The following is a 57,671-nucleotide window of genomic DNA, read 5'->3' as shown; positions in this document are numbered from 1 at the left end:
CGTTTGATTTTATCCAGTTCCTTCTCAAGCCCGAACTGACGAAGGAATGCCGCTCTCTCGCCTGGATCCATGGACAGCAAAGAGTCGCCCTTCTCAGCTACAAGCTCTTTAGCAAACCCTTTGATATCTTCGCCGTGGTATCCATCTTCCGGCATTTCGGCATTCTGACCGAGCTCCTGCAGATAACGGGCTTCGAGGGATTTTATCAGGTTCACGACTTGGTTGCCTGCATCATTAATGTAGTATTCGCGCGTCACTTCGTATCCAGCAAAATCAAGCACATTGCAAAGGGCATCGCCTACCGCCGCTCCGCGGGCATGTCCCAGGTGCAAACTTCCGGTGGGATTGGCGCTGACAAACTCCATCTGAACCTTTTGCCCCTCTCCGGTAGCAATTCGCCCGTAGTTGTCGCCCTGTTCTTCTACCAACGCAACGATCGGATAGAGATACCCCTTGTCCAAGGTAAAGTTGATGAATCCTGGCCCGGCTATTTCTGCTTTTTGAATGGAAGCCTTCGCCATGTCCAGATGTTCCAGGATAGCCTCTGCAATTTGTCGCGGGTTCTTCTTGGCGATTCGTGTCAACTGCATCGCTACGTTCGTAGCCAAGTCGCCATGCGACTTATCCTTGGGAACTTCAAGCGTAATGCCTGGCAATTCCTCACGGGAAACCAGTCCTGCAGCTACGGCAGCGTCCGCCACCGCCTCAGCAACCAGCCCGTTAATGTGATCTAATGGATTCATTGTCATGATTCATGTGCCTCCTGAATAGTCAAACTGATAGAAAAGTGTCCCGAAAACTCATCAAACACATATAAATCATACGCCCAAGCCGCTCGTCCGGACACGCCTTCAAGCGCAAGCTCCAGACGCTGGGTATGCGTAGACAGATTAAATGAAGTGAACGGGGAGCGGTAATACCCAGGCAATCGCTGACCCAGCTTAAATGCCTGCTCGGACTCCACCTCGCCGTGACGGATCAGCTTCAGCTCGTCCTCCGTCAGCTTGAGCATGGCCCGGGTTTCCCCTTGATGCGGTCCAAGCGCTGGTTCGGTATAGCGAACATACAGGACATTCCCTTTGATAAACGCCTCTGCCGGAAGCTCCTGTATCGTATTCTCCCCTTCGTGAAGGCTTTGAAGACGGATGCTCACTTGTTTTCGGTCGTTCATGTTCGTTCCTCTTTTCCTTACCTATTGTATCACTATATCCAGTATAGCCCTGCAATTCAAATGAGGATTTTAGCAAATGTGAAGTAAACGTCTATCCGCGTGCTTACACGAAAGATCGGGTGCATCCTCAATCCCCGTATTTCTCGGCCCATTGCTTGTGCCACTCACGGTAACGTACACCTGTGTTTTCCTCCAGAGTCTTCTCGCCCAATGGAGTAGGGGGCACGGGCTAAATTTCCCCGATCAAGGAAACAAGGTTCCCCCGATAACCTTGCCCTCTGCCATCCTACGACTAGAATGCCAAATACCACATGCTGTAGGCATAACCGGAAAAGAATATGCCTGATCCGTAACGAATCAGGCATGAACTATCGTATAAGTTACAACGGAAGCAAGGCTACCTTCTCCCGCAATTCCAGCTTGGACACCATGTCGTTCCAGGCCTGTGGTTTCTCAGGCAGTACCGAATAGTAACGTCTCAGGAAGTTAACGATCAGCTCCGTAGACAGCTCATCAACGGCATCATCGCCAGGCATAAAGCACAAATCGAGCCCGCTCACCGCTTCGCCATCATTGTTCCAGGAAGGATGAACGTAGGCGATATCTGTGCGTTTGTAGCCAAGATGCGAGAGGACTTCGCGGCGAACAAAAGGATCCATCGGCTTCACGCCGCCAAATGCATGGTCCTGCACCCGGTACGGATCGTAAATCTCGGCAAACATGCCGAACAGCTCTTTGCCGTTCGCGGCAGCCAGCTGATTCAGATCCTTTAAGCGATGCTGTGCCAAGAATCGGCCGATGCCAAGCCCTTCACGCCCGATGATGGTAAAATCGGTCATCGCTACATTCCAGTCCTCGTAATAGCGGTATTCCGTTGTACCCATCACTTCGTCCTCATGCAGGGCAACAAACACCCGAATACCCGGATCCTCCAACGGTTCTTTCCATAGACTGAATTCCAGCACCTCTTCCGGAGGGAACACTTCCTTCATTAGATTGTGCATTTTTCGGAACAAGGGATCGTCGATGCTTGTAATACGGATATATTCCATTAGATAAAAGCCTCCTTATATATGTAATCAAAAAATCCATTTTATATATGAAGCCAATTCATTATCGTTCTAGCGAAACTACTTATCCAGTGAAAGGGTTCTTCCATTCCATCAGAGCCCCGTAGTTGCAGGACTCTTCATCCTCCAAATAATCTGCCGCTACCCCAACGGGCGTCCGGCCGCAACGAAGCAGGAAGGTAATCACCGGATCCTTGAGATCACCCCGGACAACAGCGTCCAGATACTCCGCAGCCGACATTTGATGGGCATGCCGATGATAGCCGGGCATCCGTCCACCGCCAAGCAGTCGGTCCAGTCCCCGATTCACCGTCACATGGTACAGCGACTGAATCAGCCATTTGCCGAGTCCAAGCTTACGAAAGCGCGGCCTGACGCAAATGTCGGCAATGTATAGCGTATTCCCGTCCGGCTTATGCGTCCGGATATACCCGTTATCCGTGGTATCCGCCCAGGAGTGGGCAGGCTCCATCGGATCATAATCCACGATGAGCGAAGTGATGGACCCGGCGAGCATGCCTTCCACTTCAACGCACAGAGCCCCCTCAGGGAACAGGGTGACATGCTGCTTCAGCTGCTCATTGTTCCACCACTGCTCCGGCGGATACGGGGGCGGGAACGTCTCGGATTGGATGACGATCAGCTCGTCAAAATCCGCTTCCGTGTAGCTTCGAATGATAACCGGCACCGGCCGGGCATCGTCAAATACATAAAACTGTTGATGAAACCGGACCATTTCCTCTGCACCGCCTTTGTCCTATTTTCCTCAAATCATGATAAACGGCTTACTCCCAATCCGGATACAAATCAGTACGCCGGTCACGCCATGTCGTGACGGAGCCCTTCTCGCGCACTTGATACAATAAATCCAGATCGAGATCGGCGGTAATGATCATGTCGTTGTTCAGCTCTCCCTCTGCCAGCAGGCCCTGTGGAGGAAACGGGATATCGTTCGGGGTAATGATGGCCGCCTGTCCGAAGTTGGCACGCATCAGATCCACGGTTGGCAGCGAACCAACGGTACCGGTCAGCACCACATAGATTTGATTCTCAATGGCGCGGGCATGGCTGGTGTAACGAACGCGGTGGAATCCGTGACGATCATCCGTACAGGACGGACAGAAAATGACGTCGGCCCCTTTAGCCTTGGCCATGCGCACAATCTCAGGAAATTCGATGTCATAACAGGTCAGCATCGCAACGGTGCCTTTTTCTGTCTCGAACACTTCGAGCCCTTCGCCCGCACCCATATTCCATCCGCTAATCTCCGAAGGTGTGATATGAATCTTGGCCTGCTCCGCAATGCGGCCGTCCGGATAGAACAGATGCGCTACATTGTACAGCTTCCCTTGCCGGCGAATGACGTGCGTCCCGCCAATGATATGCATATGATATTGCTTCGCAAAGCCTTGAAACAGCTCGCGGTAACGGTCTGTGAAATCCGGAAGATCATTGATCGTCAATGCCTTGCCTTGATCATCCCCGATGGACATCAGCTGGGTCGTAAAAAATTCCGGAAACAGCACAAAGTCGGCTTCAAATTCCTCCGCCGTCCGGATATAATGCTCCGACTGATGGGCAAAATCGTCAAAGGATTGAATGGTGTGCAGATGATATTGCACGGCAGAAACGCGAAATTTCATGCTTCTCCTCCTTAGGCATAGTTAGATGCTTTCATTATATCGGATTCCGAGCTTCGAGAACATGGGAACATGAAGTCATCCTCCCTTGGAAACCATAATCCTGTGAAGCAAGCTTCCAACACGCTCAAACGGATATCATCAACTCGCCGTGCGACAAAGAAAGCTCAATTTATGAAAAAATACACGTCATTCATACCCACGCTTTACAATTCTCCTGTATACTGTCGTATGTAAGCCTCTTGTCTACACTATGAATCTTTAGCCCTTACAAGCATATATTGCAGCCCGGTTGGACTTTGGGCTGACAGCTTACAAAATTATAATGTGAGGTGTACTGTTCACAATGATTACTCGTTCGATGGATTGGCTTCAGCAACATGACCACCTTATCTTCCGCTGGTTAAACCGCAAGATCAGCAACAAAACGGTGGATTCGATGCTCGCGCTGGTCACCCATATGGGGGGTGCTATCTTTACCATTGTGCTGACACTTTCGATAGCGTTTTTTGCACCTGAGCCGTGGAATACGATGGGGTGGCAGAGCTTTATTGCGCTTTCCCTCAGCTTCCTGATTACGGCCCTCATCAAAAGGAAGATGCGGCGCATCAGGCCTTATCTGGCACTTGAAAAGGTGCGGTTCGAAAAAAAACCAATGAAGGATCACTCGTTTCCTTCCGGGCACTCGACGGCCATCTTTTCCATTATCACGCCGTTTCTGTTCATAACGCCGTGGCTGTCATTGCTCTTGATCCTGCTGGCCCTTACGGTCAGCCTGTCACGCATTTATCTTGGCTTTCACTATCCTTCGGATTGTTTGGCCGGCTGTTTCGTCGGAACGACCTCGGCGCTGCTTATCGTACTCAGTTAAAATACAGGCATCTCCCTCATGGCTTTACGGCTATGGATGGAATGCCTTTTTTTGTGCTTCCCTCACTTGTGTTTGCTGACCCTCTATCCAGGCTGCTACATAGGAATTTTCACATCTTTCCCACACGTATAGATTATAATTTCGCAGAAATACGAAAAAAGATTGAACCATTCCGGCTGGTAAATCGTACTAATAGTACATTCTTAATAAGGAGGTATTTATTCATTGAAGAAAAGACTATCACGGATGCTGGTTACCCTACTCGCCGTTACGATGATCCTTCCGGCTGGGGTAATGGCAGCAGATAACAGCCAAGCTGCCGCTGGAGGAAGCCTTGAGAAAACCGCCGCAGAGAAAGCCAAGCTGCTCACCGGGACGTATGGAACGACAAGCGTTCAATATGCCCTTATCGACAACGGAGTGATTACCGTGTCCGGGCAAGAGGGCATCAATGATATGGAAGGAAAGAAACCGCTGACTAAAGATACGATGTATGCCATCGGTTCCACGAGTAAAGTGTTCACCGCCGCTGCGGTAATGAAATTGGTGGATGAGGGGAAAATCAACCTGGATACGCCTGTGGTTCAGTACATACCCGAATTCACGATGAAAGACGAACGTTACAAAAAAATCACGCCGCGCATGCTGCTTAACCATTCCTCCGGACTGCAAGGCTCAAGCCTGAATAATGCATTTTTGTTCGAGGATAATGACCCTCATGCACATGACACGCTGCTGAAGCAGCTGTCCACCCAAAACCTGAAAGCGGATCCGGGTGCGTTCTCCGTTTATTGTAATGATGGATTCACGTTAGCTGAGATACTGGTAGAGAAAGTGAGCGGCAAGGATTTTACTGCCTTCATTCATCAATATTTTACCGAGCCGTTAGATTTGGACCACACGAAGACATCCCAAGATACATTGGATTTAAGCCAAATGGCGGGTCTGTATTATCCTACTCACCAAGGACAGCTTCCTAACGAGACGGTCAATGTGATCGGAACCGGCGGCATCTATTCTACGGCTGAAGACTTGGTACAGTTCGCGCAGATCTTCACCGGAGAAGCCGAAGGCATTCTTTCCGACAAATCCGTTAAGGCCATGGAGCAGGAAGAGTATAAAAGGGGTCTGTGGCCCGAGGATGCCGATAACTCGTTCGATTACGGGCTTGGCTGGGACAGCGTGAGACTGTTCCCGTTCAATCAGTATGACATGAAAGCCGTGACCAAAGGTGGCGACACCATTCTGTATCACGCTTCGCTCGTTGTTCTTCCGGAGCAGAACATGGCTGCTGCCGTGTTATCGTCGGGCGGTTCCAGCTCAACGAACCAATTGCTGGCCAACGAAATTCTGCTGCATGCGTTGAAGGAAAAAGGCACCATCAAGGAATTTAAGCCGGAAAAATCATTCGGCAAACCGGTCAAAGCGGAGATACCTGGCAACATCGCGGAATTCGCCGGTTACTATGGCGTGACGAATCAGCAGATGAAAGTCGACATCAAGGACGGCGAACTATCCATTACCGTACCGATGGTGCCGGATTATCCTGCGGAGAAATATGTATACACTGCGGATGGAACCTTTGTCAGCGCGGATGGCAGCACGAAGGTCAGCTTCGTCAAAGAAAAGAATGACCGTATCTATTTATGGGTAAGACAATATGTAACGATTCCTGGACTTGGGCAAATGGCTTTATCGCATTATACCGCCGAGAAAATGGAAGCGAACCCGTTATCCAAGGAAACCGCTGCTGCTTGGGCCAAGCGGGAAGGCGAAACGTTCTATCCATTGAACGAGAAATTCACATCGCTGATGTACTTCATTACGAAACCGACGGTTGAGATTAACAGCGAGAGCGGTCTGGAAGGTTATATGATCGACAAAAAGATCATAGACCAGGATACCGCAGTAAGCCAGCATCAGGTTCCGGCTATTGGCAGCCGGGATACGTCCGAATTCCGCTTCTATAAGGAAAAAGGCGTAGAGTATCTCGAAGGCGCAGGCTCCCTGTTTGTGAGCGGTAAGAACGTAAAGTCGCTTTATAAAGGAAAAAAATCAACCGTCACCTTGCAAGCCGATGGTTATGCCAAATGGTACACCGTCCCTAAACAAGCTGAAGGCAAAACCATGACCGTCACCCTGCCAGCACAAGGCGCATTCGCCGTGTATGACGAAAAAGGTGCCGTTGTGAACTACAGCATCGTCAGCGGCAGTAACGAAGTGAAGCTTCCTGCTAATGGAGCTGTCGTATTTGCCGGTGCCCCAGGTTCGGCATTCGGTATCACCCTGCAGCCGTAATGAGGGTGGGCAGCCTAGGAACATGTTCTCAGTTAAGCCAAGTTAACTTATAAAGGAAAAGCACCTCAACCAAAAGCTAATGCCCATGGTTGAGGTGCCTTTTTTTTGCGTTAACCGGTCTTCGCCAGCTACAATTTCAAGGTCCGATTACGTCCCCGTCGACCTGCGGGCTGCAATGGATCGACAGCTGTGTCCCTGGCTCCAGACGAACCGTATGAACAAGGGGTCCCCGAGATGAAGGCTGGATGAAGGCTCCCTGACCGGATATGGAGCTTTTTCCTGCCCAAGGCGGCAGGGAAACGAGGATGTTCGTCTCCCGTTCAGCCTCAAGCTTGGCGTGGAACATACCGGCATCCCGGTCCCATTCCACGGTGATCCGACCGGTATGGAACCTCCAGTCTGAGAGCCGGCCACTACGCCAGCGCTCCGGCAGCGCCGGCAGGAGCTTCACCATATCCGGCGACACCTGCAGCAGCATCTCCTGTACGGCATTCACCCAACCCATGTTCGCATCGAGCTGTATCGGCGCTGCCGGCATATCCATGCATATCCCCATCCCCCTCCAATCGTTATGGAGGGTAAACAGATTCGGCAGCAGGCATGATTGCGCCAGTGTATCAAGACAGGCCAGCGCACGATCGCCTTCCCCCAGCCGCGCGTAGATGGATGCCATATGAGCCAGCGACCAGCCGCTTTGGGCGCCGAGCCGGCGCAGACGTACCGCCTTCTCGAAGGCGACATACAGCTCCGGCGCTGATTCCCGGGTCACTTCATCACCCGGGAACAAGGGGTAGATATGTGAGAGATGACGGTGATCGTATCGGTCCTTAAACGCGGGATCCAGCCATTCCGCAAGAGCACCGTCCTCGTTCGTCCGGTAAGGCGGCATGCGGTCCAGCATTCGCTTCCACCGCTCCTCCTCATCCTTCGAACCTGGGCCTCCGACGAGCCGATTCGCTTCGATCAGATGGGTAAGCAGCTCCTTCATAATCGCAATATCCATCGTTGCATTGGCGGTTGTCGGCATCGGGTGAGCCAGCTGCTTTCCGTCCTCCGGCATGAAATTAAGTGGGGTATTCTCCGGCGATACCGAAGGATACAGACGATAGGAGCCGTCTTCACCAACGACTGCGAAATCCTCGTAGAATTGAAGAGCTTCGCGCATGAACGGCAGCGCTTCCTCCCGCAAAAACCGGATATCGCCCGTATACAAAAAATGCTCGTAATAATGCCGGGCGAGCCACCCGGCTGCTCCCGTCCAGTTTAGAATGACGGGTACGATTTGATTCGGCGTTCCGATCCCCGGTGTGGTCCCAGCCGGGATGTAGATTCCGCGACATCCGTACAGCTTGCGGGCATTGCCGCGGAAATCGTCCATCAGGCTGCCATAGTAGCGGAACAGGGAAGGGACGAGCTCTCCTAAACCGCCGACATGCGCGTGCCAATACATCATTTGAATATTCTCATTCGCCATATGGTGGCACCATATAAGCCGGTAGTCTCCGCCCCACAAGCCGTACAGTCCGAACGGCCCCGATTCGGCTGCCGTCCCGCTAATAAACAAGTACCTTCCATAAGCCCACATTTTACGGACAAGCGATACGGGCGCCTCGCCCTCGTAAGCCTCCAGCAGCAGCTCCTCGCTCGAACGCACGTCCCTGTTGGCAGTGTTCAGCTCCAGGGATGCGGAATGGAACAAAGGACCATGGAGTTCGGTGTGGCGCTTGAGCAACAGGTCATATTCACACGTTTCAGGGAAGGTTTTGAGTTCACGCTCAAGCTGCTCCCATTCCTGTTCACGCTTGCCACGAATAAATACTTTCACCAGTACAAGCACCCGCCGGGCCTTAGTAAAATTCAACATCGTTCCTTCCTTAGTTGACTGCAAGCTTCCACCTTCACAAATAAGCCGCAGCACGGCACCGAAATCGGTACCGTCATCATTGCGGCCGGCGTACCGGATATACGCGCCCTTCGCCGAAGTGACCACGGATTCGGCCAATTCCTTGAATTCCGGTGTATCTCCCCACCGATCACTTGGGTAGAGCGTCAGCCCGATCTCTCCCGAAATACAGTGACTCACCCCGGCTTGATCCTTGATAAGCTTGCCGGTTCCTTTCCTGTCTCCAGGGTGTACTTCTTCATTGGCACATTCTTCGGAGCCAATCTCATAGATGACAGCCCCATCTGCACGGGATACGAACAGCCGCCTTACGTACCGGTTCGAACCGTCCGTCCAGCCTACCGAAACTTCGCCGGTCTCCATATTGAGGGATCTTCGGTAACGACGGAATGGCCGTGTAGTGGGCATGAACAACTTAATCGCCGCAAGCGGAAAGCGGGAGGCCAGCTTCGTCCCGTATCCCCGCTCACGTAAAGCGTTCGCCAAGTTCCAGCTGGCCCCCGTATAGTGTCCTTCATCCATCAGCCTTCGTGTTTCGGCGAGCGTCATGCTCACGTCCGGCAGCGGATCCTTTCGGCCCCAATGCCACAACCCCTCGTGATTCAGCAGTACCGTCTCTTCCTGCACGCCCCCGAATACCGAGGCCCCGACAATCCCATTGCCTGATGGCAGCGCCTCACGCCACATATTACGCCACCAAGAGGCGGGATACCTCATGGTTAACAGGTTCTCTTGACTCATCCCCGATGCCCGCCTTTGCCCCCCGCCTGCAGCCTCTCCATTTCGATGCTGGCCAGCAGAAGCGGAGCGACGCCCATGAGCGAATCACTGACAACCTTTTCACTTAAATAATAATCGTATGATCCGTCGCGGTATTTGCGCCCGCCCAATCCGGCGCCGTGGCAGATGCCGTGAAGGTGCAGCCCCTCGCCGTCGACGGTGATAAAATGTTTCTGGATGCCGTCATAGGCGCGTTTGACCACCCCGATGTCGATCTCGGCCAAATAATGAAGCCGAATGCCCTTGGCCAAGGCATAGGTCAACATGCAGGAGCCCGAAGCTTCCACATAATTGCCCTGCCGGCCATTGCAGTCCATCACCTGATACCACAGCCCGCTGTCTTGATCCTGAACGCGTACGAGCGCATTGGCCATCCGTTCGAAAATGCCCATCAGCTGCCCGCGCTGTGGATGGCTCACGGGGAAAAACTCCAGCGCGTCCACGAGCGCCATCGCATACCAGCCCATGGCACGGCCCCATACATGGCGCGAGCGGCCCGTTTCCTTGTCGCACCAGCGCTGCTCCCGGCTCTCATCATAGGCGTGATGCAGCAGCCCCGTCTGCGGATTCCGGGTACGCCGCTCGATGAGCAGCAGCTGCCGGGCAGCTTCGTCGAACCATGCCGGCTCATCAAACGTTTCTGCATATTCTGCCATAAACGGTGACGACATATAGAGGCCGTCCAGCCACATCTGAAACGGATAGATTTTCTTATGCCAAAATCCGCCTTCGTCGGTCCGCGGTTGTCCAACCAGCTGAGATGCCAGCAGCTCGGCAGCCCGGCGATATTTCTCCTCTCCTGTCGTGCGCCACAAGGGCAGCAGATTTTTGCCTTTATTGATGTGATCGAGATTATAGTCCTCCAGTGTGTAGCCGGCTATTGCCCCGTCTTCCTGTATGAAGACGTCCATATGACGCTTGACCACTTCATTGTAACGCTCCTCACCCGTCCAATCGGCCAGGCGGCCCAATGCAGTCAAAGCCATGCCGGCCACGTAGCCCCATTTGTTGGCTATATTCGGATGGTATCCGTCCACGCAAGCGGACAGGATCGTTTCTGCAACCTGGACCGGTATTCGTTCCAAGACTGTAACTTCAGCCACGGTTAACCACTCCCCTCTCCTTCGCTTTAGACCGACAGCAGCGGCAGTGAATCGAAATCTTCCGGCATGTCGACCAGATACAGATTGCCATAACCATTTTTATCACTTGTAAACAAGAGTCGTTTACCGCCCGGATCAAAACGCGGATGCGCGTGCACCTTCTGGGAATGAAAGCTGCATCGAAGCTCGCACAGCATCCTTGGCCCCTGATAGACTCCTTTGGCGTCTTTACGCCATACGGAGAGGGTTTTGATTGCCCCCTTGCCGTCCACAACGGCCTGACCGAAGCCGTCGGCATACGCATGCCACGTATCAAAGCCGAAATCCGTCTCTTCCATAGCCGTATTGTCATACCGGATGCTTCCGAAGAAATTAGTTCCATCCATACGGAAGCCATGGTAACCGATGGTCACACCGTCAGGATAAAAAAATTCATGGCCGACCTTTTCTCCGGGTTCAAGACGCTGGCGAATTCTCCAGGCCTCTCCGCTCCGGAGATCCAGCCCCCATATCCGGTGATCGACCAAATGCCAGGGTCCTTCGTGGCAAAAGGTGATCAACCATGGCTCGACGGGCGACGCATTAATATGGGTTATAAAGCGATGGGCTTCATAGAGGGTTTCCGGCTGCGTCTGCCCTTCCGAGTCGATCCGCACGATCTGGCTGTGGGGAGCGGCCTCCATCAGCTCCCTATGGCCGACATAGCCGTTGCCTAGATCGAGCGGCATGCGATGGGACAGATCCTCCTGTATGCAGGTGACGACTGAGCGTCCATCCGCAGGACAGCTCAGATTGCCGATGTTGTACCCCTCCGGGGCTTCGTAGATCAGTTCTTCCTCCAATGTTGCCAGATCGAGGCGGCGTACGCTCCGATCGGTTTTGACAAAGGCAGCCCGGCCATCCGGTAAAAGACAAGCATCCACAGCATCATTGTCCGGGTAATCCGTCAGCTGAAGCATCTCACCGCTGTTGACATCCATGCTGTACAAGTTTGAGCTGTTGTTCCTGTCCGATACGAACAACAGCCGCTTCCCGCCGTCATACCATCCGCTTTCCGTAAAGTACAGATGATGACTGTGAGCTTTGTAGTCGGTCAGCTGCACCACTTCGACTCCCGTCAACCGGTCGCGGTATAACTTACGTTCCGGCCTCCACACCGTTCCCTTGGCCATATTCAGCCCTCCTGTCCGCAAGTTGTATACGCCGAAGCTATAGCCACGGCTTCAGCCCCTCCCACTGCACCGTCCAGCCGCTTGCCGGAAATCCCGGGCAGTTCAGGTCCTCTTCGCCTTCCCAGCCGCAGGCCATCATAGCGACCGCCGTAAGCAGTCCGCCGTTACCCGGCAAGTAAGCGGATAAGCCTGGGCGCTGATAGTTATGCCCGTTTGGCAAATACGTGTTTTTTATTTCGTCCATTAACAGAAAATCGACAGCCAGATCGCGTTCGCCGAGCCGAGCAGCGGTCATGGCGCATACGGGAAAATCCCATCCCCAGGCCGTCTCCCATTTCCAAGCATCCTTAACCTTCCACAATGTACGCCGCATGGTTTCGCGGTCGATCAGCTTGCCGGGAAGCACGCCTAATGCGCATAGCATGGACGGGTGGTCATGGTTCTTCTCCGTAAACGTGTCCGGCGCAAGCTCATGCGCCAGGTAAACGCCGTCGAGTCGGGGCGGTGCCGCCAGATTGCTTGCTACCTCGGCCCAACGCGGATTCGGCTGAATTCCCAACCGATCAGCCCACTTTATAGCGATATCAAGGCCGTATTTCCAATACTCCAGCTCGTAAGGCGGGTTCGCGCTTGCATTCATCGGATGACATTCTTGAGCCGGAATGAGCGGCGGTCCAAGATCGAAAGCGCCTGTTGCCTCATTCCAGTGAACATAGGAAACCATAAAGTCAGCCGATTCAAAGACGATGTCACGGAACCGGCGCAGCGTTTCTTGTGCTGAGTCGGCCTTATAGCACAGCTCCGCCATGGCGATCGGATGCGGCTGCTGCCAGATCAAGCCCGGAGCGACCGGCGACGGGCACGGGATGCCGTCAAAACCGACCATTTTCGGCCAGCGTGCTCCCTCGTATCCCTGGGATAGCGCCAGCTCGCGGGCGACCGGCAGTATGCCGTTGTACCAGTCCAAACTTCTCCGCAGGATGGAAGCCCGGCCCCACAGCGCGAAATGGGCGGCATGCCACCAATGCATCTCCAAATGCGATTTGCCAAACCAGCTGTTATACATAAGACCGGTCTCCTGGGGCGGCATAGAGCCCCCACTGTGAATGGCGCATAACCATTGCGACAAGACAACGCGTCGCTCCAGCTCAAAGGCTCGCGGATCGGAACTGCCAGCGAAGCTGACTGCACCGCCGCTCTGCCAAAAGGATGCCCAGTGCCGGGCGCTGGCCGAAACGATGGCCTCAAAGTCAGCCGCACCGGGCGACCCGGCGGCAAAGCCGACGGAAAACGCCAGCTCCTCCGGAGATTGATCCGGGGATTCGCCGGGAAACAGCGTAAATTCATGGGTTTCCGTCTGCTCCAACCGGCCAGAGCTCCAATGCCAGCGGACCGCATAACGTTCTTCGTCCAGCGTCCGCTCAATCAAGGCCGTTCCTTCCTCCAGCCGGACGAGAACGGTATCATGTCGTTGATCGTTTTCCCAATCGGGAAACACCGATTTCGACCAAGACGAATGCGTCATATCCGGTGCGGGGAAGCGGATAAATACCTGAAGCCGCCCTTCCCGGATGAGGGGCGAGACAACCCGCACGCCTATAATATCAGCATCCGGGTGGCACGCCGTCGTAACTTCGACCGGCACGCCGCAAATTTCGAACTTGCTCGATAGAATGCCCGTCCACAGATCGAGATTTTGACGGAATTGGCCTGCAGCGCTGTAATCGAGCTCTTCTCCCGGTTCGTCCAGAAATCGGAACGACAGCCGGCCTAAGTGAAGACGGTGGGGATTTTGCCGCAGCCATTGGTAAGCTTCCGGCTTATCCCCCGGCTTCATCGGATAGCCGACCTGCCGGCCGTGGGTCTCGAACATCTGCAACGCTGCATCCTTCGCGGAGAACCTTTCGCGCCCCCCCGTAAAATGCCAGCCCCAGTTCGACTGGGTGCCAAGCGGCACCTCGTATTGTTCTGGAAATGTCTGCAGCCCGGTAATATCTGCGGTAAACGCAAATTCCCCGTTGCCTACCGACAGTGGCGAAAGCGGATCTAGCCTGTCGAATTCAGGATTATGCCGCCTAACAATCTGCTCTCTCTCCATCTCCATAGCTCCTCCCTTCCCGGCCCTTCATTCAAACAAGGCGTCTATCCGGGTTCTCATCATATCCCGGTATTTGCCCGGGGTGATATCCTTGAATTTGCGGAAGCTGCGAATGAAGCTGTTTTCATGCTGGTAACCGACCATTTGGGCGATATCGGATATTTTGCGGTCGGTTTTGACCAGCAGCTCGCTAGCCCGCTCCATCCGCAGCCGGGTTAAGTAGTTATAGATCGTTTCGTTTGTTTCCTGCTTAAACAGCTGGCTGGCCAAGCTGCTGCTGATGCCGGTCGATTCCGCAATTTCCGGAATGCCGATCGGATCGCCGAGGTGCTGCTCCATGAATTCGATCATCCGCTGGCACATCAAAAAATCCTTGCTGCCGATTAAACGGCGGTAGCGGTCGGCCAAGGCCGAAATCAGGCCGGAAAGCTCCGCCTCGATATCTTCGATGTACAGCGTGCCCAGTCGACCGGCCGGATCCCCCTCGGAACCATCGCCCTCTGGGCATATCCCTTTAAGACGTTCCAGCAGCGCCTGAAGCAAGGCAAGCGCCTCCGAAGGATACCAGTAATGGCTGCGGATATCCCCAATAATACGCCCAAGCAGCTCTATAGCCCGCTCCCCATCACCGGTCTCCACAGCCGTCATCAATTCCCGTACGCCATCTTCCTGCGGCTGCATATCCGTCACTTCGTGACTGGATACATCCTGAAACGGCACGAGCTGACCATACCCTTTATATAAACGGTAGGTTAACGCATTCTCCGCTTCCAGCATGGCCTGCTTTAACCGGCAAACCTCACTCTGTGGCATGCTCACGCCGGCGGATACACTGAATTTCAGCAAACGGGACACCGTTTCGATCGCCTCGACCAGCGGAGGCCGCGTTTCGCCGCTCCGCGGCTGCAGCAGAATAGCCATCCGGTCCGCCCCAAAATCGGCGCAGGCCACCCTCCATTCGGGCTCATGCAGCTCTGCCATAATATTGGCGAGCGCAAACTTCAGCAGCGAGTGGTCACTGGCCGGAAATCTGCGCGACCACGAATCGTAGCGGTCGATCGACAGCACCGCTACCGTGACGGGTGCATCCGTCCATTCCGCGAAATATCGTCTCCACTTCTCGCGAATTTCGCGTCTGCCGCTCATATGACCCGAGTGAATGTCATACAGAAACTTGGAAGCCGCATCGGATATCGTCTCGCGGATCAACTGAGACAGATGCGCATGATTGCTGAGCAGTTCGCCGGCCAGCTTTTCCAGATCGATGCGATCCGGGCTGGTCGCTTTCCCGTCGTAGGCACTGAACAGCTGCTTAAGCCTGCGCACCGGCCGGAAGGCCGCGGAGTTTACGTATAGAATGGTCAGCAAGCCAAGCGCAAGTGCCGCCACCGATACATACAGCACCGTGTCTCGCACCTTTTTGGACTGGGCAAGCAAGCTGTCCTGGGAGACGATGGATACGTATTTCCATCCGGTCAGCGGCGATTCGATCTGGTTGACCAGCAGCTTCCGACCCTCATGGAAAAAATCGCCGAAGCGGTCCTCCTTCAGCTCGTGCAGCGCCTGCCTCACGGCTTCCGGTTTGAATTCCGAGTTCGAGACCGAATAAAGAATGTTGTCATGCTGGTCCACGATGTACCGCATGCTGTCGAGCTGCGACAGCGCCGGCGGGTTTAGTTTTGCGAACAGTTCCGCATCCCGCAAATTGACCGCTACGACACCTCTTAATCGGCCCTGAATCATCATTTTGCGGAACAGCGTCAGCTCCGACCCTTTATTGCCCGCTCCCTCCGGGACATGCCTTTTTCGGATGATCATCATGTCGTCCCCGAATTCGTCAGCGATACTGGTCCATTCGGAATCCACGAAGGTGAGCCTGCTAGAGCTATACCCCTGCGGAAGCGAAATAAAGCTTCCCCGCTCGACATCGTATACGTATATGCTGTTAATGTATTTCGAATTGCTGATCCAGGTGGATAGCAGTCGGTACAATGTCGATATATTGGCCACCGAGTTCTGATTCTCGCTAGTCAGAAAATCATAGATATAGTCATTCACCGCGACCTGGACCGCAATCTTGTCGCTCTCCCGGATTAAATCGTCAATATATTTCATACTGATCTGCAGCATTTGGTGCTGCGGCTCGCTGAGCTCTTCCTGAAGCACCGATTTGGAGGTGTAATATGAGGTCAGGCTGACGGCCAAAATGATCATAAAAACGGAAACGGTCAAAATGAGCACCAGCCGCGCTTGCGTATGGGCCAGCGTGTATTTTAGCCACTTGCCGATCGATTGGAACATATCAACCCCCGCTTTACTACCAGAATGGTTCCATTATAGCTCACGATCCGCTCCTGCCGTCACGTAAACTTAAGCGTTTACAATATGGTTTGACCGCATGAATTCAAGAAGCTCGACCCCGGCCAACAGCACGATGCCGATTCCGTGCGTATCATTCAAGTTCCACGATAAGTCATGCTTGTAATAAGCATGGGAGGTTGACCAGCTGCTGCCCTTGCACACACCGTACACATTTCCCCTGCCGTCGATGGCCCTGCTGGTTAAACCGCCCCACCCCGCAATGGCAGATTGCAAGTACGGATCCGGATTCTCCAGCCAGCCATGGCGTACCCCCCGCGCCAAACCAAAAATAAACATCGCGGTACAGGAGGCTTCCTCATAGGATTCAGGGTCCGTCAGCACTTGGTGCCATAACCCATGTACTCCCTGCACGCGGAGGTATCCCTCCGCCAGACTGCGATAAAAAAGAAGCAGTTCCACATAGTCGGGATGGCCGACCGGAAGCACGGCAAGCAGCTCTGACAGGGAGAAAAACACCCATCCGTTGCCCCTTCCCCATACCGTCCGGGAAGGCTGCCCATGACGTACATCGTATACGTGCGACATTAACTGCAGGTCCGGCATGTACAGGTATGACTTATACAGCAGAAGCTGGCGTGCAGCTTCGTCCAGATAGCGGGAATCGCCGGACAGCTCGGCGTATCGGCACAGGAACGGTACGCTCATGTACATGTCGTCGCACCACATCGTCAGGTGCATGCTTGGGGAAACGCCGACCTCGCGATAAAGTGCCCCGTCCGCAAGACGTGATTGTGTATCCATGATGTACCGGGCGATATCGTCTGCTGCCTTGCGCACTCCTTTCAAGGATCGAATTCGGTCTGCAAGAATGGCTAGCGCGCCAAATGATCCGCAATCGTCCAGACTGTCAATGTCGGACAGCTGGTTGTTCAGCCCTGCCGCACCGAATTCCTCGCGGTCCCACAAGGAATACTCGTAATGGCCCGCGGTAAACTCGACGTGGCGGAGCACATATTCCTGGATGTCCAGGCGATTAAGCAGCCTTCCCGTCTCCAGCAAGCCGTACATCGTGACGCCGAGCGGATAATTCCAGCGGCCAAAAAGCTCATTCTCCAAAAACGGCCTCACGTACGCTCCCGGCTCGCTCCCTGTCCAGAACAGTTTCTCTTCGCCGTCAACAGCGACCGTGTCCAGACCAGAATAGTCGGACAGCTCAAGCTCGGCTTCTGCGCGGAACGGACCCAGATAAAGCCACTCACCGGTCAGGCCGTGCACCCTTCGCGGAGCGATCAGCATCCCTTCAGGCGAAGCTTCGCCGATCTCAAACCCCCAGCCCTCTGCGCCGCATTCGCTGCGTGCGGTAAGCTCCCCGCGGCCCGGAGGCACATCGATGACGATACTGAACGCGCCTGCCTCGCGGCTGGTGTAAACCTCCCTGCCGTTCCATTCAAACCGGACCGGGCCATAGGAGGTTCCCGACAAGGTCACCTTCTTGGCCGCCAAGGTCCGGTTGACAACGGCAGTCCAGGCGTAAGCGGCATACCCCGGCTTCCGCCCGTACATTCTCCACATCGGGCCGCGATCTGCTTCCCCATCGTGCTTTGCAAGCACGGGCAGCCACTGTGCCCCCGTCCATGATTCGCGCTCCATTGAATCGGGGATGCGGGCAAGCGCCTGGTCCAGCGGCACCGTCACAATCCATCCTTCCTCACCTTCCCGCTCCATGGAAGGAGCCAGAAAGTGAAACGGCTTGTTCTTGCGGTTGCTTGTGCCAAATACCGCTCTGCAGCCGCTTGGGCCCCGGCGGAATTCCAGAACGAAGTGATTCCACCCCTTGGTAAGCTGAATCCCCAGCTTCAGGGGCAATCCGTCCGCTGTCGCTTCTTCCCCGGGCGCCGATCCGAACCGCTTCCGGCCGTTATGGTACAGCCGAACGTGCCCCGTCCATTCCATCAGAAAGGGAAAGCTCTGCGGCTCAGCCGCCCACAGCTTCGTCCAGGCGTAGACTACCTGGCTCTCCGTCATTTCGGGGAACATATCCGCGATGGGGAGCTGATAGCGGTGGTCGGCCCGCTTGCGGATCGGACTCTTGCGCGTCACCCGGTAAACCGGTGCATGAGGCGGATGGTCACCGACATAACGCTGGGCAATGACCATAAGCGCATGCTCGATGTTACTGCCCTCTGTTTGGGAAGCCAGGCTTTCCGCCGGGTCAAAATATCCTTTATCGTTCAATAGGCTCACTCTCCTTCCACCCGCCCAGAACATCCGCTATCGCCACCGGACGGTGTTCCTTCACGGAACGCCACACGGCTTCCCCCGCCGCCACGGAATAGGCGCCATCCACAGCACCGGACAAAATCGGGAACGGCCCTTCCCGGTTCTCACCGAGAAACAGGTCATTCAGCAGCAGCGGGTCGCCTCCCCCGTGGCCGCCTTCCCGATGAACGACATGGATGGTTTCCTTGGAGCCGAACAACGGGAAGTAGTCGATCGTCTGGACCGGCGTCGGAAAAGGGGTTCTGGACGGAGCATGGTATTCCATCGTCTCCAGCCGGCCTTTCGTACCGTTGATCGCCAAGCGATACCCTTCATACGGCAGCGAAAAGTTGACGGAATAACTGAGCAGTGCTCCTCCGTCGTACTTGACGGTGGCCGCATACGTATCCTCGATGTCGATCTCATCATCAAAAATACATCGGTCCGGGCGGTAGCCTGTATAAGGGAATTGCGGCCCTCCGCTCTCCAGCAGACCGAGATGGTCATCCGGCACATGACTTGCGTTCCAGCGTGAGTAATAGGCGCAGCGGCTGGCTGAGAGGCAGGTTCCGCAATGACGGCCGGCTTCTTTGCCCGGATTCAGCTCCCCTTCGGCACCGTAATAATGGAGCGCCCCGTAGGCGAAGGCCTCGACCGGCTTCTGCCCGATCCACCAGTTCACGAGGTCGAAATGATGCGTGCTTTTGTGGATGGAGAGACCTCCTGACATTTCGCGCCGGCGGTTCCACCGTTTGAAATAGCTGGAGCCGTGGTACGTATCCAGATACCAGTTGAGATCGACGGAAGTAATCCGACCGAGCTTGCCCTCCCATACCATCTCTTTGATTTTGGTGTGAATCGGGGCGTAACGGTAATTAAACGTGACCGTCACCGAGCCTTTGCTCACCCGCTCCGCATCCAGCACTCGCCGGGCGTCCTCACCCGTCGTGACCATCGGTTTTTCCGTGATGACATCCAAATCCCTTTCCAGGGCGGCAACAATATAACGCGCATGCGTATCGTCGCGCCCCGCCACGATGACCACATCCGGCCGAGTCTCGTCAATCATCTTCCCGAATTCCTCTTCACCGTAAGTTGCAACGGCGGTATGCTCGGGGAAGCGGGAGCGGTAGAGCTCGAAGCGGGCCGGATCACAGTCCAGCATGCCGACCAGGTCGCAGCGCCGGGCATGGGTCGTCAGAATCGGCTTGGCGAACATGCCGAGCGCACGACCGCTTACACCGCATATGGCATATTTCTTTTTCACTGTATGATCACATCCTTGAGTACCATTCCTCTACCCTCTTCGTCACTTCGTCTCCCCCTGCCTTATACCAGCGGTCGACGAATTCATCGAACTTCTCCAGCGGCCATTCGCCGATAACGATCTTGGTTACATACTCCTGAAAGAGCTTATGCGATTGGATATCCGGGAAGCCTTCATACACCGTACTCGGAAGTCCGTCTCCGGCGATCCGCTTCGCGTCTGCGGTACTTACCTCGAATATATCCTTCACCATCTGCTGCATGTCTTCCGGAATCGTCTCCTGAATCCGAATGTCCATGTCCTCCTTCGTTGTCAGGTTGCGCATACCAAGCGCCAGCGGACGGCTGTCCTCTGCCGGAAGCAGCACTTTTTTGCCGTCGATAACTTCATGCTGCTGTCCTTCGATGCCAAAGCGGATAAATTCGTCATTCGACCGATCATAGAAGAAATCGAGCAGCTTCAAGGCTGCGGGGGCCTTATCCTGGGCCTTTGCCGGAATGATCCACTCCGGCTCGCCCATGCTCTTCTGCGTGACAAAGCCCTCAAACCCTTCGGCCTTGGGAAGCGGCATGCCAACGATATAAGCATCCGGTGCTTTTTGCTGCATGGCTGTAAACCGATCGCGCAGGTTGGCGGGAAGATGGTACCAGCTGCCAACCAAATTGTTATTGATTTTCGCCGTCCATACATCGCCTTTGTTCAGAAACGTCTCATTGTCCAGCAGCTTCTCGTCATATAGCTCACGGGCAAATGCAATGGCTGCCTTCATATTGTCCGTTACGCCGGCATATTGGATTTTACCGTCGTAGATGTCCCATTCCGGATTCCCCTCCCACATCGCGACACCGAACATGGCAAACAAATGATCCATCCATTTGCCGAATTCACGGCCTGTTGTGGGCAATTCGTCCTTCAGGCCGTTGCCGTTCGGGTCTTTGTCAAGAAAGGCTCGCAGCACCTCCTTGTATTCCTCCGTTGTCTTCGGCATGGACATGCCTACCTTGTCAAGCCAATCCTGACGGATGAGCGGTGCTCTTTCCGGAACCAGGAACACTTTAGGCACATAATAGATTTTGCCGTCCGGTGAAGCGGATCGAACGATATCCCATGCCTCCTGTGGGATATTCTTCCAGACGTTCGGGGCATACTGGGGCAGCAAATCGTCCAGTGCCAGCGCACCTCCTTGGCGGATCAGGGTCTGCTCGATCCCGCCGATCGGGCGAAGAATATCCGGCAAGTCGTCGGATGCAATCATCAGATTGAGATATTCAGTCGGCTCCGAGCCGGGCGGGGTCGTTACCAGCTGATATTCCACGCCGGTCCGTTCCGCCACATATTGGACATGCGGATTATCTGCACCCGGAATCGTGCCGACACCCATGTGGCTTTTGAACACCTTTACCTGTGTAAGTTCTTGATTTCCCTCCCCACTCTGGCCCGCTTGCGATTCGCCGTCGCCCTTGCCGCCGCAGCCAAACAGCATCGCTGCCGCAAGTGTCGCCGTGAGCGCCGGTTTCCATGCCCCTTTTTGGAAAAACCATTTCGACATGAGTAAATCCTCCCCTTTTTCGGATTGGTAGTTATATCAAACCAGCCGTAGGGCCGATTTCATATCGCATGCCCCGCTTTGCTTTATTCCTTTAACGAACCCAGCATGGACCCTTTGACAAAGTATTTTTGCAGATACGGGTATACCAGAATGATCGGAATGGTAGCAAACAGGATTGTTGCCGCTTTCAATGTTGTTGTGTTGAAATCGTAATCCCCAAGAAACAGATTGACCGCAGCCAGCTCCTCGGGAGACTGAAGGTATGCTCTCAGCTTCATTTGAAGCGGCCATTTCTCCGGATCCCTTATAAACAGCACGGCACGGGAGAAGGTATTCCAATATCCGACCGCGTAAAACAGGCTGACCGTCGCCATGACCGGCTTGGACAAAGGCAAATACATGCGGAACAATATGCCGAACTCGCTGCATCCGTCGATTCGAGCCGAATCATCCAGCTCACTGGGAATGCCTATGAAAAAGGTCCGGATAATGATCATGTTGAACGTGCCAACCAGGCCGGGAATAATGAGCGCCCACAGGGAGTTCATCATGCCAAGCTCGCGAACGGTCAAAAAAAACGGAATCATCGGCGCATTGAAAATCATCGTTAACACAATGCCGAACATGACCTGTTTGCGGATCAGAAATTCCCGTCGTGAGAGCGGGTATGCCGTCATGACCGAAAACAGCATGCTGAGCAGTGTCCCGGCGATCGTAATATATACGGTAATCCCAAAAGATGTCCACAAGCCTTTATTTTTTAATACATGCTCCCAAGATGCGGTTGTAAACTCCACGGGCAGCAGGAATACTTCCTTCGAATCGGCAGCTACCGGGGAGCTGAGCGATACGGCAAGCAGTTGAAGAAGCGGGAACAGCATCGTCACTGCAGCAGCGAACAGAAACACATAATTCAGCGTCTGAAACATTTTTTCTCCGAATGTCGCTTTCATCACCACAACCCCTGATCCGTTTTTCTGGCCAATCGGTTAAAAATCCACAGCAGTATAAACCCAATGACAGACTGGAACAGCCCGATGGCCGTCGTCATGCTGTATTGCCCCTGAAGCACACCCGCACGATAGACGTACGTCTCGATGATATCCCCTACCGAGTACGTCATCGGTGTCAATAAATTGTAAATCTGATCGAAGCCGAGCTCCAGGAAGTTACCGATTTGCAGCAGGAACAGCACCAGAATCGTTGGAAACATGGTGGGCAGCGTAATATAGATCGTTTGTTTCCACCGGCTTGCTCCATCCATGACGGCTGCTTCATATAAATTCGGATTGATGCCGGCGATGGCAGCCAAATAAATAATCGTGCCCCAGCCAACTTCCTTCCAGATCGAGGACAGGACGACAATCCCTCGGAAATACCGCTCCTCCTGCATGAACAGAATGGGTTCGTAGCCGAACCAGTCCCGCACCGCATTCACAACGCCTTGGTTGGACAACAGCTCGAAAACGATCCCGCCGACAACGACCCATGATAAAAAGTGCGGGAGATAGAACATGCTTTGCACAACCCGCTTCGCCAGCATGATGCGGATTTCATTGAACAGCAGAGCCAGCACGATCGGGGCCGGAAAACCAAAAGCAAGCTGATAGAAAGCGATCACCGCCGTATTGCGCAGCACGTTGTAAAAATCCTGATAGGAAAAAATAAACCCAAAGTTGTCCAGGCCCACCCACGGACTGCCAAGGATGCCTTTGAAAATCTGATAGTCCTGAAATGCGATGACACTGCCCGCCAGCGGTACATATTTAAACACAATATAATAGAGAATTCCGGGAATGATCATGAGATACAGCATCCAATGCTTGCGGATGTTGGCTATGTACCGGTTGCGGGATGTCCCTGGGTGCCGGGCGGTTATCAAATCCTCGCGCTTTATTTCGGGTGACTGGGCTGCCATCGTATTCGTACCTCCTTTTCGTCGATATGGTCGATGTAACGCCAATATTAACGGCTTCCGGTATATCGGCACAATCGTTCAATCCGACACGCAATGAGCAGATCGCCGATTCTTCCCACAACTACGCGTACCGTGTACCCATGAATGGACTTGAAGTCGAACTTGAAATTAAGGAGGGAGCAAGCAAACGGAGGGAGGGTAAAAAGGATTTGTTGATGGGATGGAGGATGGGTTTGGTTTCATCCGGAAAGAAAAAAACCAGCTACCTGCAGCAATAGAGAAGGTGGCTGGTTCTTCATTCAGATATTGTTATGAAAAACATATAAATTAGTGTTAAGACGACCATAACTGCAAGTAAGCCATAGATGAATTTGTATGCTGCTCTCTCCTGTTTCCAATATCATTATCATTGCAATTAGTATAACATTCAGGGCTTAAACTCGGTAAAATCTACAAAACGGCTTGTCCATGAACTGCCTCATCACAAATCGTTTGTTTCGTTATACAGCCGAGCCACCGTCTATTGTCCCTCCGTAGATTCAGCGAGATTCTCGAGGGTGGACCTCAAGCCTTCATCGTGATCTTCCTTCCGTACGCCTTCGGGCACATTCTCACACACGATCGTGACTTGGGTGCCTTCCGCAAGCGGCTCCAATGCCCATGTCATCTTCATAAACCCCGCATAATTGGGATCCTCAGACTCAAATTCGACCAGCTGCACAACCTTCTCATCATGAACAAACTCCAGAAACTTTCCTTCAATGACGTCCGTATTGTCCGAAGACTTACCGGGTGCCGAGTGATCGGTATCGTTATAGGTGAGGATCATTCGATAAGTCCCACCCTCGCGGGCATCAAACGTGTCGATATGGCCTGTCATCCCTTTTGGCGGAAGCCACGAAGCCAGCGCCTCCGGATTCAAGAATGCCTGATAAATCGTAGACGGCGACTCCATAATAACTCTTGATGCCGTATCGGTTCTCTTCTTGCTCGAAGCATTCGTCATGATGTAACCCTCCTTAATGAATTTGAATCTACCTTGAGTTTACATCATAGAATCGCCGAGGATTTCTTCTCAATTGCTCAGCAAGGCGTTCCCGTAGAGGAGCCATTCGAGGGGGACACGCCCACGCGAAAAAGCAAGCCATCCCCGATAGCCGAAGGCTCAGGTAGGGGAGGCTTGCTTTTTCTTCAACAGCCGAGGGGCAGTGCCAACCCGGCTGATACTCCCGGCCCCCGAGCATGCCCGTCAGGGCAGCTCACACGAGGGGGCCTCCAACAAGTGCGAAAAAGCAAGCCGACCCCGATAGCCGAAGGCTTAGGTAGGGGAGGCTTGCTTTTTCTTCAACAGCCGAGGGGCAGTGCCAACCCGGCTGATACTCCCGGCCCCCGAGCATGCCTGTCAGGGCAGCTCACGCGAGGGGGCCTCCAACAAGTGCGAAAAAGCAAGCCGACCCCGATAGCCGAAGGCTTAGGTAGGGGAGGCTTGCTTTTTCTTCAACAGCCGAGGGGCAGTGCCAACCCGGCTGATTCTCCGGCCCCCGAGCATGCCCGTCAGGCAGCTCACGCGAGGGGGCCTCCAACAAGTGCGAAAAAGCAAGCCGACCCCGATAGCCGAAGGCTTAGGTAGGGGAGGCTTGCTTTTTCTTCAACAGCCGAGGGGCAGTGCCAACCCGGCTGATACTCCCGGCCCCCGAGCATGCCTGTCAGGGCAGCTCACGCGAGGGGGCCTCCAACAAGTGCGAAAAAGCAAGCCGACCCCGATAGCCGAAGGCTTAGGTAGGGGAGGCTTGCTTTTTCTTCAACAGCCGAGGGGCAGTGCCAACCCGGCTGATACTCCCGGCCCCCGAGCATGCCTGTCAGGGCAGCTCACGCGAGGGGGCCTCCAACAAGTGCGAAAAAGCAAGCCGACCCCGATAGCCGAAGGCTTAGGTAGGGGAGGCTTGCTTTTTCTTCAACAGCCGAGGGGCAGTGCCAACCCGGCTGATTCTCCGGCCCCCGAGCATGCCCGTCAGGCAGCTCACGCGAGAGGGCCTCCAACAAGTGCGAAAAAGCAAGCCGACCCCGATAGCCGAAGGCTCAGGTAGGGGAGGCTTGCTTTTTCTTCAACAGCCGAGGGGCAGTGCCAACCCGGCTGATACTCCCGGCCCCCGAGCATGCCTGTCAGGGCAGCTCACGCGAGGGGGCCTCCAACAAGTGCGAAAAAGCAAGCCGACCCCGATAGCCGAAGGCTTAGGTAGGGGAGGCTTGCTTTTTCTTCAACAGCCGAGGAGCGATTAGCTTCGGCTAATATATGGGCGCACAAGAGGCCACGAGGGCGTTCCCGCAGGGGAGAGCGAGCGGTGGCCGGGCACAAGCACCAGCGCTGCTGATATCCTCATCCCAACTCCGAACACCAAAGTTCCGGGTGTCCAGAGGGCAGCGCCCTTGGGGCCCTCCCTGGCAGGGAGGGTTTGGGTGGGTGGACTATTTCACGAATCCCAGCAGCATCTCACGAATCAGCTTCGCAGCCACGATCTGGGTCTGCTCGGACGGATCATAGATCGGCGCCACTTCCACGAGATCGCAACCGACAACATTCACGTCGGAGCCCGCAATAAGATGCACAGCTTCCAGCAGCTCTTTCGATGAGATGCCGCCCGCTTCCGCCGTACCGGTGCCCGGTGCGGCAGAAGGATCAAGCACATCGATGTCGATCGTCACGTACACCGGACGGTTGCCCATGGAAGGCAAAGCTTCCTTTAGTGGAGCAGCAACCTCAAACGGATAGAAGTTGATGTTCTCGCGTCCGTACTGGAACTCCTCGCGGGAGCCCGAACGGATACCGAATTGATAGATATTCTTCCCGCCCATAATACCAGCCGCCTTGCGGACCGGTGTGGAGTGAGACAAGGGCTCACCTTCGTAGTGCTCACGCAGGTCAGCATGCGCATCAATATGGATCAGAATGAGATCAGGGTACTTCTCGTACACCTTCTGAATGATCGGCCAAGAAACGAGGTGCTCACCGCCGAGTCCGATCGGGAATTTCCCGTCATCCAGCAGCTTGCCTACATAATCGCCAATCACTTCAAGACTGCGGCCCGCATTGCCGAAAGGCAGCATCAGGTCGCCTGCATCGAAATACGTCATGTCTTCAATGCTTTTATCTAAGTAAGGGCTGTATTCCTCCAAACCTACGGACGCCTGGCGAATACGGGCAGGGCCAAAACGGGAGCCGGGACGGTAGCTGACGGTGAAATCCATCGGCATACCGTAAATGACGGCTTTGGACCCTTCATAATCCTCGGAGCTCAGAATAAACACGTTGCCGGAATAACCTTGATCCAGTTTCATCAGTTTATACGCGCCTCCTTATTTCACCAGGTCTTCAACGAATTTCGGCAGCACGAATGCCGCTTTGTGCAGACGAGGGGAATAGTATTTCGTATCCATTTCATCAATGGTGGACTCATCCACTTCGAGCGGATCATACGTTTTGCTGCCCATGGTGAATGTCCACAGACCGCTTGGGTACGTAGGGATGTTCGCGCCATATACGCGTACAATCGGGAAGATTTCCTTCACGTCTTTGTTGACCTGCTGAATCAGGTCCGCTTTGAACCAAGGGTTGTCCGTTTGGGCAACGAAAATACCGTCTTCCTTCAGCGCCTCATAGATCCCTTGATAGAATCCGCGCTCAAACAACGGAGCTGCCGGGCCTACAGGCTCGGTGGAGTCCACCATAATGACGTCGTATTCGTTCTTATGCTCAATAATGTGCATATATCCATCGTTAACCAGCACTTCGACCTTCGGATCATCCAGCTTGCCGGCGATCTCAGGCAAATACTGCTTCGAATATTCAATAACTTTTCCATCAATTTCAACGAGTACTGCTTTCTCTACGCCCGGATGCTTGATCACTTCGCGAATGACGCCACCGTCTCCTCCGCCGACAACAAGAACCTTCTTCGGATTTGGATGCGTGTTCAGCGCGGGGTGAGCGACCATCTCATGATAGACGAATTCATCCTTAATTGTAGTCATAACCATACCGTCCAAAACGAGCATGCGCCCGAATTCCTCAGTATCGATCATATCCAGTTGTTGAAACTCCGTCTTCTCATGTACAAAAGTCTCCCGGATTTTAGCCGTGATGCCAAAAGTCGGGGTTTGCTTCTCTGTGTACCATAATTCCATCGTCACTACCTTCTTTCCGCTAGAATAATGTTCAGCCGTCCAGATCCAAGCCGTAAAACTTTATTCGGGGCAGATGCCTTTAGCTTACAGTTTCACACTTTTCCTATTGTACCAAACAAATTAGATTATATTAAATCAAGCCCAAATTGCAACCAAAAGTTCCAGATCGCACGGACAGAAGCAAAATCCTCATGGATTCCCATGAATATCCTGCCCGCTCCAGCCCCATACTATATAGAAAAAGAAGGCAGCCAAGGGGAATTCCAACACATCTCGATCCTTGGCAGCTTAAAGCCTTCAACTTTACAAAAAGGACTGGAAGGAGAACCATCATGCCGGGACAAAAAAAATCACCCAAGCGCAAACGTCGTTTCGTCCGGCTTGCTACATTTCTGTTCGTACTTCTTGGCATTTCCATCATCGCCGGCGGCATTCTGCTCGCCTATTTATTTATAACGCCACTGCCCGTCGCGGAAACATCCCGCTACTCCCGTCTGCTCGACAACCAAGGAGATTTAATCGCCACCTTCTCCACCACGGGACATACCTCCGAGCAAGTGAGCTTAACCGATATATCTCCGCACCTGATCCAGGCTACCTTGGCAGTGGAGGACCGGAAGTTCTATGATCATCCGGGGTTTGACATGAAGGGTATGGCCCGAGCCGTACTCGTCAACCTGCAGCATATGGATCGCAAACAGGGGGCAAGCACGTTAACCCAGCAGCTTGCACGAAACTTATACCTATCTCATGAAAAAACGTGGACACGGAAGCTCAAGGAGGCCAAATTCACCGTCCAGCTTGAGATGAAATATACGAAAGATGAAATACTTGAGATGTACCTCAACGAAATTTATTACGGACACGGTGCTTACGGCATCGAGTCGGCGTCCTTGCTCTACTTCGGCAAGTCGGCAAAAAACCTGACGTTGGCCGAAAGCGCGATGCTTGCCGGCATTCCAAAGGGTCCGACCTATTACTCGCCCTATAACCATATCGACAACGCGCTCAAAAGACAGCAGATTATCTTGAATGCGATGGCGGAGACGGGATTCATTACCGAGGCAGAAGCCGATAAAGCCGCCTCGGCCAAGCTCGCCCTGCTTCCTCAGGACCGACAGGAGAATAAAGTGATTGCCTCCTATTTCCGGGACTACGTCCGGAGTCTCGTCACCAAGCAGCTGAACATTACGGATCAGCAGCTCGAACAGGGTGGTCTGAACATCTATACGACCCTGGACCCGCGGGCCCAGAAGGCAGCCGAAGAGGCTGTATCTGCGGGCATGGACAGCAAGAGCGAGCTGGAAACGGCGCTGGTATCCATCGACCCGCGTAACGGGCACATTAAAGCCATGGTTGGCGGTAAGAACTACCGGGAGAATCAGTACAACCACGCGTTAGCCAAAACAAGGCAGCCCGGGTCGTCATTTAAGCCGATCATGTACTTAACGGCCATTGCATCCAAGGAAATGACAAGCACCAGCGTGTTCAACAGCCAGCCCACCCTGTTTCATTACGATAACAACCGCAAGACGTATCAGCCCAGCAACTTCGGCGATAAATATTTAGGCGAAATTCCCATGAGGGAAGCTATCGCCGCTTCGGATAATATTTATGCCGTGAACACCATCATGAAGATCGGCCCGGCTAAAGTCGCCGACATGGCGAAAAAGATGGGTATCACGAGTCCGCTGGAGCCTGTTCCTTCCCTGGCCCTCGGCACCTCGCCCGTGAGCCCGCTGGAGATGGCCTCGGCTTACGCCGTCATGGCTAACAGCGGCATACGGGTCTCCCCTGTCGCGGTGCTGAGTATCACCGACGCTGCCGGCCGCAGCTTGTATTCAGCGCCGGAAGATGCAGGTGAACAAGTGGTTGAGCCTTCCGCTGCTTACGTGATGACGCGCATGATGGAGGGGGTATTCGAGACTGGCGGCACGGGTAACCGAGTCTCGACACTAATGAAACGACCGGTGGCCGGAAAGACGGGCACCACCGACACCGACGCTTGGCTTGTTGGCTATACGCCGGAGCTGTCGACGGCGGTATGGGTGGGGTATGACAAAGGACGGGAGATTAGCAAAGTGGACGGACGGCGGGCAGCTCCGATTTTTGCGCAGTATACGGAGAAGGCTTTGGAGAACGTACCGCCTAAAATTTTTCCGATCCCGGACGAAGTCGTCAACGCATATGTGGATCCCAAGACCGGCAAGCTCGCCGGCGCCGGCTGTCCGGACAAAGTTCTGGAGGTCTTCGTCAAAGGAACGGAGCCTACGGAATATTGCGACGAACATGCAGGCGGGGAGCCCGCCAAGAAGGCCAACCCTGCAGATGCGGCCGAGAAACAGGAAGAGCGTTCCTGGTGGAAGGATTTCAAACGATGGTGGGTCGAGTAACTCGGATCGAACCCGTCACATAAAAAAAAACAGCAAGCTCCTTTTACGGGACGTTCCCGCACGAGGACCTGCTGTTTTTCTTTTTTTCACGATATGTAATGTAGATGGCTTCATTATAAAACGGTTATATATTCGATCATGGAACTACCCAGAATCACGATCACGAGCATCAGTGCAACGTAGACCAGGAGGATCGCATACAGCGGATCCAGGCCGCCAACCATTCTTTTTTTGTAGCTGGTCATGACGAATAACGGGACGGTCATCACGGTGCTGATGAACGACAGAAGGATGATAACCTTCGAGATATCGCCATTCAGGAACAGAAACAGAAAGCTGACCCCATACAACACGAGGAACAAGGGCAACAAAGCGCCGAATCTTGCCATCACTTCTTTTAGCTTTGCAGCCGGGTTGAAGGACAGCTTGACCGCAGCGAAGGTAAAGACGTTCAGCAAGAATAGGAAAATCGCAGTCCAAACGGTTGGTTTTAGGACAAGATCTGCAAATGCCCCCTCAGGCAGCCCTTGCAGCTCATGATGAAGCGCTGCATACAGTGCGAGTGGAAAAAGAACAACATAGAACAGCATGGACACGATCGCGTTGAAGAACTGGCTGCTTTCCGTTCCGGCAGCTGCGCCAAAGGGATTTCTTAATCCCTTCAGAAAATAATCCCCATAGAGCTGTCCGTACAATTTTAAGCTGGTCCAATAAGGATTGGGTTCCTCTTCTTCTTCAGAATGCTGCCGGCCTGCCGCTCGGAACGGAATATCCGGCGGGGTATATACCGGCAGAACAGATTCGGTCTGGCGTACATGAGATAGCTCCCCTCTACTGCCGCCATTTCGCCTAGTGACACTGTACGCCTCCGACGTTGCTGCTTGCTCTTTCATGGCGGCAAATACGGGCGAATCCTCGATAATCAGCCTTGCCCCGCATTTCTTGCAATACTTCCCATCTCCCGTTTCATATCGACATATTGGACAAGTCATACTTTGGCCTCCCCTGTTCATACACATCCGCAAATCGAAGATAGGTATTAGATAATGTACACATTCAAGTCGAAACGTTTGGCCCGTGCAAGGATGCTATGTAGCATGAGGCGCTCTGGGCCCAGGTATTCTTTCTATGCGAATTTACATCTTTTTGCTAATAGTATAAGTTGGCGTGTTATGAAATGGAAGGATTTTCTGAGGGACGATACTGCGCCTAACCCTTGGAATTGGTTAATACTATATGACTTGCTGATTCAATCTCGTTCTGTGAAATGCTTGTGAACAATCAAATATTCGTTTGAATATCGAGTGTAAATCGGGTATATTATGACTAACAATCAAATCAACGTTTGAATATATATAGAATAAAGAGCACTTATTGCTCCTACTCCAAGGAGGTTGTTCTTATGAATGTACGGACGATGAACGAAGAAATCGCCCTCGAGCTGTGTGAAACGGAATGTCCTTCAACTGAAAGAATTGCTTCCTTAAAAGAAACGATCTCCGATGAGGATATGATCGGCATGGCAGAAATCTTCAAGGCTTTGGCCGACCCGACGCGGGTCAAGGTAGCTTATATGCTGGATCGCGGCGGCGAGTTATGTGTTTGCGATGTAGCCGAAGTACTCGGAAGCTCAACGGCAACGGCCTCCCATCATCTGCGTACGCTGAAGAACAAAGATATCGCCAAATCGCGCAAGGCCGGAAAGAATGTATACTACTCGCTCAAAGATGATCATATCCGAACATTGCTTCACATGACGCTGGAGCACCAGAAGGAGAAGATGTAGATGAGCAAGGACAACCATCAACATTCCAAATCCTCTTCGGAGACGAGCGGCGAACTTATTGAATACCGGGTACAAGGGCTCTCCTGCCCTAACTGTACACGCGAAATGCAGGAGGAGATCCAGAAGCTGGATCATGGGAACAATGCCCGACTGAGTTACAACAGCGGGAAGCTGACCCTCTCTCCCCATGTCAATCTAAGCCGAGTAGAAACCATTCTGAAAAGTGACGGTGCGCGCATCGTTTATGCTCCGCAGACAGCCTTATCGGCCGCCAGTGCTGAAGTGCAGCCTATCCATTCATCGCATGCTCACGGATCGGCACAAGGACATGATCACGAACATGGCCATGATCATGCTCATGAACGTAGTCATGGCGGCATAGGGAGTATGAAATGGCTGCTGTCCATCTCCGCTGTTTTCTATCTCTTCACCTTTCTATTGGAAGGAAAAGTCGCCGAACCGGTTGTGATCGCATTATATGCAGGCGCTATGATTTTGAGCGGATATACGACATTTTTGCGCGGACTGCGTAATCTGACCCGCTTTAAATTCAATATGGATACCCTGATGACCGTTGCGCTCGTGGGTGCCGTCATCATTGGGGAGTGGAGAGAAGCCACACTGGTTGCCATTCTGTTTGGTCTTAACGAGCTGCTGGAAGGCTACGGCATGAATCGGGCCCGGCAATCGATGGAAGCGCTGCTGGCCGCAGCGCCCAAAGAAGCGGAACTATGGAAAGACGGTCAAACCCAGCGCGTGCCGATCGAGAGTCTCACTCCCGGGGACGTTGTCCGGGTAAGACCCGGGGAGAAAATCCCTTCCGATGGAGCCATAACCCAAGGAACCGGGGCGGTGAACGAAGCCGCCATTACCGGGGAATCGGTACCTGTTACGAAACGGGAAGGCGATGCTGTGTTTGGCGGCAGTGTAAGCACCGATGGTGTGCTCTATATCGCCATATCGAAGGCCTATGAGGATTCCTCCCTGGCCAAGATCATGCATCTTGTACAGGAGGCACAGGACAGCAAGACACCGACAGAGCTCTTCATCGATAAATTTGCTAAGTACTATACTCCCGCAATTATGATCATCGCGCTGGCGGTTACGCTGATTCCTCCGCTGCTGCTGAATCAGCCCTGGATGACCTGGATCTATCAGGGGTTGTCCATCCTCATTGTCGGATGCCCTTGTTCGCTTGTGCTTTCCTCTCCGATTGCATTGGTCAGCGGGATGACCCGCGCGGCACGCAACGGTATTCTGATCAAAGGCGGGGTCCACCTGGAGCAGCTTGGCCGGCTGGAAGCCATCGCTTTTGACAAGACGGGAACCTTGACCAAAGGCGAGCCTGCCGTCTATGCAGAGACGGTATATGATGAAACCAAATTTTATGCCGTTGTAGGCGCACTGGAGCAATCGTCTCTCCATCCGTTGGCTAAAGCCGTCATGAAACATCTGGAGATCAAGAATCCGCAGTGCATGTTCAATGAACCTCAACAGATAACGGTACTGCCAGGCGAAGGCATTCGGGCTGAAGTTGGAGGGAAATTGTTCTGGGTCGGAAGCGAGGAAGTGCTGAAGCATGTGAACGGCCAGCAAGATCATATCCGTGCCGTGGAGGATGACATTCGGCGCATGAAGGCCCAAGGTTATACGATTGTTGCTGCTGTAAGCGAAGATCGTGTATTAGGCCAGTTCGGCCTTGCCGACGAGATCAGACCGGAGACGGCAACCGTCGTCCGCAAGCTTCACGAGGCCGGTATCACGGATACGGTCATGCTGACAGGCGACCATGAGCAGTCCGCACAGGCCATCGCGAAACAATCCGGTGTAGCTCGGGTATTCGCAAGCCTCCTGCCGGAACAGAAGGTTGCCAAGATCAAGGAGCTTTCTTCCCGCAAAAAAACCGGCATGGTTGGCGATGGCATTAACGACGCCCCTGCATTGGCCGCTGCCGATCTGGGTATCGCGATGGGAAAAGGGACTGACAGTGCCATAGAAACCGCCGACGTTGTATTGATGCAGGATCACCTTGGCAAGCTTCCGGGGGCCATCAAAACCGCAAGACGGGTCAATCAGATTATCAAGTGGAATATCGGACTTTCTCTGTCGCTGAAGGCCATTGCTTTGCTGCTAACGATTCCAGGTTGGCTGACCCTGTGGATTGCAATCATATCGGACATGGGCGCCACCATTATCGTTACCTTGCTTGGTCTCACCATCCTGCTTGGCAAGGATCAGGAGCTGAAATCAGGATATTAATATAACCGGAGCTTCGCCCTTTCAGGGCAGCTCCGGTTTTTTCAGTTCGTCCTTTGGCCACTAGCTCTGATCTTTACGCCATAAGCATATATCAATTTTTACATGATTTTGCGATATGGTGAAACATTTCCCATTATTTAGTCGTTTATATAGGCGGGAGTGTAAACCATAAGGAGGAACTGATATGAAATCCGTGCAACTCATCAAATTAGCAGGTACCGCGTCCATAGCCATGTCTTTATTGCTTACGTCCTCATCGCTCGCAACGATTCCTGCCCATGCGGCAGCAGCTTCCACATCACAGAGCAAGGCAAACTGGAGCACGCTGGACGTGAAACATAAACCTTATACGAATAAAGGCGTCGTATTCATTCCATTGAAGGAAGTTTCCGAACAACTGCAGCTGCAGTTGACGATCCCGGGGAAAAAAGAGCTGTATATTAACAGCCCGACACAGTCTGTTCGCATTATCATCGGTCAGTCGCGCGCAGTCAATGCCAAGGGGACCCCTCTCAAGCTTGAGGCGGCTCCGGTCGTGAAGAAAGGCGTGACTTATGTTCCAGCCAGTCTGATTACCAAAGCTTTCGGCATCCCTCTGAAATATGACAGCAAATCCGGACTTAGAACGACCTTTGATGCTTGGTCAAAATACGCCTATGCTTCCAAGGCCAATATGCTGTTCTGGGTAAATCGCGAGAATGGTATGCTCTCGATGGGTAAAGCCGGATCCACGCCAGCCCAAGTTGGTATAATCCCGGTTGAGGAGATCGATCAAGTCAGCTTAAGCGCACATCGCATCAATAGCAATACCTACGTGGTCGACTTGTCCAATTATTACGGCGAACCTCATATTCATGAGGGAAGATACCGGGTGCTCATTCAGGACAAGAAAATCCTGAAGCTATCCAAAACCAATCATTCCAATTTTGCCGGGATCAACTACCATCCGGACCAACTCAGCTACAAAGGCAATATTGCCATGATGAACGGCAGTACGCTTGAGCTGGTTCATCCGATGGGCAAGACGGTCAAAACTTATGACCTGGCCGCGCTCACGGGAGTAAAGGATAGTTTTATCGTAGAAGCGATTGAACAGGACTTCCTGCTCGTCCGACCTTACACGAAGGCGACCCTGTATATCGTCCATCCGACTGGCAAGACAGCCGAGCTTATCTATCCTGAGCTTCTGGACGAGGAAACCATCAAGGTCATTGAGGAAATGCCGCCGAATGAGGTGGAGTTCATTGGTGACGGCCTTGCGTATCTCGGATATGCCGGCGGCAAGCTGACGTTCCAATACAACAACCCGTTTCTCGATCAAAAAGAAAAGCTGACCTACACCCTTCCATTCTAATCGATATGCAAATAAGTAGAAGACCGGCCGGATTCATTCACGAATCCAATCGGTCTTCTTCATGTTCGTCTCTTTTTGGAAAGGCTGCTTTAATTTATTGTATCATTCCGCTGTCTGAAGAGCTTCCCTGAATTCCTCTGGCGATGCATTCCACCATTCCTCGTTACGCGAAATCAGCAGCTCGCGCAGTGCTTTCTTCTCGACGTCGCCTAGACCATCCAGAATGATCTTGCGCTTCATCGCCGCATCCATTTTATTCACATGATCGGCGAGGATCTTCCAGCCGCGACGGGCCTCCTGGTCGATCCACATTTCACAGGCGGTCATGCCTGCATAATGCTGTCCTTCCGCCGTACGATCTACAGCCACCCACACGATCCATACCTGTCGTCCATTGGGCACTTCATCCCGGTTCATGCTGAAACGGATACCCTTCTCCACCTTACTCTTGGCATGCATGGCCCCAATATCCACTCGGGCCTCGCCATTATCGATAATGACGGGTGACAGACTGTTCAGATCGATGGAGCCTGATCCAAACCCTTTATGCTTACTCTTGCTATTAATAATATTCAAAGCAATCGGTTTCTTCGCACCCTGCTTCTGCTCTTCATTCTCCACTGCTGCCGACCTCCTATATCAGAGCCGATCCTTACGTATCAGCTGCTAAATTGATAACCATGTCCCAATAATTTTATTTTAACTAATAATCCCCCAAAAGCAAACATATACATGCACTAGATGCTTGTCAACGGGAGGTTGTTCGATATGGTCCCACCACGTGCCAAAGTCTTTCTATCATCCCTGCTTGCCCTAGGTTTGCTTGCAGGATCGATGCCGATATTTCTGAATCCAGGGTCCTCAGCGTCTGCTCTTGCCCCAAATGCGGGCAAGCCCTCCGCCTCTGCCGTGGAGAAGGCCCCGCTCTCACCGCCTAAGGTGCAGCCTAATATTCCCGCTCCGGCCTTAAGCGACCGGCTGGTGGAATATCATATGGATGTTCGGTACGAGCCTGAGGAGAACAAGCTTAAGGGCAAACAGACACTCACTTGGACTCATCCAGGCAAAAAAAGCGTAAACGAGCTGTACTTTCATCTGTATCCCAATGCTTTTGCTTCCAATGATACGACTTTTATGAAGGAATCGGGCGGCAGGCTTCGTTCCGATCCCATGCCAGATGACGGATACGGCTCCATGACCATTACCAGCGTGAAAACAACCGAAGGACTGGCCCTGACCCATCGCCTTCAATTTGTTCAACCCGATGACGGCAACATCAAGGATCACAGCCTTGCCAAGCTAAGGTTGCCTAAACCCATCAAGAGCGGGGAGAGTGTTACCATTCATTTGGAGTTCGAGGTGGAGCTTCCCAAAATATTTGCCCGCATGGGAACCACCGAGAATTTTATTATGGCTGGCCAATGGTTTCCGAAAATTTCGGTCTATGAACCGACCGGTCTTCGCGGAAGAGCAGAGGAAGGCTGGAATCTTCATCAATACCACGGCAACTCCGAATTCTATTCCAACTTCGGCATTTACAGCGTTCGCATTCGAGTGCCCGAAAATTACATTGTCGCCGCGACCGGATTCCCTACCAAGCCTGCCCAAAAATCAAACGGGGAAAAAATTTATCAGTTTTACGCGGATGACGTGCATGATTTTGCCTGGTCGGCATCGCCAAACTTTGTCACGGCAGAAGAAGCATTCTCCGCACCTGGCGTACCTGGCGTCCGCATCAAGCTGTATCTCGATCCAGCCCATAAAGACTTAAAGGAGCGTTACTTTGATGCCGCCAAGTCGGCACTCGCTTCGTTTGGAAAATGGTACGGAACCTATCCGTATTCCACGTTGTCCATCGTCGTACCGCCTGAATCGGGCAACGGTGCAGGCGGCATGGAATACCCGACGCTGGTCACAGCCTTCGGTGCCAAGAACGATTCGCCGGGATATGAACTGGAGCGGACCGTTATTCATGAGATCGCCCATCAATATTTTTACGGAATGATTGCAAGTAACGAATTTGAGGAAGCGTGGCTGGACGAGGCCTTTGCGACCTATGCAGAAGAACGAGTGATGGAAAAAGAATACGGGATTACCTCCAATACGGCGGCTCAGGGAGCATCCATTACTTCCCCTGCACCGCTGAAGATGGAATCCTGGAAATACAGCTCTCACGAAAACTACGCACTGAATGTTTATACGAGGGGCAAGTTGGTGCTGCAAGGCATCGAACGGCAGGTCGGTCCACAGATGATGGGCAAGATTATGCATACCTATGCCCAGAAATACCGCTTCAAGCATCCAACCACATCTGACTTTCAGAAAGTCGTCGAGCAAGTAAGCCAAACGTCCTGGCAGTCGTATTTTGACCAATATGTATATGGAAGCCAGATGGCGGATGTCGCCATCGACGTGATCAAAACCAAAAATAAAGGCACGGCTGAAAATCCTCGGTATGAGTCCACGGTCCAGATTACGAGCAAGGACGGGGATATCACCGATGTGCCGATCGTGTTCGCCTTTGAGGACGGCAAAACGGTGGAACGAACCTGGAGCGGCAAAGACGGCAAAGTTGCTTACACCCTGGAATACAGCTCTCCGCTCGCCTGGGCCATGGTTGATCCGAAGTACTCCATCGTCCTGGAGAATAAACACATTAATAACTATATGAAGGCAGGAATGGATCCGACGGTGGTTACACGCTGGAATCTCAGTATTACCAAGCTTGTGGAGACGCTGTTCGGCAGCCTGTCATGGTGAGGGGGGAGCACATGAAAAGTTACGCAGGCCAAGGATGGATCAGTGTTAAAGACCAGCTATACGTCTCGATTCTGCTCTTCTTATACCGTTTGCTGTGGGGATATTGCCTGTACCGACTCGTAAAATCGGCAGTCGTCCCCCTTCTGATGCGATATCCGGATGCCGCTCCTAACGAGCTCAGCCGTCTTTTATTCTTCTACGAGGGCGAGATGAGCCTGTCCTTGAGCAGCACAGTACACACCTACGGATGGCTTCTGGCCGGTTTGCTTCTGATCCGGATGGTCCTCACCCCGCTCATTCGGGCCGGCATCTTCTACAACCTTCACCAGGAAGCCAAGGGCGAGCGCGGTTTATTCTTCTTCACTGGCATGCGGAAACTGTGGAAACCCGTAACGCTATTCTATCTGGTTGAGCTTATTCTCACCTTCGCGCCCGGTTACTGGATTCTGCCCAAAATCCTCCCGATTCTGCTGAATGGAATTCAGGAGCCTGTACTGCTGCTTCATGCACTGCCCTATGCAGCTGGCTGGTTCTTGTACGCCTATCTGATCCGCCTGTTATTGCTCTATATGCAATTTGGCCGTACCGGCGATTCCAGCATGATCAGCTCTATCCATGCGCTCTTCCGCCGCTTGGGCACAGCAATGCTGTTATCCATCACCATCGGCGGATCCGCCTGTGTCATTCTGCTGCTCCTGAGCTCGGCCTCGCTCTTCTGGGCCGGGTTGATCGGCTTAATTATTCAGCAGGCCTCTTATTTCCTGAATGGACTTTTCCAAATTTGGGCAATGTCCGCTCAATATCATTTGTGGAGAGATTCCTCCTCACTGCATCCTTAATGGTTACAATTTGGCACCTAAAATAATGAAACACGCTCGCGAATAAGCTGTAATCAGAAGCGACACGTTTCTATCCCGCGCTAGATTTTACAGAGAATAAGAGTTCATTTATCCTTAATATTACAAATTTCTGAACGCCATATTACAAAAAAACCTGTTCCCTTAAGATGGGGACAGGTTTTTTTGTTTAAAAATAATGTTTCCTCGTTTGCCAAATTGTTAATACTCTGCTAAAATAACGAATATGTTAGTAACAACTTTGTCATCTTTACTGTAACTTTTATGTAGGAACGTTGTAATTCGCTAACTATGTTGGAACGTCAAACGTCAATGAATGGGTTCATCAACATTTTAAGGAGCCGAATTCCCATAACGATATGGGAAGCGGGGGATCCGTTTTGGGTGAATTGATCTCGCAAGAGAGGGATCATAGGGGACCTTCAACCGAACCCTTAAGCTAACCTCGCAGGCAATGGAAGGAGCTTTTGTTTTGAAAAAGAAGTTAACGGCTGTTTCTCTAGGCCTCGCACTCGCACTCACATTAGGGACCGGAAGCGCTTTCGCCGATTCCAAATTAAATACTGCAATCAAACCAGCCATTGGTGTTTCTTACAAAACAGGTGGAACTACAACGAATGGATTTGACTGCTCCGGATTCACCAGCTATGTTTACAAGAAGCTTGGTCTTAGCCTGCCCCGTACGTCTGCAGCTCAATACAAAGTAGGTACGGCCGTATCCAAGAGCAAACTGAAAGCTGGCGATCTCGTGTTCTTCAACACATCCGGTAGAGGTGTATCTCATGTGGGTATTTATGTCGGGAGCGGCAAATTCGCTCATTCTTCATCTTCGCGCGGTGTCATTATCAGTCCGCTGAGCCAGAGCTATTACGCCAACCGATATGTAGGCGCTAAGAGAATTATGAGTCAGAATACGTACAAATCTGTAGCTGTGAACTACAATTAATGTTGGAACTTAATTGATTTACTCTTACAAGAAAGCCCTGGGTTTATGAGATTGTGCCGATCTCATCCAGCGGCTTTTTTCTTTTGTTGATTGTGTGTATACCTTTATAACGTTCAGCACAGCAAAAAAGTTCCCGCTTTTTCGAAAAAAAATGAAATTTATTATACAAGTTCACTTCAGTTCCACTTCACTTCGCCATGTCTTCACATCATCTATCCTTTATTTACCCTTCTCTCTCATCATTAAACACCCATTTTGGAAAAATATTGATTTTCCTTGGTGCTTCGACAGTTAATGCTATTGAAAAATAGCGAAATCCATCAAGAAATAATTGCCAATCTCGCTTGCTGTCTGATAGAATGGACGCAGTAACAACTTTGTCATTAATGTAAGTGCTTTAATATATAGATTGCTATGCCTCCCGGCAACGAAAAGGAGCTTTCCATGCTGAAGAAAACATTATCGACAGCAGCCCTAAGTATCACGCTGTTGTTCACTTTGGGCGTTGGCAGCGTGTTTGCTGATGGTGCGCTGGATCAGGAAATCGATAAGGTTCTAGGTACAAGATACAGCTACGGTGGTACAACCACGAGCGGATTTGACTGTTCCGGCTTCACCATGTACGTTTACGCTAAACTCGGTCTAAAGCTCCCGCATCAATCCGGCTCTCAATTCGACATGGGGACAAGCGTGTCCCGTAAGGAGCTGCGCGCTGGCGATTTGGTGTTCTTTAACACATCGGGCCAGGGCATCTCCCACGTCGGCATTTATGTCGGCGATGGCAAATTCGCCCATGCTTCCTCCAACCGCGGCGTGGTTATCAACCGCCTGGCAGAGGATTACTACGATCAGCGATACGTCGGTGCAAAGCGTATCATGAGCGATGATAAGTATGAAGAGTCGGTCGGTGAATCATCCTAAGCTGTAGAGGCTAATCTTCCCTATACATACTGCTTGCCCGTTAAAGGAGCCCTTACCTCTCTTTTGCGGGCTTTTTTGATGCGACTTGGATGTTCGTAATATGATTATTATTTTATGCAGACGATAGGAGGACTTCGCAAATGGATGCCACACCGATTACATTTCACACCGTAGTCATGCGTGAAGAGCACGCCGAAGAAATATGCGCTTGGGCCTACCCTCCTCCCTATAATATCTATGGCTTTCTTCCCTGGGAGCAGATGAAAGGGCTTGAGGTGGAGTTTGGCGATCCGGACATTCGCCAGAGACAGTACATCTCGGTTCTGGATGAGCGGGAGGCCCTCTGGGGATTTGCCCAGCTGTTTCCGATGCATGAGGTTACACGAATCGGACTTGGCATGCGTCCTGATTGGTGCGGGCGTGGAATGGGTAAACGATTTATGCAGACGATTGTCCGGGAAGCCAGACGGAGGCGGCCTGCCGACGAAATTGACCTTGAGGTAATGACCTGGAATGAGCGAGCAATCCGCGCTTATCAAAGGGCAGGCTTTCACATCACCGATACGTATGAGCGGCTTACGCCAACGGGCAACGCCCTTTTCCACTGTATGGTGTATGAGCACCCGACAAATGAGGAATAGTAATCTTTGTCTATATGAAAAAGCACAATTTTGTGTACTTTTTATGAAGCTGCGCCGTATAGTTGCTTTTTTTGTCACAACTGGCTATGCTGTCTATGGATGTTGGTTTATAATGGAGACAAGTGCAAAAGTGCAGTATACATAGAAGGGACGATATGACGATGCAAAAATGGATCATGAGCGGATTGTTCTTCGTCGCATGTGCGTTGGCTATCGCGCTGATGTTTACGCTCCCAGGTAAGGAACAGGTAGCTCAGGAAGAGAAGCCGACCATGCCGGAAGTGACTCTCGATGCAGCCGCAGCGGAAGCCACACTGAAAGCAAGCTGCATTAGCTGTCACGGCGACCAACTTCAAGGCGGCGCTGGACCGGCTTTGAATCAAGTAGGCGGACACATGGATGCGGACGCGATCTTCAACGTTGTAACCAAAGGTCGTAAGGGAATGCCTTCCTTTAAAGACCAACTTAAACCTGAAGAAATCGCAAACATCGCGCTGTACCTTGCTGAGAAAAAATAAATCAGCTTATACGCAAAACACGCTTGCACCTGGAGTTGTTCCCGGTGCAAGCGTGTTTTTTTACATATTCGGGACCTCTAAAGGGACTAATGGTCTCCCCTTCTATTGTCCCGCCTTGCCATCCTTCGAACGACTCTTCTCATAGGCTTCGTTAAACTGCTGCGCTTCCTTAATATCCACAGCCGTAATGCCACCGTCGTCCCAAGAAGTGAGACGAAGTGTAACGACTTTATAATCTATGGTGATGTAGGGGTGATGTCCGAAAGCTTCCGAAATAGCTGCCACTTCATCAACAAAAGCGATTCCCTTCATGAAGGAGGAGAAGGTATACTTTCGTACAATCCATCTCCCTTGTTCAAATTCCCAACCCTCAAGCTTTTCCAGATGAGCCTCTACTTCTTGCTGCGTATAAAGCATCTTTTATCTTCCTCCCCGAAAAAAACCTATCTTAAAGCCGACTAACCGTAATATGGGCTATCTGTCATCTATTCTATTCTGCCCTGTATCTGTTGATAACTGGAGTGATTACACAAGGGCCACAAAAGCCAACTCTTCTTCACCAATCAAAATATGTATTCGATGGTTCGTCTGATCATGCATGACCACGCCGCTGCCAACATTAATCACCGGCTCTGTGCCCAGCGCATAGAACAAATCCTCTGCCAGCGCCTCATGAACCTCATTTTGCTCGGCTTCGCCCAAATTGCCCCAATCCTCAGCTTCCATTTCAAAGAAGACATAGCTGTCAGAAATTCGCCCAACCGCCTCGGTCAGTTCTGCCAGAATTTCGCCATAATCCCTTCCGTGTTTAACGCCCATCTTAATCACTCCTTTCCTTGCCGTACTTAGCTTCATTTCCCTTCCTTCCATTATACCGGAAATTACAACTAAAAAAAAAAGCCCGACCTGACGATAAATAGGATAACGCCCCACATAAGGGGCCCGGTTCTCCATGAGAGCCGTTCTGACGAATGGATTCGTTATTTTATTTCTCACGGATGAGGTGTGGTATGGAAATTTCAACAATTATAGGCTTAATCCTCGGTATCGTCGCGGTACTGGTGGGCATGATTCTTAAAGGTGCCTCCCTTCTCGCTTTGTATAACCCGGCAGCCTATCTAATCATTCTTGGCGGTACGGCAGCAACTTTATTCATCGGATTTCCGCTATCCGAGCTGAAAAAGGTTCCGAAGCTGGTCAAAATGACCTTCATGAAACAGAATTTGATGGACAAGACGGACATGATCAAGCTGTTTATGGAATGGGCTTCGATCACACGCCGTGAAGGACTTCTGGCTCTGGAAACCAAAGTTGATGAAATCGATGACAGCTTCCTGCGTAATGGGATGCGCATGATCATCGACGGCAACGATCAGGAATTCGTACGTGACGTTTTAATGGAAGATATTAATGCCACCGAGGAGCGCCATCGTTCCGGTTCATTGATCTTCTCGCAGGCCGGCATGTATGCACCTTCCCTCGGGGTACTCGGAGCCGTTATCGGTTTGATCGCTGCACTGTCCCACATGGAAGATATGGGCGAACTCGCTCATGCTATCGGGGCTGCGTTTATTGCTACCCTGCTCGGTATCTTCACCGGTTATGTTATCTGTCACCCGATTGCGAATAAACTCAAGCGTCTATCCAAACGCGAGGTTGAAATCCGCCTGATGATGGTAGAAGGCCTGCTGTCTATTCAATCCGGTGTATCCACCATTGCAATCAATCAAAAGCTCTCCGTGTTCCTGACACCGTCCGAACGGGCTGAGCTCAGCGAGAGGGAGGCTGGTGCTAGTGAGCAAAAAGACTAGGCACGAGCCGCATGAGGAGCATGCCGACGAATCCTGGCTTCTTCCTTACGCAGACCTACTGACCTTGCTTCTGGCCCTGTTCCTGGTGCTATACGCCATGAGCGCGACAGACGCACGCAAATTTCAAGAAATGAGCGAAGCCTTCAGCGTTGCTCTCACTGGCGGGACCGGCGTGCTGGATTACAGCAAAACGGAATCCAGTGATGATCCGCCCAATATTAAAGATCATAAAGCGACATCCCCTTCCGTTCCCGCAACAACACCTGACCAAAGACGTGCAGAGCTGATGCGTCAGGAACAACAGGATCTGGAGAAGCTAAAGAAGCAGCTCGATAATTATATTAAAAATAACGGTTTAACCTCGGAGCTCAGCACCAAGTTGAACCACTCCCAGCTTGTCATTACGATACGGGATAACGCCTTGTTCCCTTCCGGCGAAGCTGTTGTGAAACCGGAGGCCCGCAAATTGGCCAAGGCAATCTCACAAATGCTTCATAAGTTCCCGGACTATGAAATTATTGTATCCGGACATACGGACAATGTGCCAATCTCTAACAGCCGATATCCGTCGAATTGGGATTTAAGCTCGGATCGTGCCTTGCAGTTCATGAAGATTCTGCTCACCAACTCGGAGTTGGATCCTAAACGGTTCATGCCGATCGGTTATGGTGAATACCATCCGATTGCCGATAACAACACCGCTGCTGGACGAGCGAAGAACCGCAGAGTCGAGGTTTCCATTATACGTAAATACCAGGATAGTGCGACCTTTACCAGCGTGAATGAATAACTCAAAAGGGAACGGTCCCTACAGACTATAACACACAATAAACAACCGATGCATCTGGTCTCCAGATCCATCGGTTGTTTTTGTGTAGGGTTATAGATGTATTTCAGCCTGCTACTCGAGCCTATAGTTCAGCAGCCGACCAAGCTCTTCCTTTTCCTTCTCGTTAAGATCACGCCAAGCGCCAATGCGTTGACTGCCGAGACGGATATTCATAATCCGGATTCGCTGTAATTTTCGGACCTCATAACCAAAAGCGCTGCACATTCTGCGGATTTGACGATTTTTCCCCTCTGTCAGAATGATTCGGAACACTCGCTCAGACATTCGAGTGACCTCACAGGGCAGCGTCATCTCACCTAAAATCTTGACGCCGCTGGACATCCCGCTAAGGAAGGATTCCGTTACCGGGCGATCCACCGTCACAATGTATTCTTTCTCATGTTTCCCCTCGGAGCGAAGGATCTTATTGACGATATCCCCATCATTCGTCAGCAGAATCAGTCCCTCGGAGTCCTTATCTAATCGTCCGATAGGAAAAATACGCTCCTTATGGCCTACGAAGTCTACAATATTGCCCTTAATATGCGGTTCGGTGGTGCTTGTAATCCCGACCGGCTTATTAAGAGCAATATACACATGCTTCTTCTTATCTTGAAGCGGCTTTCCCTGAATCCGGACATCATCTCCTTCTTCTGCCTGGCTTCCAAGGACTGCAACCACGCCATTAATGGTAACCTTCCCGCTCTCCACCAGTTTGTCCGCTTCACGCCGTGAGCAATATCCCGTTTCACTGATAAATTTATTGATTCTCAAGATGCCATCCCCTTATCTGTAACTACTTCTTGCTTATCCCTCAATCGCATTCCGCTGAACCGCAGGCAGAACTATACTCACCTTCGTTCCTGCTCCCACTTCACTCTCGATTTCCATCATACCCCGGTGACCCTGAATAATACGCTGGCTTACCATCAATCCCAGCCCTGTGCCCGTTTCCTTATTCGTAATAAACGGTTCGCCAAGATGCGGCATCAGATCCTCCGGAATGCCTTGCCCTTCATCCCGAATGTCGATTTGGACCCATTCACCCTTCGGCCTTGAAAGCTGAATCCAGATCCTGCCGCCATCCGGCATCGCTTCAATCGCATTCTTGAGCAGATTGATGAACACCTGCTTGAGCTGGTTCTCCTCACAGTGTACGTAGGTTAGTGCTTCAGTAAACTTCAATTTGAACTCGATGCTGTACAAATGGGCTTGGCTGTCGAGGAAAGAAATGACATCTCTCAAAATGATTCGTACATCCCTCTCTTGGAAATGAATCGCCTGCGGCTTCGCTAATATCAGAAATTCACTGACAATCAGATTAATTCGATCCAGCTCCGACAGCATCAGATCAATATGGTCCGGATTGACCTTGTGGGTCTGCTGCTGAAGCTGCAGAAATCCACGGAGGGTCGTCAGCGGATTCCGGATCTCATGGGCAACGCCGGCAGCCAGCTGGCCAACAGTATTGAGCTTCTCCGAACGTCGCAGCAGCTCCTCGATGCGATTGCGTTCCGTCACATCCCGAGACACGCTAATCATGGAGGTAACCTCACCGTTCTCATCGCGCACCAGCGAGGTGCTGATGCTGACCTCAATAGCGCTTCCATCTTTGTGAAGGCGGACGGTCTCCACTGGAGGAAGCCGTTCTCCGGCCCGCAGGCGGCGGATGCGTTCCTTTTCTTCTTCCTCTTTAGCCGGAGGAACAAGTGCAGGCTTCCGTCCAACCACTTCGTGCGCCTTCCAACCATACAATTGCTCAAACGCTTTGTTTACACTAATAACCCGTTCATAGGTATCGGTTGTATGAATGGCGTCGGCTGTCTGATTAATGACAGACTCCAGATATTCCTTAACGGACTGATTCTCATCGACCATTTGCTTCAACTGGCTCGTATAGTTGCCCAGATTACGTGTCATCGCATTGATTCGACCTGCAAGCTGACCCAGCTCGTCCCGGCTGCTTACCTCCAGCCTTCGATCAAAGTGACCATCCGACACATCATTTACAGTTCCAAGGATAGCCTGAATCGGCTTGGTAAAATACCCTGCAACAATATAACTGCCGAATATCACAATTTCCAATAAAACCAATGAGATCGCTACAAGACTGATCATTTGCTCCCTCATCACAGAGGAGATGGCCTCATAGTCCATAACGACACTAATGACACTGGTCGGCTTATTTTCGGATACGATAGGGATGAAGCTTTTCAGCACCTTCTTATTATTGATGGTGCTGACAAATACCACATTATCGCTGGTAGAAACAGCTTTCTGCACAGCTTCTGCATCTTGGTCCAGGCTCCCATAGTCATAGGTGCCGAATGTAATCGGTCGATTGCGAAGCTTGTGGTGAACGTCATCCGTTCCATCTTCCCTCATATATTCATTGCCAAACGTTTCAGGGTTGATGCCTGTTACTTCCAATATCCGCGGATTCGACTTCAAGGTCTCTTTCACAACGGTGTCCGGACTTGTAATCTTCACAAAGTCCTTGATATTGGAATTCCTTATGTAGGGATCAATAATATAATTGCGCTTGCTATCGTAATAGTATCCCCATTTATCAATGAATTCCGGATTGGAAGTAGAGAACTCAAACGGTCCCGACCAAAAATGATCGGCGCGCTGGCCCTCAGTAACTGAGATGACTTTACCATACTGGAACAATTCCAGAAAAGCCGTATGCCAATACCCCCAGTTCTTTGTTGAAAGGCCGATTTCATCTTGCGAGGAGGATCGGGCAACAACGATATCATCTTTCGTCCGAACCATTAATGAAATGTGAGTGACGCCAATCTCCTTACTCAATTCCACCAATTGCTGATTGGTTATATTGTTAATATCCGGATCCAAAGCTTTTGCCGCGTTGACCGCGGCCACCTTCAGCATATCACCGAATATGTTATCCACATATGCAGAACTAAAGCCGGTTTGCTGGACCGTAATGGCGATCTGAGTAGCGGCCATCACCATCTTAGTTTCACTATCCTGCTGCAAATTTTCCTGGGTCGTGTAATAGTTCAGCGTAATGTTGAGCAGAAGTATAAATAATACCGATATGGACATGATCATCGATAACTTCGTCTTAATCGACAAGTGGCATCTTCACCTTTCTGCTGTCACATAGACGACTTGCGAATCTAATACCCTCATGATACCTTGATCACGAACGTTTGAAAAGACAAGCGGCGTTATGGCTATATGGTTTTTTCCACAATCGCATTGCTATTGAAATAAGGAATCCTTACAATATAAGAGGTCAATCCCGGTAAAATAAACAACGTATCCACAGATTGCGCACAAATACACAACTTATCTGGGGATAGTGTGCATAACTTTGTGTATAATATTTTACTTATCCACAATTCTGTCCACAACATGTTAACAAACGAATAAATGTTCGTTGAACATTGGGTATAAATACAGGGTTTTAACGTGCTGTGAAAGGAGACTTTAGTTTGATATCAAATTCAATAGACCCACTGGCTGTGGATAACGATAATCATGAACACTGGATGAGAGAAGCCATTGCGGAAGCACGGAAAGCCGAAGAGCTCGGTGAAGTTCCGATTGGTGCTGTCATCGTTCGGGGCGATGAGATTATTGGCCGTGGATACAATTTGCGTGAAACGACTTATGATGGTACAGCCCATGCCGAGATGGTAGCTATTCGGGAGGCAAGCCAGCATCTTGGAGCATGGCGGCTGCTGGACTGCCGATTATACGTGACGCTGGAGCCCTGTCCCATGTGTGCAGGAGCTATCGTCCAATCCCGGGTCCCACAGCTGATCTATGGCACTGGTGATCCCAAAGCCGGTTGTGCCGGCACACTGATGAATTTGCTTCAAGAGCCGCGTTTTAATCACCGGACTAACGTGGTTAAGGGCGTGCTGCAGGAAGAATGCGCATCACTGCTCACTCAGTTCTTCCGACGTTTACGCGGGAAACTATGATCCTTATGTAGAGTATAAGTATAACAACGTAAAAACCCGGCCATGAAGGCCGGGTTTTGTTGTCTGTGATGAATAATATTAATAAGTGCCCATTTGGCTCATGGATTCCTCAAATTGCTCCATCGTGATGACATCAGCATCTTTTGGAATACCGATTTTGAATTCTTGTTTAGCGTTGATGTTGTTGTATTGGGTGCTACCCTTCACAGCCAACTTCACGTTCTCATTGGTTTCTGGATCGTTGAAATCAACGTTCAACACAACATCCTGGTACGCAGGGAAATCCTTTTTATCGATAGCCGTGTTGATGTTGAATGTGTTGATCTTCAGATACTTCTGCATCTCCTCCAAGCCCGCTTTGAATTCGTCTTGGTTAACGTTAGATACTTCAGCTTTAGCAGCGTCAATATCTTCTTGGGTCAGACCCAGCAATTCGCGGTACTCGTCTTTAGCTGCAATGTCAACAACCTTAGGTGCAACCTTGTTAACCATAATATCCAGTGCTTCATTCAGGTTATCATTGGTTACAAAGAATTGAACCACTTGTTTAGCGTCTACGCCTTCTGGAAGGCCAGCATCTTTAACATTGATCTCTTTGAAGTATTTCGCTTGGTCATACTCGCTCAGCAAGGCTTCAAGAATTTCGTTAACGAATTTCTGGGACTTCTCGGTATCCAGGCTTTCTGGGCTAAACGTTTCACCGGATTGCTCAGCAAGCTCTTTCATGTCCATCATGAGGAACTTGCCAACAACGTCCTCTGGGAATGGCAGCATTGGAATGCTTGGAACTTTAACGTAGATTTTCTCTTTCGTCATCACCATATCAATATTGAAGGACATCGCCATGTCACCCTTCAGATTGATACCCATGTTCATCTCGGTTTGCATTGGATCAGCTTGGTAGATACCATCAAGCGTAACCTCAGCATTCTTCAACATCGTCATCGCCTGTGTTACACTTGGATCGCCTTCAACTGCAGGTATGTTAACTTGAAGGTCTTCAATGACAAATTTACTCTTCATTTCGTAGGATGTCATCTTCATCGCGTTCGTAGCAGCATTCGTCATCGCTGCCTTAGGCTCTTCTTTTTTGGCGCAGCCAGAAAGTACAACTGTCACTGTGAGCAGCAGTGTCAGCATGATAGCTGCAAACTTCTTGTTCATTAAAATTTCTCTCCCCTCTAACAGTCAAAAAAATAACAGACCTTCTAATCATAAACCATTTAACCAAAATGAGAAACACTTTCTGGAATATTTACTGAAATTTTATTTCCTTTCTTTTTCCATCCATCTTAATTTCAAACTTCTTAACATGCGAATAAGGTGGGGCCCCAAAATATTACACTTGAACACTAATACGGAAGTTGGACGCAAAAGGTTTCAGAACGAAAAAAAGAACTTCCTGTCGAATGACAGAAAGTTCCCTCGATTCTTGCTTTCTAGCTCTCAGCATTCATTCCTACAGGCTTCTAGCCCTCCGGATTGAAATGTCCATCCTGATTACGGATCTTCGCTCTATGCGAGCCTGACAGCGGCTCCTGGCCGCCACGGTCATGGTCCTTGCGCTGCTTCGGCTGCTCCTGTGCTTCCGGTACCGGAATCGCTTTTGGTTTGCTCATCTGATAGCCCTCCATTTCATGGATCACAACGATGTCTTACGCTATCCTGCCTTTGATGTCCATACCATGATGGACAGTATGGAAACTGTCTCCATCATTTATGGAACTAGTGATGCGTGATTTGTTGCAGCGTTTGGGCACACTCATGAATATGGCGCGTATAGTCGCCGACCATGCCCTGAATGTTCTCATTACGCTCATCCGTCGTTGCGCCATCACGCTCTACATCGACCAAATCGACTTTTACTTCCCGTGAATCCACATACGTGCATTGAAAATCAAATGAATACTCCTGGCGACCTGCTGCATCAATGTGAATGCGGATGGCGTTCGGATCCCCTTCGTCTGAAGCCACTTCTGCGCGATCTCCCGGCTTTAATATGGTGGGCAGCCTTTCCTGCCAGGCATTGACCAGCGTCGACTGATCCACATTCAGTTCTGAGTTCATGTTCACACCTCCCCTTCTCTATAAATTGCGATAACAGGTGATGTTTTATACAGCCCCCTCCATAAAGCAGAATCCAACTGATTGGAAGACCACGCAATGATTCCTAATAAAAAAAAGAGCAAAAAAACCGTTTCCCTAAGGAAACGGTTTGCGTTTGGTATGTATGGCGGAGAGGATGGGATTCGAACCCATGTGGAGTTGCCCCCTAACGGTTTTCAAGACCGCCCCGTTATGACCGCTTCGGTACCTCTCCGTGTGGTAATGATCCATGCAAATGAATCACGTGCAAAAACCATTATACCACAAGACAAACTGTTTTATCAACTCATTTTTTCTGTTCGATGATACTAACGTTCCCCATGTACGGGCGAAGTACTTCAGGAATAACCACGGATCCGTCAGCCTGTTGATAATTCTCCAGAATCGCAGCAACGGTACGTCCTACCGCAAGCCCGGAACCATTCAAGGTGTGGACAAATTCAGGCTTGCTCTTCGGTTCCGGACGGAAGCGAATGTTGGCACGGCGTGCCTGGAAGTCCCCGATGTTCGAACATGAGGAGATTTCGCGATATACACCGCTCTCCGGAAGCCAAACTTCCAGATCGTATGTCTTCATGGATCCAAAGCCCATATCCCCAGTACAGAGAGCCATAACACGATAAGGAAGATTCAGCAGCTGAAGCACGCGTTCCGCATCCGCTGTCATCTTCTCAAGCTCATCAAACGATGTTTCCGGGTGTACAATTTTCACCATCTCAACTTTGTTGAACTGATGCTGACGAATAAGTCCCCGTGTATCGCGCCCTGCCGCACCGGCTTCCGAACGGAAACAGGAGCTGTACGCCACGTAATATTTAGGCAGATCCTCGCTATTTAAGATTTCCTCGCGATGGTAGTTCGTTACAGGAACCTCAGCGGTTGGAATCAGGTAATAGTCGGTATCGCTAATCTTGAATAAATCCTCTTCGAATTTAGGCAGCTGTCCTGTTCCGTACAAGCTGTCCCGGTTGACGATATATGGAGGCAGCATCTCCTCATAGCCGTGTTTGTCGCTGTGCAGATCCATCATGAAACTGATCAAGGCACGCTCAAGGCGAGCACCTAAACCTTTATAGAACGTAAACCGCGAACCCGTTACCTTCGCACCTGCTTCAAAATCCAAAATACTCAGATTCTGAGCAAGCTCCCAGTGGGCCTTAGGCTCGAAATCGAAAGTTTTTGGCTCAGCCCAGCGGCGGATTTCAACGTTCTCCTCCTCCGAGGCGCCTACCGGCACACTCTCATGAGGGATATTCGGAATCGCCAAAGTAAGCTCGGATATGCTGGCTTCCAGCTCACGAACTTCCTCATCCATCGCTTTAATCTGGTCCGACACTTGTCGCATTTCCAGTATCAGATCATCTGCATTCTCACGATTCTTCTTCAGCTTGGCTACTTCAGCCGACACGGTGTTGCGGCGATTCTTCAAACTTTCGCTTTCCTGCAGCAATTCCCGGCGCCGGGCGTCAAGCTTAGGAAAATCCGCAATCAGATCGAGCGATTTGCCTCGATTCTTCAGCGCTTCTTCTACACGACTGTACTCGCTGCGCAATATTTTTACGTCTAACACGGGAAACCCTCCTAAAGTAAAACATCCATCAAGTATATCGAAGCAGCTGCCCTATATGTTGATAAAAAGCCTTGGGACAAGGCTGCAGTGTACATTATTACATACGATACATCTTATTGTATTTCAGCGAAAAAGACAACTTGACTCCCACATACTGCCAAAGAGTCAAGATGTCTTCTACTGTAACTATTACGTCTGTGGTGCCGCAGATCGGGATCGAACCATCTCCACAAAATATTGATGAAGTCGGTAATCGTCCGTCAGCTCCGGATGATAGGAAGCTGCAAGCAGATGCCCCTGTCTGGCTGTAACGATCTCATCCTTATAGGTGGACAAAACCTCAACGCCAGCACCCACCTCGAGAATGAGCGGCGCACGAATAAAGACTGCGCGTACCGTTTCCTCGATTCCTTTTACAGGCAAATCGGTCTCGAAGCTTTCACGCTGACGTCCAAATGCGTTCCGCGCCACCGTGATGTCCATCAGCTTCAGATGGGCCTCTTCGTCGCCTTGAATTCGTTCAGCCAGCACGATCAGTCCGGCGCATGTTCCGAATATCGGTTTACCCTGGGCTGAGAACTGACGTATCGCATCCATAAAATCATACTTGCGCATCAGCTTGCTGATGGTAGTGCTCTCACCGCCAGGTATAATCAAGCCGTCAATGCCGTCCAACTGCTCGACCTTCTTGATTGGCACTCCCTCGGCACCAGCAAGCGTGATGCTTCGAATATGCTCTGCAACGGCACCCTGAAGTGCCAGTACGCCGACCTTCATGTTACCCCTTCTCTCTTACCAGCCGCGATCCTGCATGCGCTCAGCCGGACTAAGCTTGGATATCTCGATGCCTTTCATCGGAGTACCCAGGTTCTTGGATACTTCAGCAATCAATTTATAATCATCATAATGCGTAGTCGCTTCAACGATCGCACGAGCGAATTTCTCAGGGCTGTCCGATTTGAAAATACCGGATCCAACAAAGACGCCGTCAGCGCCCAAATGCATCATCAATGCGGCATCTGCAGGTGTTGCCACGCCGCCAGCTGCAAAGTTAACGACAGGGAGCTTGCCTGTCTCATGAATGCCCTTCAGGAGGTCATAGGAAACACCGAGGTTCTTCGCTTCGGCATACAGCTCGTCCTTCGACATGTTGCGAACTTTACGGATTTGGCTGTTGATGAGGCGCATATGCCGAACGGCTTCCACGATATTACCTGTTCCCGGCTCGCCTTTCGTACGGAGCATGGATGCACCCTCACCAATACGTCGCAGCGCTTCACCAAGGTCCTTTGCGCCGCATACGAACGGTACCGTGAAATCCCATTTATCGATATGGAACACTTCATCCGCCGGTGTCAGCACTTCGCTCTCGTCGAGATAATCCACGCCCAGAGATTCAAGCACTTTCGCCTCGACATAATGACCGATGCGAGCTTTGGCCATAACTGGAATGGATACAACTTTCATGACTTCCTCAACGATGGTTGGGTCAGCCATCCGTGCTACGCCCCCAGCAGCGCGAATATCAGAAGGAACGCGCTCCAGCGCCATAACTGCCGTTGCACCGGCAGCTTCAGCGATCTTTGCTTGTTCCGCATTCATGACGTCCATAATGACGCCGCCTTTTTGCATTTCCGCCATACCTCTTTTTACAGTTGATGTTCCTGTTTCCATGTCCCCTAGCCCCCCGATTATATGTTGTATCTCATCGCCTTTACAGCATTCCCTGGCGATATGGACTGTACCCGTATAGGTGCATACTTGCAATGAATCTAACTCGATATTTTACCGCATCAAAATCAAATACACAACCCATTTACTCGGAATTTATCGGCTGTTAGAAAAGATTTTTGATGGAATCAAACAAATCGGCAAAAAAGTCTCCAATCGCCCGCAGGAACAGCTTGAACCAGCCGGCCTTCTCAACTTCCTCCGCTGTGATTAAATTCACCGTTTCGGTCTGAGCTTCCTTCATGCCTTCTATTTTATAGGTATAGGTTACCGTGCCCACCTTCGTATCTTTAGCAACAGGCGCCGTCATGCTGGACGAGTCCACCTTGGCTTCGAAAGTAATATTCTTGCCGCTTGAACCTTTTGGAACAACAAAAGTGAGAGCCTTGTCGGTTACGAGCGCAGCTTCTTTGCCTTTGCCCTTCTTCACTTCGACCGTTTCAAAGCCTTGCACGGTTGCCCCGGCAGCTTGCACTTCCTTCACTTCAAAGTTGTCAAAGCCGTAATCCAGGACTTTTTTGGTCTCCTTAAAACGGGCTCCTTCAGATTTCGTTCCCATAACCACGCTGATCAAACGCATGCCGTCACGCTCAGCAGTACCGGCAAAGCAATAACCCGCCGCATTGGTATGACCGGTTTTCAAACCGTCCAAACCTTCGTAAGCATAGGCCTTGAAGTTCGTAATGCTTTTGTTGGCCTCCAGCATCCAGTTGTAGTTGATGATCGGACTCGTATCGCGCGGCCGGAATTTATGCGATTGAATGGCCGTAAATCTCGAAAAATCAGGATGATCCTCAACGATATACTTGGCAAGTAATGCAGTATCCATTGCCGACATTACAGTCTCTTTATCTTCTGCAGGACGGTATTTCTCAGGCATATCTGCACGGCTAAGGCCTGTGGAATTAATGAAGAAAGCGGTCTTCAGCCCCATCTTCTTCGCCGTATCGTTCATCATGGTAACAAACTCTGCTTCGGAACCAGCGACATGTTCAGCCAATGCTACCGTTGCATCATTCGCCGAGCCGACAGCCATGGCTATGTAGAGCTCTTCCACTGTATGTTGGTCTCCTTCAGCTAAAAATATCCGTGAGCCCACGGTTTTTTCAGCATTTTCCCCTACCGTGACTACGTCATCCCATGCTAACTCACCTTGTTTTACCTTCTCTGCCACGATGTATTCCGTCATCATCTTTGTCATGCTAGCCGGTGGCAATGCTTCATCCGCATTAATAGATAACAATACTTGTCCTGTAGACGGCTCTATCAGTACGGCAGAGCTTACATCCAAATTTAGTTGATCAATCGATGGCACTTTATCCGGCTTCGCATTATTCGTTGACGCCTTGTCTTCTGTCGCTTTCGTCGTATCTGCTGTTGCCAGCATATGAGGCGCCGCAAGCGAAACCGCAGGCGCAGCAGAGAAACACAGTATATTAAACAGCATCAAGGATGCCAGCGTTCTTTGAATGCGTTGTCGCTTATTCTTCTTTACAGACTTGTCTATCAATGGAATTACTCCCCTCTAGTTCTCAATAAGTCATTAACTTGTTCTATTCTATCATAGGGGGGGTATCAAAAAAAGACAAGCTAGATGAATTTCATCCAGCTTGTCCAGGAAATAAATGACATATATATTGTTTATCCTTGTTCTTTCGAGTGAATTACAAGGAATAGTTAGGTGCTTCTTTGGTAATTTGGATATCATGCGGATGGCTCTCGCGGAGTCCTGCACCAGAGATACGGATGAACTGGGTGTCATTCCGCAGTTCCTCCAGGTTTTGTGTACCGCAATAGCCCATACCGGAGCGCAATCCACCGATCAGCTGATGGATGGTATCTGCCAAAGGCCCTTTGTAAGCAACACGGCCCTCGATGCCTTCCGGTACCAGTTTCTTGTCGTCATCTTGGAAGTAACGGTCTTTACTGCCTTGTTTCATGGCAGCAAGGGAACCCATACCGCGGTAAGCCTTGAAACGGCGTCCTTGATAGATCTCTGCTTCGCCCGGACTCTCCTCCGTACCGGCAAACATACTGCCCAGCATAACTGCACTTGCTCCGGCTGCGATCGCTTTAGTAATTTCACCGGAGTATTTGATACCGCCATCTGCGATAATCGGCACTCCGTATTCCTTAGCAACCGTTGCACAATCATAGATCGCTGTGATTTGCGGTACGCCAATCCCGGCAATGACACGCGTCGTACAAATCGAACCAGGACCAATTCCGACTTTAACGACGGATGCACCGGCTTCGATAAGTTCTCTTGTACCCTCGCCTGTAGCCACGTTACCAGCGATAATCGTCAGATCCGGATATACTTCGCGCAATTTGCGAACGGAATCAATGATATTGATGTGGTGACCGTGGGCAGAGTCAACGGTAATGACGTCTACGCCAGCTTTCACAAGCGCTTCTGCTCTTTCGAAGGTATCTTTGGAAATTCCGATCGCTGCACCTACAAGCAGGCGGCCTTGAGCGTCCTTGGCAGCTCTAGGGAACTGAATCGCTTTCTCGATATCTTTAATCGTGATAAGTCCTTTAAGAACATTATCTTCGTCTACCAAAGGCAGCTTCTCAATCTTATGCTTCTGCAGAATCATTTCGGCATCTTGAAGAGTCGTTCCGACCGGAGCTGTCACCAGATTCTCGCTGGTCATTACTTCACTAATTACCGTATTGTAGTCATGAACAAAACGAAGGTCACGATTCGTCAAAATACCGATCAGCTTATTGTTCTTATCTACGATCGGTACGCCGGAAATCCGGAACTTACTCATGAGTTTCTCTGCATCGGATACAAGATGATCAGCATGGAGTGAGAACGGATTCGTAATAACACCACTTTCCGAACGCTTAACCCGATCTACCTCTTCTGCTTGTTGTTCAACGGTCATATTTTTATGAATAATGCCAATTCCGCCTTCTCTAGCAATGGCAATGGCCAAAGGAGCTTCCGTTACGGTGTCCATTCCTGCACTGATGAGCGGGATATTCAATTTTACATGCTCGCTCAATTTGGTGCTAACATCTACTTCTTTTGGAAGCACCTCGGATTTTCTAGGAACCAACAATACATCGTCAAAAGTGAAGCCTTCCTTGCTAAACTTATCTTCCCACACCTGGGTTATTCCTCCTTTTTGTCGTCTTCCTGCGGACTACAACTACTGTCAGAGCTGGACCGGACGGCATTTTCAAGTATTTTCAGAAATATATTATTGCCATCTTAGCAAAGGGCCCATAGGCTGTCAAGGATTGAAATTCGCCCTTTGCTCGAAGTTCGCAAGTATCCATCCAGCGCGTTATCCTGTCTCTTTGGAATGGACAAACAGACCGGGTTTCTTCTATTAAATGGAGACTTACCCAGGTTAAAGCCCTGTCTGCCAATATGCCAACCGTTGGGGCACCATCCTAGGGACAATGAATCGCTGTCGTTTAGTATCACCCAACCCGGTACGGGATAGTCCTCGATTTCGTAAACACATGTTATTGAATATAGGAAAAGACCGTTATCGATGACTCGATAACGGTCTTTATGGTTGTTCGCTTGGCGACGTCCTACTCTCCCGGGACCCTTCGGTCCAAGTACCATCGGCGCTGGAAGGCTTAACGGTCGTGTTCGGTATG

General features: G+C 51.2%; 47 protein-coding genes, 1 tRNA gene, 1 rRNA gene and 1 riboswitch (1 of these 50 running past the window's edge). Of the genes, 15 read left to right on the top strand and 34 right to left on the bottom strand.

The genetic code is table 11. The features are described from left to right. The 5 genes from argS to AK95_RS17255 form a co-directional block, all read right to left on the bottom strand. Window positions 1-749, bottom strand: partial view of an arginine--tRNA ligase gene (gene argS / locus AK95_RS17275; protein WP_071221147.1) — the start only. It extends 931 nt beyond the left edge of the window; 749 of the gene's 1,680 nt are visible here — the first part of the coding sequence; its start codon is at window positions 747-749; the stop codon falls past the left edge of the window. Then, window positions 746-1,171, bottom strand: coding sequence for a YwiB family protein (locus AK95_RS17270; protein WP_071221146.1), 426 nt, complete (start codon window positions 1,169-1,171; stop codon window positions 746-748). The genes argS and AK95_RS17270 overlap by 4 nt, the downstream gene beginning before the upstream one ends. Before the next feature lie 380 nt (window positions 1,172-1,551). Beyond that, window positions 1,552-2,223, bottom strand: coding sequence for a GNAT family acetyltransferase (locus tag AK95_RS17265; protein ID WP_071221145.1), 672 nt, complete (start codon window positions 2,221-2,223; stop codon window positions 1,552-1,554). 82 nt (window positions 2,224-2,305) lie between these two features. Continuing rightward, entirely contained in the window at window positions 2,306-2,977 is a 672-nt protein-coding gene (locus AK95_RS17260) for a GNAT family N-acetyltransferase (protein ID WP_071221144.1), read from the bottom strand. 49 nt (window positions 2,978-3,026) lie between these two features. Beyond that, entirely contained in the window at window positions 3,027-3,884 is an 858-nt protein-coding gene (locus tag AK95_RS17255) for a carbon-nitrogen hydrolase family protein (RefSeq protein ID WP_071221143.1), read from the bottom strand. 343 nt (window positions 3,885-4,227) lie between these two features. On the opposite strand from AK95_RS17255, the gene AK95_RS17250 reads away from it, so the two are divergent. Further along, window positions 4,228-4,752: a phosphatase PAP2 family protein gene (locus AK95_RS17250; protein WP_071221142.1), complete on the top strand. Its 525-nt coding sequence runs from the start codon at window positions 4,228-4,230 to the stop codon at window positions 4,750-4,752. Window positions 4,753-4,977: 225 nt separating this feature from the next. Beyond that, window positions 4,978-7,050, top strand: coding sequence for a serine hydrolase domain-containing protein (locus AK95_RS17245; RefSeq protein WP_071221141.1), 2,073 nt, complete (start codon window positions 4,978-4,980; stop codon window positions 7,048-7,050). A 136-nt stretch (window positions 7,051-7,186) separates the two neighbouring features. Here AK95_RS17245 and AK95_RS17240 read toward each other — a convergent pair whose 3' ends face one another. The 13 genes from AK95_RS17240 to speE form a co-directional block, all read right to left on the bottom strand. Then, entirely contained in the window at window positions 7,187-9,694 is a 2,508-nt protein-coding gene (locus tag AK95_RS17240; RefSeq protein ID WP_071221140.1) for a glycosyl hydrolase family 95 catalytic domain-containing protein, read from the bottom strand. Next, window positions 9,691-10,836 (bottom strand): glycoside hydrolase family 88/105 protein, encoded by a 1,146-nt coding sequence (locus AK95_RS17235; RefSeq protein WP_071221139.1) that lies wholly within the window; start codon window positions 10,834-10,836, stop codon window positions 9,691-9,693. Before AK95_RS17235 ends, AK95_RS17240 begins: the two co-directional genes overlap by 4 nt. 26 nt (window positions 10,837-10,862) lie before the next feature. Continuing rightward, a complete protein-coding gene (locus AK95_RS17230; protein WP_071221138.1) occupies window positions 10,863-12,008 on the bottom strand; it encodes an oligogalacturonate lyase family protein in 1,146 nt (381 codons plus the stop codon). Between the two features lie 37 nt (window positions 12,009-12,045). After that, window positions 12,046-14,112, bottom strand: a complete 2,067-nt coding sequence (locus AK95_RS17225) for a glycoside hydrolase family 65 (protein WP_071221137.1) — start codon at window positions 14,110-14,112, stop codon at window positions 12,046-12,048. Between the two features lie 21 nt (window positions 14,113-14,133). Continuing rightward, on the bottom strand, window positions 14,134-16,407 hold the full coding sequence (locus AK95_RS17220; protein WP_071221136.1) for a helix-turn-helix domain-containing protein: 2,274 nt from the start codon (window positions 16,405-16,407) through the stop codon (window positions 14,134-14,136). Window positions 16,408-16,476: 69 nt separating this feature from the next. After that, window positions 16,477-18,672, bottom strand: a complete 2,196-nt coding sequence (locus tag AK95_RS17215) for a glycoside hydrolase family 88/105 protein (RefSeq protein ID WP_235613137.1) — start codon at window positions 18,670-18,672, stop codon at window positions 16,477-16,479. Continuing rightward, window positions 18,653-19,954, bottom strand: coding sequence for a Gfo/Idh/MocA family protein (locus AK95_RS17210; RefSeq protein WP_074961886.1), 1,302 nt, complete (start codon window positions 19,952-19,954; stop codon window positions 18,653-18,655). Before AK95_RS17210 ends, AK95_RS17215 begins: the two co-directional genes overlap by 20 nt. A 7-nt stretch (window positions 19,955-19,961) precedes the next feature. After that, window positions 19,962-21,503, bottom strand: a complete 1,542-nt coding sequence (locus AK95_RS17205; RefSeq protein WP_071221134.1) for an extracellular solute-binding protein — start codon at window positions 21,501-21,503, stop codon at window positions 19,962-19,964. 83 nt (window positions 21,504-21,586) lie between these two features. Next, window positions 21,587-22,456, bottom strand: a complete 870-nt coding sequence (locus AK95_RS17200; protein WP_071221133.1) for a carbohydrate ABC transporter permease — start codon at window positions 22,454-22,456, stop codon at window positions 21,587-21,589. Then, the gene (locus AK95_RS17195) at window positions 22,456-23,421 is read right to left on the bottom strand and encodes an ABC transporter permease (protein ID WP_071221132.1); all 966 of its coding nucleotides are present in this window, start codon (window positions 23,419-23,421) and stop codon (window positions 22,456-22,458) included. Before AK95_RS17195 ends, AK95_RS17200 begins: the two co-directional genes overlap by 1 nt. 520 nt (window positions 23,422-23,941) lie before the next feature. After that, on the bottom strand, window positions 23,942-24,427 hold the full coding sequence (locus tag AK95_RS17190) for an SRPBCC family protein (RefSeq protein ID WP_071221131.1): 486 nt from the start codon (window positions 24,425-24,427) through the stop codon (window positions 23,942-23,944). Between the two features lie 1,460 nt (window positions 24,428-25,887). Continuing rightward, a complete protein-coding gene (gene speB / locus AK95_RS17175) occupies window positions 25,888-26,757 on the bottom strand; it encodes an agmatinase (RefSeq protein WP_071221129.1) in 870 nt (289 codons plus the stop codon). 18 nt (window positions 26,758-26,775) lie between these two features. After that, window positions 26,776-27,603, bottom strand: coding sequence for a polyamine aminopropyltransferase (gene speE / locus AK95_RS17170; RefSeq protein WP_012818360.1), 828 nt, complete (start codon window positions 27,601-27,603; stop codon window positions 26,776-26,778). A 332-nt stretch (window positions 27,604-27,935) separates the two neighbouring features. Here speE and AK95_RS17165 point away from each other — a divergent pair, with 332 nt between their 5' ends. After that, window positions 27,936-29,996, top strand: a complete 2,061-nt coding sequence (locus AK95_RS17165) for a transglycosylase domain-containing protein (protein ID WP_071221128.1) — start codon at window positions 27,936-27,938, stop codon at window positions 29,994-29,996. A 113-nt stretch (window positions 29,997-30,109) separates the two neighbouring features. Here AK95_RS17165 and AK95_RS17160 read toward each other — a convergent pair whose 3' ends face one another. Continuing rightward, window positions 30,110-30,988 carry a hypothetical protein gene (locus AK95_RS17160; protein ID WP_071221127.1) on the bottom strand — a complete coding sequence of 293 codons (879 nt, stop codon included), beginning with the start codon at window positions 30,986-30,988 and terminating at the stop codon, window positions 30,110-30,112. 410 nt (window positions 30,989-31,398) lie between these two features. Between AK95_RS17160 and AK95_RS17155 the strand changes: the two genes are divergently transcribed. From AK95_RS17155 to AK95_RS17145, 3 genes are all read left to right on the top strand, one after another. Next, the gene (locus tag AK95_RS17155) at window positions 31,399-31,782 is read left to right on the top strand and encodes an ArsR/SmtB family transcription factor (protein WP_071221126.1); all 384 of its coding nucleotides are present in this window, start codon (window positions 31,399-31,401) and stop codon (window positions 31,780-31,782) included. Continuing rightward, entirely contained in the window at window positions 31,783-34,041 is a 2,259-nt protein-coding gene (locus AK95_RS17150; RefSeq protein ID WP_071221125.1) for a heavy metal translocating P-type ATPase, read from the top strand. It abuts the gene before it with no gap. Window positions 34,042-34,225: 184 nt separating this feature from the next. After that, the gene (locus AK95_RS17145; protein WP_071221124.1) at window positions 34,226-35,395 is read left to right on the top strand and encodes a copper amine oxidase N-terminal domain-containing protein; all 1,170 of its coding nucleotides are present in this window, start codon (window positions 34,226-34,228) and stop codon (window positions 35,393-35,395) included. 102 nt (window positions 35,396-35,497) lie between these two features. Here AK95_RS17145 and AK95_RS17140 read toward each other — a convergent pair whose 3' ends face one another. After that, a complete protein-coding gene (locus AK95_RS17140; RefSeq protein WP_071221123.1) occupies window positions 35,498-36,016 on the bottom strand; it encodes a YwhD family protein in 519 nt (172 codons plus the stop codon). A 147-nt stretch (window positions 36,017-36,163) separates the two neighbouring features. Between AK95_RS17140 and AK95_RS17135 the strand changes: the two genes are divergently transcribed. The 6 genes from AK95_RS17135 (at window position 36,164) to AK95_RS17110 (ending at window position 42,038) form a co-directional block, all read left to right on the top strand. After that, the gene (locus AK95_RS17135) at window positions 36,164-38,155 is read left to right on the top strand and encodes a M1 family metallopeptidase (RefSeq protein WP_071221122.1); all 1,992 of its coding nucleotides are present in this window, start codon (window positions 36,164-36,166) and stop codon (window positions 38,153-38,155) included. Between the two features lie 11 nt (window positions 38,156-38,166). Continuing rightward, window positions 38,167-38,994: a hypothetical protein gene (locus AK95_RS17130; protein WP_071221121.1), complete on the top strand. Its 828-nt coding sequence runs from the start codon at window positions 38,167-38,169 to the stop codon at window positions 38,992-38,994. A gap of 347 nt (window positions 38,995-39,341) precedes the next feature. Next, window positions 39,342-39,481: riboswitch (cyclic di-AMP (ydaO/yuaA leader) on the top strand. 3 nt (window positions 39,482-39,484) lie between these two features. Continuing rightward, the gene (locus AK95_RS17125) at window positions 39,485-39,958 is read left to right on the top strand and encodes a C40 family peptidase (RefSeq protein ID WP_071221120.1); all 474 of its coding nucleotides are present in this window, start codon (window positions 39,485-39,487) and stop codon (window positions 39,956-39,958) included. A gap of 447 nt (window positions 39,959-40,405) precedes the next feature. Beyond that, window positions 40,406-40,879 carry a C40 family peptidase gene (locus tag AK95_RS17120; RefSeq protein ID WP_071221151.1) on the top strand — a complete coding sequence of 158 codons (474 nt, stop codon included), beginning with the start codon at window positions 40,406-40,408 and terminating at the stop codon, window positions 40,877-40,879. Between the two features lie 140 nt (window positions 40,880-41,019). Then, entirely contained in the window at window positions 41,020-41,520 is a 501-nt protein-coding gene (locus tag AK95_RS17115) for a GNAT family N-acetyltransferase (RefSeq protein ID WP_071221119.1), read from the top strand. A gap of 161 nt (window positions 41,521-41,681) precedes the next feature. Next, the gene (locus AK95_RS17110; protein WP_006207476.1) at window positions 41,682-42,038 is read left to right on the top strand and encodes a c-type cytochrome; all 357 of its coding nucleotides are present in this window, start codon (window positions 41,682-41,684) and stop codon (window positions 42,036-42,038) included. 102 nt (window positions 42,039-42,140) lie between these two features. On the opposite strand, the gene AK95_RS17105 is transcribed toward AK95_RS17110, so the two are convergent. Then, on the bottom strand, window positions 42,141-42,455 hold the full coding sequence (locus AK95_RS17105; RefSeq protein ID WP_071221118.1) for a 4a-hydroxytetrahydrobiopterin dehydratase: 315 nt from the start codon (window positions 42,453-42,455) through the stop codon (window positions 42,141-42,143). Window positions 42,456-42,563: 108 nt separating this feature from the next. After that, window positions 42,564-42,857: a hypothetical protein gene (locus tag AK95_RS17100; RefSeq protein ID WP_071221117.1), complete on the bottom strand. Its 294-nt coding sequence runs from the start codon at window positions 42,855-42,857 to the stop codon at window positions 42,564-42,566. A 191-nt stretch (window positions 42,858-43,048) separates the two neighbouring features. Between AK95_RS17100 and motA the strand changes: the two genes are divergently transcribed. Continuing rightward, entirely contained in the window at window positions 43,049-43,849 is an 801-nt protein-coding gene (motA, locus tag AK95_RS17095) for a flagellar motor stator protein MotA (protein ID WP_071221116.1), read from the top strand. Beyond that, window positions 43,833-44,639 carry a flagellar motor protein MotB gene (motB, locus tag AK95_RS17090; protein ID WP_071221115.1) on the top strand — a complete coding sequence of 269 codons (807 nt, stop codon included), beginning with the start codon at window positions 43,833-43,835 and terminating at the stop codon, window positions 44,637-44,639. The genes motA and motB overlap by 17 nt, the downstream gene beginning before the upstream one ends. A gap of 111 nt (window positions 44,640-44,750) precedes the next feature. Here motB and rluF read toward each other — a convergent pair whose 3' ends face one another. Both rluF and AK95_RS17080 read right to left on the bottom strand, forming a co-directional pair. Continuing rightward, window positions 44,751-45,452, bottom strand: a complete 702-nt coding sequence (gene rluF / locus AK95_RS17085; protein ID WP_071221114.1) for a 23S rRNA pseudouridine(2604) synthase RluF — start codon at window positions 45,450-45,452, stop codon at window positions 44,751-44,753. Between the two features lie 33 nt (window positions 45,453-45,485). Then, complete coding sequence (locus AK95_RS17080) at window positions 45,486-47,780, bottom strand: ATP-binding protein (protein WP_071221113.1); 2,295 nt, start codon at window positions 47,778-47,780, stop codon at window positions 45,486-45,488. Between the two features lie 362 nt (window positions 47,781-48,142). Between AK95_RS17080 and tadA the strand changes: the two genes are divergently transcribed. After that, on the top strand, window positions 48,143-48,637 hold the full coding sequence (gene tadA, locus AK95_RS17075; protein ID WP_071221112.1) for a tRNA adenosine(34) deaminase TadA: 495 nt from the start codon (window positions 48,143-48,145) through the stop codon (window positions 48,635-48,637). A 78-nt stretch (window positions 48,638-48,715) separates the two neighbouring features. Here the strand turns inward: tadA and AK95_RS17070 are convergent, their stop codons facing one another. From AK95_RS17070 to rrf, 10 genes are all read right to left on the bottom strand, one after another. After that, window positions 48,716-49,801: a hypothetical protein gene (locus AK95_RS17070; protein ID WP_071221111.1), complete on the bottom strand. Its 1,086-nt coding sequence runs from the start codon at window positions 49,799-49,801 to the stop codon at window positions 48,716-48,718. Window positions 49,802-50,106: 305 nt separating this feature from the next. Continuing rightward, entirely contained in the window at window positions 50,107-50,256 is a 150-nt protein-coding gene (locus AK95_RS17065) for a spore protein (protein ID WP_071221110.1), read from the bottom strand. A 106-nt stretch (window positions 50,257-50,362) separates the two neighbouring features. Next, window positions 50,363-50,704: a hypothetical protein gene (locus AK95_RS17060; RefSeq protein ID WP_071221109.1), complete on the bottom strand. Its 342-nt coding sequence runs from the start codon at window positions 50,702-50,704 to the stop codon at window positions 50,363-50,365. A gap of 164 nt (window positions 50,705-50,868) precedes the next feature. After that, window positions 50,869-50,957, bottom strand: a tRNA-Ser gene (locus tag AK95_RS17055). Window positions 50,958-51,029: 72 nt separating this feature from the next. Then, complete coding sequence (gene serS, locus AK95_RS17050) at window positions 51,030-52,313, bottom strand: serine--tRNA ligase (protein WP_071221108.1); 1,284 nt, start codon at window positions 52,311-52,313, stop codon at window positions 51,030-51,032. 189 nt (window positions 52,314-52,502) lie between these two features. Next, window positions 52,503-53,090 carry a pyridoxal 5'-phosphate synthase glutaminase subunit PdxT gene (gene pdxT / locus AK95_RS17045; protein ID WP_071221107.1) on the bottom strand — a complete coding sequence of 196 codons (588 nt, stop codon included), beginning with the start codon at window positions 53,088-53,090 and terminating at the stop codon, window positions 52,503-52,505. A gap of 15 nt (window positions 53,091-53,105) precedes the next feature. Beyond that, window positions 53,106-53,987, bottom strand: a complete 882-nt coding sequence (pdxS, locus tag AK95_RS17040) for a pyridoxal 5'-phosphate synthase lyase subunit PdxS (RefSeq protein WP_071221106.1) — start codon at window positions 53,985-53,987, stop codon at window positions 53,106-53,108. 163 nt (window positions 53,988-54,150) lie between these two features. Next, entirely contained in the window at window positions 54,151-55,554 is a 1,404-nt protein-coding gene (locus tag AK95_RS17035) for a D-alanyl-D-alanine carboxypeptidase family protein (RefSeq protein ID WP_071221105.1), read from the bottom strand. Between the two features lie 154 nt (window positions 55,555-55,708). Continuing rightward, a complete protein-coding gene (guaB, locus tag AK95_RS17030; RefSeq protein WP_071221104.1) occupies window positions 55,709-57,166 on the bottom strand; it encodes an IMP dehydrogenase in 1,458 nt (485 codons plus the stop codon). Between the two features lie 423 nt (window positions 57,167-57,589). Then, a 5S ribosomal RNA gene (gene rrf, locus AK95_RS35350) occupies window positions 57,590-57,671 on the bottom strand; the annotation flags it as partial.

This window comes from Paenibacillus sp. LC231 (assembly GCF_001860525.1).
Classification (GTDB): Bacteria; Bacillota; Bacilli; order Paenibacillales; family Paenibacillaceae; genus Paenibacillus_AQ.
The sequence above is the reverse complement of the archived record's forward strand: the minus strand, read 5'-3'. Positions and strand labels throughout refer to the sequence as shown.

Excerpts from the sequence above, each read along its gene's own strand:
- AK95_RS17270 (WP_071221146.1), bottom strand. The coding sequence starts at position 1,171 with ATGAACGACCGAAAACAAGTGAGCATCCGTCTTCAAAGCCTTCACGAA.
- AK95_RS17265 (WP_071221145.1), bottom strand. The coding sequence starts at position 2,223 with ATGGAATATATCCGTATTACAAGCATCGACGATCCCTTGTTCCGAAAA.
- AK95_RS17260 (WP_071221144.1), bottom strand. The coding sequence starts at position 2,977 with ATGGTCCGGTTTCATCAACAGTTTTATGTATTTGACGATGCCCGGCCG.
- AK95_RS17255 (WP_071221143.1), bottom strand. The coding sequence starts at position 3,884 with ATGAAATTTCGCGTTTCTGCCGTGCAATATCATCTGCACACCATTCAA.
- AK95_RS17250 (WP_071221142.1), top strand. The coding sequence starts at position 4,228 with ATGATTACTCGTTCGATGGATTGGCTTCAGCAACATGACCACCTTATC.
- AK95_RS17240 (WP_071221140.1), bottom strand. The coding sequence starts at position 9,694 with ATGAGTCAAGAGAACCTGTTAACCATGAGGTATCCCGCCTCTTGGTGG.
- AK95_RS17230 (WP_071221138.1), bottom strand. The coding sequence starts at position 12,008 with ATGGCCAAGGGAACGGTGTGGAGGCCGGAACGTAAGTTATACCGCGAC.
- AK95_RS17225 (WP_071221137.1), bottom strand. The coding sequence starts at position 14,112 with ATGGAGATGGAGAGAGAGCAGATTGTTAGGCGGCATAATCCTGAATTC.
- AK95_RS17220 (WP_071221136.1), bottom strand. The coding sequence starts at position 16,407 with ATGTTCCAATCGATCGGCAAGTGGCTAAAATACACGCTGGCCCATACG.
- AK95_RS17205 (WP_071221134.1), bottom strand. The coding sequence starts at position 21,503 with ATGTCGAAATGGTTTTTCCAAAAAGGGGCATGGAAACCGGCGCTCACG.
- AK95_RS17200 (WP_071221133.1), bottom strand. The coding sequence starts at position 22,456 with ATGAAAGCGACATTCGGAGAAAAAATGTTTCAGACGCTGAATTATGTG.
- AK95_RS17195 (WP_071221132.1), bottom strand. The coding sequence starts at position 23,421 with ATGGCAGCCCAGTCACCCGAAATAAAGCGCGAGGATTTGATAACCGCC.
- AK95_RS17190 (WP_071221131.1), bottom strand. The coding sequence starts at position 24,427 with ATGACGAATGCTTCGAGCAAGAAGAGAACCGATACGGCATCAAGAGTT.
- speB (WP_071221129.1), bottom strand. The coding sequence starts at position 26,757 with ATGAAACTGGATCAAGGTTATTCCGGCAACGTGTTTATTCTGAGCTCC.
- speE (WP_012818360.1), bottom strand. The coding sequence starts at position 27,603 with ATGGAATTATGGTACACAGAGAAGCAAACCCCGACTTTTGGCATCACG.
- AK95_RS17165 (WP_071221128.1), top strand. The coding sequence starts at position 27,936 with ATGCCGGGACAAAAAAAATCACCCAAGCGCAAACGTCGTTTCGTCCGG.
- AK95_RS17160 (WP_071221127.1), bottom strand. The coding sequence starts at position 30,988 with ATGACTTGTCCAATATGTCGATATGAAACGGGAGATGGGAAGTATTGC.
- AK95_RS17155 (WP_071221126.1), top strand. The coding sequence starts at position 31,399 with ATGAATGTACGGACGATGAACGAAGAAATCGCCCTCGAGCTGTGTGAA.
- AK95_RS17150 (WP_071221125.1), top strand. The coding sequence starts at position 31,783 with ATGAGCAAGGACAACCATCAACATTCCAAATCCTCTTCGGAGACGAGC.
- AK95_RS17145 (WP_071221124.1), top strand. The coding sequence starts at position 34,226 with ATGAAATCCGTGCAACTCATCAAATTAGCAGGTACCGCGTCCATAGCC.
- AK95_RS17135 (WP_071221122.1), top strand. The coding sequence starts at position 36,164 with ATGGTCCCACCACGTGCCAAAGTCTTTCTATCATCCCTGCTTGCCCTA.
- AK95_RS17130 (WP_071221121.1), top strand. The coding sequence starts at position 38,167 with ATGAAAAGTTACGCAGGCCAAGGATGGATCAGTGTTAAAGACCAGCTA.
- AK95_RS17115 (WP_071221119.1), top strand. The coding sequence starts at position 41,020 with ATGGATGCCACACCGATTACATTTCACACCGTAGTCATGCGTGAAGAG.
- AK95_RS17110 (WP_006207476.1), top strand. The coding sequence starts at position 41,682 with ATGCAAAAATGGATCATGAGCGGATTGTTCTTCGTCGCATGTGCGTTG.
- AK95_RS17105 (WP_071221118.1), bottom strand. The coding sequence starts at position 42,455 with ATGCTTTATACGCAGCAAGAAGTAGAGGCTCATCTGGAAAAGCTTGAG.
- AK95_RS17100 (WP_071221117.1), bottom strand. The coding sequence starts at position 42,857 with ATGGGCGTTAAACACGGAAGGGATTATGGCGAAATTCTGGCAGAACTG.
- motA (WP_071221116.1), top strand. The coding sequence starts at position 43,049 with ATGGAAATTTCAACAATTATAGGCTTAATCCTCGGTATCGTCGCGGTA.
- AK95_RS17070 (WP_071221111.1), bottom strand. The coding sequence starts at position 49,801 with ATGAACAAGAAGTTTGCAGCTATCATGCTGACACTGCTGCTCACAGTG.
- AK95_RS17065 (WP_071221110.1), bottom strand. The coding sequence starts at position 50,256 with ATGAGCAAACCAAAAGCGATTCCGGTACCGGAAGCACAGGAGCAGCCG.
- AK95_RS17060 (WP_071221109.1), bottom strand. The coding sequence starts at position 50,704 with ATGAACTCAGAACTGAATGTGGATCAGTCGACGCTGGTCAATGCCTGG.
- pdxT (WP_071221107.1), bottom strand. The coding sequence starts at position 53,090 with ATGAAGGTCGGCGTACTGGCACTTCAGGGTGCCGTTGCAGAGCATATT.
- pdxS (WP_071221106.1), bottom strand. The coding sequence starts at position 53,987 with ATGGAAACAGGAACATCAACTGTAAAAAGAGGTATGGCGGAAATGCAA.